This is a genomic window from Brenneria populi (genome assembly GCF_036016195.1).
Classification (GTDB): domain Bacteria; phylum Pseudomonadota; class Gammaproteobacteria; order Enterobacterales; family Enterobacteriaceae; genus Brenneria; species Brenneria populi.
Genome location: NZ_JAYWTM010000020.1, coordinates 115344 through 161760, shown reverse-complemented (window position 1 = coordinate 161760; position 46417 = coordinate 115344). Strand labels below are relative to the sequence as shown.

Genomic DNA, 46417 nt, shown 5'->3' with positions numbered 1-46417 from the left:
GCCAGCGCGCCGAGCGCGCAAAAAAGTAAGGTATTCGGCCAATACTGGTCACTTAAGCCGATTTTTAGGGGAAACACCGGGGGAGGTTCCTGCAGGGACGCCTCACCCCGGTGGTCGCCCGGTGTATCTCGATGCTTAAACGATCGGCATTAAGCATTCGGCGGCTTATCCTGCCGCTCGTCTGCACAGCGGAAACCTTTTTCAATACAACCCAAGGTCTTCGCTGTGGATCAGACTCGCGCTCTATTGCACTGGTTATCGCCAGGTTAGCTCAGCGCGGGTTTGTTATCTATATGGGTTAACACGCCTTCGGCGCTAAAGGTTAGCGTCAAGGTCTGTTGTTTTACGGATTCATGGCCCGGCTGTTGGCGAAATACATAAAACCAGGTATTGCTGCTGAACGGATCCTGCATCATTGGTGTTCCCAACGTGTAGGCAACCTGTTGTTTGGTCATCCCGGTATGAATTTTCGCGACGTCACTCGGCGCCAGGTAGTTTCCCTGATTGATGTCCGGCCGATAAACCACTTTCTCCAACGTGGAACAACCGGCAGTTAGCATAACAACCACCGCAGCGACGACAGTCAGCGTTTTACAGCGCATAGTGATTACATTCCTTAAGGGCATAGGTTGCCGATGATAATAGACCTTGCCGGAATTGAAAACCTGCAAGACCCCTGTATGACCTCGGGAAGGCAAAAAAGTTGGATTTTTTATGGCGGCTTCCTGCCCGTCCCTCTTCGGGCCGTCGCAAGCGACGTTGAAAAACGCTCCCGGCGTTTTTTATGGCGAGTCCATCCCTGGTCCGGGTCTTACGCGGCCAGCAGCTCTTTGGCATTCGCCAGCGTATTTTTCGTGACAGCGCTGCCGCCCAGCAGACGCGCCAGTTCCTGCAGGCGGGCGCGTTTATCGAGCGGCTGCATCAATGTTTCCGTTTCCGCGCCGTCCGTCTGTTTACTGACGAAGAAGTGATGATGGCCGCAGCCGGCGACCTGGGGCAGGTGGGTGACGCACATCACCTGCGTGGATTCGCCAAGCTGACGCAGCATTTTTCCCACGATGGCCGCCGTCGGGCCGCTGATCCCCACATCGACCTCATCAAAGATCAGCGCGGGCGTATCCATTTTACGCGCGGTGATCAACTGAATAATCAGGGAAATACGGGAAAGTTCCCCGCCGGAGGCCACTTTAGCCAGTGACTGGTGCGGCTGGCCGGGGTTGGTGGTAACGCGAAACTCAATGCTGTCCGCGCCGCTGGCGGTCAGGCATTCAGGGGTAAATTTTACGTCGATGGTGAAATGCCCGTGCGGCATCGCCAGCTCATGCATGTTGCTGGTGATAAACTGCGCCAGCTCTTTGGCGTGGTGCAGGCGGCGAACGTGCAGCTGTTCGGCGACGTGCAGCGCCTGCTGATGATATTCGCTGACGGCGAAGCTCAGGGATTCGCGATCGCTCTCCTGCTCTTCCAGCGACCGCCGCTCTTCCAGCAATTGCTGATGAAAGGCAGGCAAGGCTTCCGGCTGAACATGGTGCTTACGCGCCAGCGCCAATTGGCGGGATAGCCGCTGTTCCAGCTCATATAGCCGGATCGGGTCGAGATCCATCCGTTCGCTGTAGTGACGCAGTTCGTCGCTGGCCTCGCCGAGCTGGATGCCGGCCTCCTCCAGCATAGAGAGCACGTCGGCCAGCGTCTCGTCCATGCCGGCCAGTTCGCCGATCCGCTGTTTTACGCTATGCAACATGCCAAGCATATTTTGCTCTTCGTCTTCGCTGAGCAGCTGCAATGCCTGCTGGCTCAGCGCCAGCAGCTGTTCGCTGTTCGACAGCCGTTTGTACTCGATATCGATCTGCTCGTATTCGCCGGGCTGCGGGGCAAACTCATTGAGCTCTTTCAATTGATATTGCAGCAGTTCGCGGCGGGCTTCCCGCTCGATGGCGGCCTGTTGCAGCTGCGCCAGCGAACGGCAGCTTTGATGCCACTGCTGCCAGATCTGTTGCATGGCACCCAGCAGTTGGGATTCATCGGCGTAGGCATCCAGCAGATGTTTCTGGTGCTCCGGCTTGAGCAACTGCTGATGCGCGTGCTGGCCGTGAAGCTGAATCAGAAGCTGACCGAGTTCGCGCAGTTGCGAAACGGGCACCGCCGTACCGTTGATAAAGCCGCGCGAGCGGCCGTCCGCGCCAATCACCCGGCGCAGCAGGCACTCGTTGCTGTCATCCAGCTGGTTCCGTTCCAGCCACCGGCGCGCTCCGGGCGTGTCCGCAAGCGAGAAGCGTGCGCAGATGTCCGCGCGGGCGGCTCCGGGTCTTACCATGCTGGCGTCGGAACGATTGCCCAGGCACAGGCCGAGAGCGTCAATGGCGATGGATTTACCCGCGCCGGTCTCCCCGGTGATCACGCTCATTCCCGCCTGAAAATCGATTTCTAACTCACGCACGATGGCGAAGTTACTGATAGTGAGTTGCGCCAGCATGATAGTTTTCCTGTATGTAATAACAAGGTGTGAATGCATACAGTATAGACTGGTTTTATATACAGTAAAGCGGCGGCGAGCGATTTTAGAATAATTTTTTAGACCAGCCGAGCTTTGTGCTTAACGTATTGAAGTAATTATAATTTTTGGGGTGAATAAGATTCAGGGCATATTCGCTGCGGCGGATCAGAACCTCTTCCTTTTCCTGTACGGGGAGCGAAATCTGGCTGTCGCAGCTGATTTCCAAATCGCTGGTGATGTGGGAAAACTTTAGCCGGATGGTGCTGCTGCTGTTGATGACCAGCGGACGCGCCGAGAGCGTGTGGGGAAACATGGGCACCAGCGCGATGGCGTCCAGCGAGGGGGTCAGAATCGGGCCGCCGCCGGATAAAGAGTAGGCGGTCGAACCGGTCGGCGTGGAAATGATCAGGCCGTCAGAACGTTGGGAGAAGGCGAAGCTATCGTCAATATAGACTTCAAATTCAATCATGTGTGCCACTTTCCCAGGGTGGAGCACCACTTCATTGATGGCGGTGCTGCTGCTGCTGGGGCGATCGGCGCGGCAAATATGCGCTTCCAACATAAAGCGCCGTTCGCTTAGATACTGGCCGTTTAATACGTCGGAAAGCTGCTGCTGGGCGTGGTCGGGATCCAGATCGGTCAGAAAGCCGAGATTGCCGCGGTTAACGCCGATAACCTGAATGTCATAGCGCGATAATACCCGGGCCGCGCCGAGCATATTGCCGTCGCCGCCGACGACGACGGCGAGATCGGCTTTTTGTCCGATTTCGGCCAGGCTGCCGGTCTGCGCGCCTTGCAGATTCAGATCGAGGGCGATCTGTTGTTCAATCAGCACCGTATAGCCTTTACCGGTCAGCCAATGATAGAGCATTTCATGGGTCGCCAGCGCGGTAGGATGGCGCGGATGCCCCACAATGCCAATACAATTAAACGGTTTATTCATTGCTGTCGTTATCCTCGGCGTGATAAGCCCTGGGTCGGGAACAACCAATATATGACCGGTTCCCTTGAATCCCCGGTTTTGATCCCCATAATAAGCAACTAGCGGGATTAATGCTAAAACGCGGAGAATTTCATGAGTAGTAAAGAACAGAACACGCCTGACGAGCAAGTCTTGGATCAAACGGATACGGCAAAAGAGCCGCAGGCGCAAGATGCGGCGGCAGACGCGACCGATCCGCGCGATGCGCGTATCGCCGAACTGGAAGCGCAACTGAGCGAATTGCAGCAGCGCGAGCGTGATAATGTACTGCGCGCCCGGGCCGAAGCCGATAATATCCGCCGTCGTGCGGAAATCGACGTTGAGAAGGCGCATAAGTTCGCGCTGGAAAAATTCGCCGGCGAAATGCTGCCGGTTATCGACAACCTGGAACGCGCGCTGGATTTGGCGGATAAATCCAATGAGGCGCTGGCGCCGATGGTTGAAGGCATCGAACTGACGCTGAAATCGTTACTGGATGCCGTGCATAAGTTTGGCATCGAGGTGGTCGGGGAGGTGGATGTTCCCTTTAATCCAGAGGTCCATCAGGCGATGACCATGCTGGAATCCGCCGATCACCAGCCTAACCACGTAATGATGGTGATGCAGAAGGGCTATACGCTCAATGGGCGCCTGTTGCGTCCGGCGATGGTGGCGGTATCTAAGGCGAAAGCCTGATATTCCGAACGCGGACACCCCTGCCTGATAACCCCTATCTATCCCCCGCGAAGGCGGGGATTCTGATAGACGGCGCGTTATTAAAAGCCGGTTTCCGCCTGCGCGGGAGCGACGGCTTTGTAGGCGCGGTGTTATCAAACTGATACTCTTCATTTTTCAAATTGCGCTCGGGCGCTTTCCGCTCCCTGCGGCCGCAGGCGCGCATCGGCTGTTTCTCACGGGCTGATACCCTTTTGTCAGTAGTCTGACCCCATGCTTCGGCGTGGGGTTTTTTGTTTATATTTTGTTAATATTTTTTTATTAAAAGAGTGTTTTTTGGCGTCTTGATGGATCATCATCTTTACCTATTGAAAGAATTGGTATCACCGCCCTAAATGCACTTGATAATCATTATCAATTCTGTGAGAGTGATAAAAACAACAGCGTTATAAGGGTCATACTATGCCGAGCAGTCGAGTCGCCGAATCAGCCAGCCGTACATCAAGAAAGGTTAAACTTTCTTTGATGGGGCCGGCGTTTATCGCCGCGATCGGTTATATCGATCCGGGTAACTTCGCGACCAATATTCAGTCCGGCGCGGCCTACGGCTACACACTGTTATGGGTTGTGGTGTGGGCCAATGTGATGGCGATGTTGATCCAACTGTTATCGGCCAAGCTGGGCATCGCCACCGGAAAAAATCTGGCCGAGCTGATCCGCGATCGCTTTCCGCGGCCCGCGGTCTGGGCCTACTGGGTTCAGGCGGAGATCATCGCCATGGCGACCGATCTGGCGGAATTTATCGGCGCCGCCATTGGTTTCAAGCTGTTGCTGGGCGTATCCCTGCTTGAGGGCGCTATTCTTACCGGCATCGCCACCTTTCTGATTTTGATGCTGCAGCGGCATGGTCAGAAGCCGTTGGAAATGGTAATCGGCGGGCTGCTGCTGTTTGTCGCCGCGGCTTATATTGTTGAGCTGGCGTTCTCTCAGCCTCAGTTGGCCGCGCTGGCCCGCGGGGTCGTTATTCCCAACCTGCCGACGTCGGATGCGGTTTTTCTGGCGGCCGGCGTGCTGGGGGCGACGATCATGCCCCATGTGATCTATCTGCACTCCTCTCTGACGCAGCACGATGGGGAACACTCCCGCGCCGAACGCTACTCCGCCACTAAAGTCGATGTCGCTATCGCCATGACCATCGCCGGGTTTGTGAATCTGGCGATGATGGCGACCGCCGCCGCGGCTTTCCATTTCAGCGGCAACCAGAATATTGCCGATCTGGATCGGGCCTATTTGACGCTGGAACCGTTGCTGGGAAAAGCGGCGGCGACGATTTTCGGTCTGAGTCTGGTGGCGGCGGGGCTCTCCTCGACCGTGGTCGGTACGCTGGCCGGACAGGTGGTTATGCAGGGGTTCGTTCGCTTCCATATTCCGCTGTGGGTTCGGCGTTCCGTCACTATGCTGCCATCATTTATCGTTATTCTGCTGGGCATGGATCCTACCCGAGTGCTGGTATTTAGCCAGGTTATCCTGAGTTTTGGCATCGCGCTGGCGCTGATCCCCTTACTGGCATTCACCGGCAACCGCGAGCTAATGGGCGAGATGGTCAACAGCCGGTTGATACAAAATACCGGCAAATTGATTGTTTTTATCGTTATCTCGCTCAATGTTTACCTGCTTGTCAGTACGGCTTTAGGATTGTGACGATAGGTGCATTCCGCTAAGCCCCGTTTTATCATCAGGCGCTGATTTTTTATGGCGGGTTGCTGTCCGTCGCCCCGGTTATCCTGAACTCATCACGATGGGGTTGTCATTAAACTTATTTTATTTAGGTGGAGTCATGTCGTCGCCGATCGCTATCGTTGAAAAAAAACTCTTATCCGATCATTGGTTTATTCTGCATAAGTATGTTTTTGATTTGAAAAGAAAACGTGGCGGCGTCGTCCGCCAGATCCGCGAGGTTTACGATCGGGGCGACGGCGCGACGATCCTGCTGTATAACCGGCGCAAGGGAACCGTTATCCTGACCCGGCAGTTCCGTATCCCCACCTACCTTAACGGCAATGAAAGCGGCATGCTGCTGGAAGCCTGCGCGGGCATGCTGGACAGCCACTCGCCGGAAGCCTGCGTTCGCAACGAGGCGATAGAAGAAACCGGCTATGCGGTAGGCGAGGTTGAAAAACTGTTTGATGCCTATATGTCGCCCGGAGGGGTGACGGAACGGCTCTATTTTTTCGCCGCTGAATATAGCGACGCCGACCATAACAACGCAGGCGGCGGCGTCGAGGATGAAGATATCGAAGTGCTTGAGCTGCCTTTCACGCAGGCGATGGAGATGGTGAGCGACGGCCGCATTAAAGACGCGAAAACCATTATGCTGCTGCAACATGCCTATATTAGGGGATGGTTTTCGTAGCTGCTCTTATCCGTTTCGGATAATTAATGCCGATCGTTTAAGCATCAAGATACACGGGGCGACCACCGGGGTGAGGCGTCCCTGTGGGAACCTCCCCCGGTGTTTCCCCTAAAAATCAGCTTAAGTGAACGGTATTCTTTCGGATAATGGCGTTTGCAGAACGAAAAGAGAGAACGCTCCTTCGAGCGCGGTGGGATGGAAAGATGCACCGCGCTTTTATCCGTTTTCTCGCGATATAAATTAAGTATAGTAACTATATTAAGAGAAATTAACTTCCGCTTTTTGCAGCCCTTCAAAGTTTAACAAACCGCACACATTATACTGGCCCTTTGTAACCTCACTCCCTCCCTATAACGAAAATAGACAAAGGACGTAACAATGGACGATCAATTAAAACAGAGTGCATTGGATTTCCATCAATTTCCGGTACCTGGGAAAATCCGGGTATCGCCGACGAAACCGCTGGCGACCCAGCGCGATTTGGCCCTGGCATACTCTCCCGGCGTCGCCGCGCCCTGTCTTGAGATCGCCGAAGATCCGCTGGCGGCGTACAAGTACACGGCGCGCGGTAATCTGGTGGCGGTGATTTCGAATGGCACCGCCGTGCTTGGTTTGGGAAATATCGGCGCGCTGGCCGGCAAGCCGGTAATGGAAGGGAAGGGCGTGCTGTTCAAGAAGTTTTCCGGCATTGATGTGTTCGATATCGAAGTGGATGAGCTCGATCCGGATAAATTGATCGACGTTGTCGCCGCGCTGGAGCCGACGTTTGGCGGCATCAATCTGGAAGATATCAAAGCGCCGGAATGTTTCTACATCGAGAAAAAGCTGCGCGAGCGGATGAAAATTCCGGTATTTCACGACGATCAGCACGGTACGGCGATTATCTGTACCGCGGCGGTGCTGAACGGGCTGCGGGTGGTGGAGAAAAAGATCTCCGAGGTGCGCCTGGTGGTTTCCGGCGCCGGGGCGGCCTCCATCGCCTGTCTGAATCTGCTGGTGGCGCTGGGCATGAAGCACGAAAACATTGCGGTGTGCGATTCGCGCGGCGTGATTTACAAAGGCCGCGAGGAGAATATGGCGGAGACCAAAGCCGCCTACGCCATTGACGACAACGGCGCGCGCAAGCTGGCGGACGTGATCCCCGACGCCGATATTTTCCTTGGCTGCTCCGGCCCCGGCGTGTTGACGCCGGAGATGGTGAAAACCATGGCCCCGCGTCCGCTGATCCTGGCGCTGGCGAATCCCGAACCGGAAATTCTGCCGCCGCTGGCTAAAGAAGCGCGTCCCGACGCCATTATCTGCACCGGTCGTTCCGATTACCCGAACCAGGTTAACAACGTCCTGTGTTTCCCGTTTATTTTCCGCGGGGCGCTGGATGTCGGCGCCACCACCATCAATGAAGAGATGAAGCTGGCCTGCGTGCATGCCATCGCCGATCTGGCGCTGGCGGAGCAGAGCGAAGTGGTGGCCTCCGCCTATGGCGATCAGGAGCTGTCGTTCGGCCCGGATTATCTGATTCCCAAGCCCTTCGATCCGCGGCTGATTATCAAAATCGCCCCGGCGGTGGCCAAAGCCGCGATGGAGTCCGGCGTCGCCACGCGGCCGATTGAGGATTTTGACGCCTATATCGAGAAGCTGACCCAGTTCGTCTATAAAACCAATCTGTTTATGAAGCCGATTTTCTCCCAGGCGCGTCAGCAGCCGCGCCGCGTGGTGCTGGCCGAAGGGGAGGAGCCGCGCGTGCTGCACGCCACGCAGGAGCTGGTGACGCTGGGGCTGGCCTTCCCGATACTGATTGGGCGTCCGAACGTGATCGAGATGCGTCTGCAAAAGCTGGGCCTGCAGTTGACCATCGGTAAAGATTTTGAAGTGGTCAATAACGAGTCCGACCCGCGTTTCAAGGCGTACTGGAGCGAGTACTTCGAAATGATGAAGCGGCGCGGCGTATCGCAGGAAAAGGCGCAGCGCGAGGTGATCGGCAATCCGACCTTGATTGGCTCCATCATGGTATTGCGCGGCGAGGCGGATGCGATGATTTGCGGCACCATCGGTACCTATCAAGAACATTTCGATATCGTGGAAAGGGTGTTCGGTTACCGTGACGGCGTGCATGTGGCCGGCGCCATGAATGCGCTGCTGTTGCCCAGCGGGAATACGTTTATCGCCGATACCTACGTCAACGCCGATCCGACGCCGGAACAGCTGGCCGAGATTACCTTAATGGCGGCGGATACCGTACGCCGTTTCGGCATTGAGCCGAAGGTCGCGCTGCTGTCGCATTCCAGCTTCGGCACCTCCGATTTGCCGAGCGCGCAGAAAATGCGCGCGACGCTGGCGCTGGTGAATAAGCTGGCGCCCGAACTCGAAATTGACGGTGAAATGCACGGCGACGCCGCGCTGGTGGAGGCGATCCGCCGCGAGCAGATGCCGGACAGCCCGCTAAAGGGCTCCGCCAACATTCTGATCATGCCGAATATGGAAGCGGCGCGCATCAGCTATAACCTGCTGCGCGTTTCTTCTTCCGAAGGCGTGACGGTTGGCCCGGTTCTAATGGGCGTCGCCAAGCCGGTGCATATCCTGACGTCGATCGCCTCGGTGCGGCGTATCGTTAATATGGTGGCGCTGGCGGTGGTGGAGGCGCAAACCCAGCCGCTGTAGGAACGGGCCCGGCCGGCCGGGCACCGCGCGCGACTAGCGGTTTTTTTGCTGCAGCCACTTATCCAGTTCGGCGGCAAACTGCTGCCGGTCGCGCTGACTCAAGGTCGCGGGGCCGCCGGTCTGAATGCCGCTGGCGCGCAGGGTATCCATAAAGTCACGCATATTCAGCCGTTCGCGGATGGTGTCCGGCGTATAGCGCTCACCGCGGGGGTTGAGCGCCACCGCGCCTTTTGCGATCGCTTCGGCGGCCAGCGGAATATCGCTGGTGATCACCAGATCGCCGGTGGCAACCCGGCGCACAATCTCGTTATCCGCGACGTCGAACCCGGCGGCGACGCGCAGGGTGCGAATAAAGCGCGATGGTGGCACCTTCAGCGACTGGTTGGCGACCAGGGTGGTCGGGGTGGCGGTGCGATCCGCCGCGCGAAACAGCACTTCTTTGATGACGTTGGGGCAGGCATCGGCATCGACCCAAATCTGCATTACTTGGCGACTCCCGTTGGCGGAATGGAGGGACTATTCTCGTCGAGCCAGTCCCGGACCGGTAAAAAATCCCGGTACAGCGCGGCTTCCGGGCTGTTCGGCTCCGGCTGATACTGGTATTCCCAGCGGGCCAGCGGCGGCATCGACATCAGGATGGATTCCGTGCGCCCGCCGCTTTGCAGCCCGAACAGCGTACCGCGATCCCACACCAGATTGAATTCAGCATAGCGCCCGCGGCGGTAGAGCTGAAATTGGCGCTCGCGCTCGCCCCACGGCAGGGCTTTGCGCTTCTCGACGATCGGCAGATAGGCGCTTAAAAAGCCGGCGCCGACCGCGCGGGAAAAATCAAAGCAGGTAGCAAAATCCGGCGTGTTTAGATCGTCGAAGAACAGCCCGCCGATGCCGCGCGCCTCGTTGCGGTGTTTCAGGAAAAAATAGTCATCGCACCATTTCTTATAACGCGGGTAAACGTCCGCGCCGAAAGGGCGGCACAGGTCGCGGGCGGTTTGGTGCCAGTGAATCGCGTCCTCCTCGAAACCGTAAAACGGCGTCAGATCGAAGCCGCCGCCGAACCACCACACCGCTTCTTCGCCCGGTTTTTCGGCAATAAAAAAACGTACGTTGGCGTGGCTGGTGGGAACATAAGGGTTTTGCGGATGAATCACCAGCGATACGCCCATCGCCTGGTAGCTGCGCCCCGCCAGTTCAGGACGGCGCGCGCTGGCGGACGGCGGCAATGAACGGCCGGATATATGAGAAAAGTTGACGCCGGCGCGTTCGAATACGCCGCCCGATAAAACGCGGCTGCATCCTCCCCCGCCTTCCGCGCGCTGCCAGATATCCTCATCAAAATCGGCGGCGCCGTCTGCGGCGGCGAGCTGTCGGCAGATATCATCCTGCAAGGTACGCAGGAAGGTTTTTACAGCACGGATATAGGGCATGCGCCGGATTCCTTTAACCTGTCAATAAGGTCGGACAGTATAACGATTATCGCCGGATAATAAAAAATCGCCGGGAGCGATTTTCAACGTCGCTCGCGACGGCCCGGAGGGGGACGGGCAGGAAGCCCGTCATAAAAAATCGCCGGGAGCGATTTTCAACGTCGCCCGCGACGGCCCACTCTAAATAGTCAGCGGGTAGGGATATTTCCACCGGCCGGCTGCAATTTGATATTGCGTCTGACACAAATCACGCGATAATCAGAGCTTACTTAATTGCAACGTGGTGAATGTGATGGAAATCCGCGTATTCCGACAAGATGATTTTGAAGAGGTGATCACCCTTTGGGAACGCTGCGATTTGCTGCGCCCGTGGAACGATCCTGAAATGGATATCGAGCGTAAGCTGAATCACGATGCCGATCTGTTTCTGATCGCTGAAGTCGGCGGCGAAGTGGTGGGATCGGTTATGGGCGGCTACGACGGTCACCGCGGATCGGCTTATTATCTTGGCGTTCATCCGGATTTCCGCGGCAGGGGCATCGCCAACGCGTTGATCAGCCGTCTGGAAAAGAAACTTATCGCCCGCGGCTGCCCGAAAATCCATCTGATGGTGCGTGAGGATAACGACGCGGTGATCGGCATGTATGAAAAACTCGACTATGAAATGGTCGACAGCGTGACGCTGGGAAAACGTCTTATTGAGGATCTGGAGTACTGATCCGTCCGACGCCATCCGCCCCACGTTCTGTTATGGCAGGTTCGGAATGGCTTGCCTTGCGCCCGATCTCTTGCGGTTTTACGGCACTTTTCTTTATCCCTATACTCAAACTCGAATCGGGTGATGACGGCTATCGATGGATGCCGTTCAATATTGAGGAGTGAATGTGATGAGATTGCGCCCATTATTACTGGGATTACCGCTGATGCTGAGCGGGTGTAGCGCGATGTCTGGCTTTTCCTGGTCCAGCCTGTCGCCGTTTAACTGGTTCGGCGGCTCCATTCAGGTATCGGATGCTGGCGTCGGCGGCATTAATGCCGGTACGCCGTTATCCGAATCCGTGCTGCAGCAGGCGCTGAATAATAACTACCGTCTGCGTAGCGGTATGGGTTCGAACAACGGACAGCTGGTGGCGTTTTACCAGGCATTGGACGGCAATGACGTTAAGCTGATTATCAGCGGCGAGCCCAAAAGCCATGTCCGGAAAGTGGAAGTGATGGATGCGGCGATTGAGAGCGTGTGGGGCGTGAAAATCGGCGATACGTTCGCCTCATCCTACAGCAAGGCATTCGGCGCCTGCCAACCGGGGCAGGGGGATGATGCGCAAAGCGTTGAGTGCGTCGCGCCGCAGAGCAAGCATGTCAGCTATCTGTTCTCCGGTGAGTGGAGTGGGCCGGAGGGGCTAATGCCTTCCGATGACATTCTCAAAAGCTGGCGGGTCAGCAAAATCGTCTGGCATGCGCAGGCTCGCGATTAGCCGCCGCCTCTTGTTTTGTTGATTAAGCCGGGATTCAGTCATGGGGCGGGGAAAGGCGGCGTCGATCTTTTATTTCTGGGGGACGCTGGATCTCTTCTACGCCATTCGCTTTCTATGGCTGAACCTGGCGCATAATAGGGTGCCGATTTACGATGATATTCATGCCTTTTTGTCGTATCGCCCTATTTCCGGCGTTTATGGCGATATCCTCTTCGCGCTTTCGCTGTGCCTGACGCTCTCCATTCCCGTATCGGCCTGGCTTTTTTTATGGCGGGCTTCCTGCCCGTCCCCCTCCGCGCCGTCGCAGGCGACGTTGAAAAACGCTCCCGGCGTTTTTTTATCGCAACGCCTGCGCCGGTCCGCCGTCGCGCTGGCGTATCTGCAAACGCCGGTCAGGCTGCTGACTATGACGCCGTCGCTCTCTTTTATTCCCTGGTTTATCGGTATGAGCGGTTTGCAGCACGCGCCGCTGAATCTCGGACTGTTGTTATTTTCTGAAATCGCCAAGGTGACGACCCTGCGCTTTGCCCGCGCCTACGGGGAGGAAAAGCGGCGTTCGCGGTGATTTTGCGTTTAAGCAAAGTAAAATCCCGATCTCTTCCGGTATGATAGTCCGGCTGCGCGTATCGCATGGCAAACAAGAATAAAGAAGCATGCTTAGATTGAGGAAGCAAAGATGACACAAATTCAGAGCGGCATTCTGTTGGAACACCGCCGTTTTGCCATTTATATGGAAGCTATGATCCAGGGGGAGTTTGACGCCGTTCGGCAGGGTTGCAAAAAATTCTGTCAGGCGTTGTCCGAACTGCAACAGCAGTTTCCCGATGCCGGTTTGGGCGCGGTGCTCGCTTTTGGTTACGACGTCTGGCGCGATCTGGATTGCCAAAGCTCCGCGCAGGAGCTCAAGCCGTTTACACCGCTAGGAAAAGGGCTGGCGCCGGCAACCCAGCGCGACCTGTTGATTCATATTCATTCATTGCGGCAGGATGTGAATTTCAGTCTGGCGCTGGCGGCGCTGGCCGCTTTTGGCGGCGCCATCCGTGTGGAGGAGGAGATACACGGCTTCCGCTGGATTGAAGAGCGTGATTTGAGCGGCTTCGTTGACGGCACGGAGAACCCGCAGGGCGACGCCCGTTACGATGTGGCGATTATTCCCGAAGGGCATGCGGATGCCGGCGGCAGCTATGTTTTGACCCAGCGCTGGGAGCATAATCTGAAGCAGCTGCAGCGTCTTAGCGTTGAACAGCAGGAGCAGATGATCGGCCGCACCAAACAGGATAGCGAAGAGCTGCCGCCCGAACGGCGTCCGGCGACGTCGCACGTCAGCCGCGTTGATTTAAAAGAAGACGGCAAAGGGTTGAAAATCGTGCGCCAAAGCTTGCCTTACGGTACGGCCAGCGGCAAACACGGGCTCTATTTTATCGCCTACTGCGCGCGTCTGCATAATATCGAACAACAGCTGCTGAGCATGTTCGGCGATCTGGACGGCAAACGCGACGAAATGCTGCGCTTCACCCGTGCGGTGAGCGGCAGCTACTTCTTCGCGCCTTCGCTGGATCGCCTGCTGGCGCTTTAATCCCCGCCGTTTCCGTCATGGCCGCAGGCCGTGGCGGGGCGGTCGATCCCCGCGTTTTCTTTATCCCCGCCGTTATGCCGTTTCCGGAAGTAGTCCGCGCGACCGATGACAGAGTATGATGGTACGAGTTGCGGGGGCCGATAAGCGAGAGTAAAAGGCGTCTGATATAACATATAACATGCATGGGGACAGGCTTTTTGACAACGGTTGAACATGGTATTGGCAATACCCCGCTGGTGAAGCTACAGCGTTTGACGCAGGGGATGGAGAGCGAAGTCTGGCTGAAAATGGAAGGCAATAATCCGGCGGGATCGATAAAAGATCGCGCGGTGCTGTCCATGATTCTGCAGGCCGAGAAACGCGGCGAGATCGCGCCGGGCGATCGCTTGATCGAAGCGACCAGCGGCAATACCGGTATCGCGCTGGCGATGATCGCCGCGGTTAAAGGCTACCGTTTACGTCTGCTGATGCCGGAGAACATGAGCCGGGAGCGCCAGGCCGCGATGCGCGCCTATGGCGCCGAGTTGATTTTAGTCGGCCGGCGACTGGGGATGGAGGGCGCGCGCGATTTGGCCCGCCAGATGGCGCTGTCGGGCGAGGGGAAAGTCCTCGACCAGTTTAATAATCCGGATAACGCGCTCGCCCACTTTTCAACCACCGGCCCGGAAATCTGGCGGCAAACCGCAGGCCAATTGACGCACTTTGTTTCCAGTATGGGCACCACCGGCACGATCTCCGGCGTTAGCCGTTATCTGAAGGCGCAGCGCGAAGAGATTGTCACCGTCGGGCTGCAGCCTGCTGAGGGAAGCCATATTCCCGGTATTCGCCGCTGGTCCGCCGGCTATATGCCGGGCATCTTCAATGCGGATGTTGTCGATCGCATTATGGATATTTCACAGCGCGAAGCGGAAAGCACGCTGCGTCTCCTGGCGCGGCAGGAGGGGATTTTCTGCGGCGTCAGCTCCGGCGGCGCGGTGTCCGGCGCGTTGCGTATCGCGGCGGAAAACCCCGGCAGCCTGATTGTGACTATCGCCTGCGATCGGGGCGACCGTTACCTATCGACGGGCGTGTTCGATTAGGCGGATGGCGGCTCCGGGACGAGCCGGCGTTGCCCTTGAAAATTCAGGCGTGGCCGCCGCTCGGTTTTTCAACGTATTGCGCCGCGGCGCGTCGTCCGATCGTCGCTGCCCGTCTTCGGCGTCTTTCCTGACGCTAATGAGCGCGAAGCTCGGTCAGGAATTTTCGCGCCCGGTCGCTCTGCGGATTAGAGAAAAACGCATCCGGAGTTGAGGTTTCGACCAGACATCCGTTATCCATAAATAAGACGCTATCGGCAACTTCACGGGCGAAATTCATTTCGTGCGTGACGCACATCATGGTCATTCCCTCCCTGGCAAGGCTTTTCATTACCTGCAAAACTTCGCCGACCATTTCCGGGTCCAGCGCGCTGGTCGGTTCGTCGAACAGCATGGCGGGCGGATCCATCGCCAATGCGCGAGCGATGGCCACCCGCTGTTGCTGCCCGCCGGAAAGCTGACCGGGATAAGCGTCGATTTTGGCCGCCAGCCCCACGCGGTCGAGCAGCGCCTTTGCCCGTTCCCGCGCTTCGTTTTTCTTTTTCTTCAGCACGTTGATCGGCGCCAGCATAATATTCTCAGCCACGGATAAATGGGGAAAAAGATTAAAGCTCTGGAACACAAATCCGACGTGGCTGCGGAACTTGTTCAGATCCAATGCCGGCGAGTGAATGTCTTGCCCGTCAAATTGTATCGACCCCTGCTGTATATCCTCCAGGCGATTTACCGTACGGATGAGCGTCGATTTTCCCGATCCCGAAGGGCCGCAAACCACCACCACTTCGCCTTTGGAAATGTGTGCCGTCACATTGTTCAGCGCATGATAGTCGCCATACCATTTATTGACTGACTTAAAGACAATCATCGGCACTTTGCGCGTTGTGTTGTTTGTCATAATAGGATTCCCTGGTGTGGAATTCATGGCTCATTCAGCTAGCAGCTGAAGTGGATAGTTCGGTCATTATTGTCTTTTTCTCACCGGCGCGTTTTTTATTGATGCGTTTCTCTACGTAACGAGCTAATTGTGTTAATGAAAAACAAAGTACAAAGTAAATAACGGTCAAAATCAGGAAGACCTCGAACGGTTTGGTCAGCAGCGTGCTGTTAATTTGATTCGCGGCGAACGTCAGTTCATTTACGCTGATGACATAGCCCAGAGAGGTTTCTTTTATGGTCGAAACAAACTGGCTAATCATCGCCGGCATCATGTTGTAAAGCGCCTGCGGCAGGATCACCTTTACGGTGGTCTGCATATAGCTCAGGCCTACCGCGCGCGCGGCTTCAGTCTGGCCCTTGGGCAGCCCGACGATCCCGGCGCGGATGATCTCCGCGAGATAGGCCGCCTGATAAATCACCAGCGTCACCAGCATGGTGGTGAAACCATTTACTGTTTGACCGATTAACAGCGGAACGAAAAAGTAAACCCAAAAAATCAGCATAACCAACGGGATGCCACGAACCGCGTAAACCAGTACGGTCGCCGGTACGCGCAACCAGCGCAGCGGGCTGACGCGCGCCAGGGCAATGACCACGCTTAATGGGAACGCGAGCAGCAGACCGAAAATGGACAGCAAAAAAGTAATCGCCAACCCGCCGAGCGGACCATGTGGATATTGCCCCACCAGCAACAGCAGCCAGTTATCTTTAAAAATTAACAGGATATCGCTCATTCCTACCTCGCTTTAATACGGTAGCGCTGTTCGAGCACGGACCCGGTATACATAATAAGCAAAGAGACGAACAGATAGAGAACGGTAACCACCGCGTAAATCTCGGCGGTGTGAAATGTTTGGCTCTCAATCTCTCTCGCTACGTAGGTCAATTCCGCAACGCCAACGGTCATTGCCAAACTGGTGTTCTTGAACAGCAGTACGGTATGGTTGATCAATGTCGGTAGAGCGACGCGCGCCGCCTGTGGAAACACAACCAGGCGGAACGCCTGTACATACCCCAGCCCCAATGCCCGCGAGGCTTCGATCTGCGAGCGGGGTATGGTCCGGATGCCGGCGCGAAGATCCTCCGAGATGTAAGCTCCCATGCAGAGCCCGACGGCAATAAACGCAAACAGAAATTCGCTGTTGTGCGTATTCGTCCAGGTCTGCACCTCTTCAGGAAATAACGTGGGAATGCCGAAATACCAAAGGAAAATCTGCACCAGCATCGGGACGTTCTGGTGAAACTCAACATAACAGGCCACCAGCATTTTCCCCACGCGGCTATGACTCATGCGGATCAGGGCGAGTAATGTCCCCACCACCAGGGAAATTACCCATGCCAATGCGGTCAGTTCAACGGTCGTAATGACGCCCTGGAGTATCCAGTGCGGATACTCGCCTTGTGTCAAGACTGCGAAATCTAATTGGTTTCCCATTGAACCTCCTGATATATTTACTTTTTATCAACCTTTTATCGGTTCGATCGTAAAGCCGCGATGCAGGCCGTAAGATGTTTTCTCACCCAGCCATTTGTCGAAAATCTGCTGCGCTTCGCCCGATTTTTCCATGGACTGCAAGGTACCGTTGACCCGCTCGATCAATGCGGTTTCGCCTTTCTTCATGCCGACGCCCCAGGCTTCGGTCATTAGGGCCGGTTCGAGGATGGCGATCGGCGAGCTGCTCTCGACCTGCTTTTTGAATTTCATCAGCATAATTTCCGATACGGCAAAACCTTCGACCTTACCCTGTTGCATGGCGAGGAAGGCGGCGGGCGGATCCTGGAAAGTGATGACTCTGGCGCTGGGTAAACGGCTTTTCACCGCGGATTCGGAGGTCGAACCTTTTGGCGCGCTCACGCGTTTGCCTTCAAGATCGTCCAAGGTTTTGAACCCCTGGCTGGCCTTGGCGGCCACCTTTTGCAGGCTGGCGTAGTAACTGTCGCTGTAGACGATTTGCTGCGCACGTTCCGGCGTCCAGCCGAGGTTGGCGACCAGCACGTCGACGCGGCCCTGTTGCAATTCCGGAATGCGCGCGGCGACGGAGATTAATTTCAGCTCTGGTTTAACCCCCAGACTTTTGGCGATGGCGTTACAAAAATCGACGTCATATCCCTGGATTTCCCGAGTTTGGGGGTTGGGAAAGCTGAAGGGTTCGGCGGTACCCAAAGTTCCGCATACCAGCGTGCCCTTATTTTTGATATCGGCAAGCTGGTCGGCGTGAGCCGATGTTCCTGTCAGAAAAGACATCACAACCGCGCTCAATGTGACAATTAATGTTTTACGCATTGTCGTTCCCCTTGTTTACAAACGATCTAGATAAAATTGCTGAGGTAATAAGGTGGAGGCAATACGTCTCACCTTACTGCGTGTCTGGCGAAATAAAAAACGCTATACGTATGTTGGTTATCTGCAGCTATATCGCCTTATTGGGCGCCCGGATGTCCCTGAGAATACTGACGTATACTTACGGAACATAAAATTAATGTGCTCATCAATGACTTGTGCAAGTCGCAACGGATACGGCACACTATGACTATTAGTAATAGACCATTTGTCCTGGCAAAAAAAGTGATTTTTTATATTGGTTTAAAATCACTTTTTTTCATGGTTTGGCGCAGAGATAACGGGAACGGCGCATATTCCGGCCGAAAGGGGATTATTGATTTCTATTTTAGGTCTTATCGGGAGATATAGGAATTTAATATGCCAATGGGTGAAATAGATGATGACCCAATTAATTTGAGTCATCATCAAGGGGAATATAATGGCGGAATATAAAACGGCGTTTGAACCTTAACGCATCACTTTAATTTAGCCAGCGCGCGCTTAATGCGCTCACATCCCTCTTCAATCACCTCCAGCGAGCTGGCGAAGGAGATCCTGATATAGGGCGACAGGCCGTAAGCCCGGCCGCCAACGGTAGCCACGCCGCCTTCCTGCAGTAAATACCGAACCACATCGTCATCGGAATTGATTTTTTCGCCTGCCGGCGTGATCTTTCCCAGCAGTCCGGAAACGTCGGGGAATAGATAAAATGCGCCGGCCGGCGGCGCAAAACGCAGCCCCGGCACGTCGCCTAATCGTTCCGATATCCGGTCGCGGCGTTGCTGGTAAATCTCCAGCATGCGTCGGACCGGCGCCTGATCGCCGGAGAGCGCGGCGGCGGCGGCGGCCTGACTGACGGAGCTGGGACAGGTTGTGGTTTGGGAGATCAGTTTGCCGATCGCGGCAATCAGCCATTGCGGCCCGGCGCCATAGCCGAGGCGCCATCCGGTCATGGCATAGCCTTTGGAAACGCCGTTGATGATTAAGATACGATCTCTCAAATCCGGGGCCACTTTAGCCAGCGAGATATGCCGATTTTCCGGATAGACGAAATACTCATAGATTTCATCCAGCATGATGAGCACGTTGGGATATTTCCTTAATACCTCGGCCAGCGCGAGAAGTTCCTCTTCCGTATAGATAACGCCGCTTGGGTTATTCGGGTAATTCAGCACCACCCATTTGGTATTGGCCGTCAGCGCCTTTTCCAGATCCTGCGGCGTAAGCTTAAAATTATCCTCTTCGCGGCCCTCGATAATGACGGGGAAGGCTTCGTTCAAGATCGCCAGATCCGGATAGGAGACCCAGTATGGCGCATGAATGACCACCTCGTCCTGTTCATTCAATGTGGATGCGAAGGCATGAAAAATAATGTGCTTTCCGCCGCAGCCGCAAACAATCTCGTCCGGGGAATAATCCAGCCGATTATCCCGGCTTAACTTTTCGCTTACCGCTTTTCTCAGCGCCAGGGTTCCGCCGGCCGGCGTATAGTGGGTTTCACCATTCTTCATGGCGGCGATTGCCGCGGCGACGATATGGTCCGGCGTATCAAAGTCCGGTTCGCCAATGGTGAAATTGATAATATCCTTGCCTTCCGACCGCAGCTTATTGACCAGATCGTTGGCGGCAATACTGGGCGATGGTTTGATGCGGTTCAGACGACCGGATATCTGTTTTTTATTTACCATGAGTTAAGTCATCCTTTTTGTCTGAGTATGTGGGTGAACCAGGTTTGGTCTTCGGCGCCGGAAGCGATTTGCTGTTTGATGGCTTCCTCTTTGGCCGCGTGTTCAGCGGCTAACGCAAGCAGTTGGTCGGCAAACCGGGGGGCGAAGCAGACCACGCCATTTTCATCGCCGACGACGATGTCGCCTGGGTTGACTATCTGTCCGCCAATGCAGACCGGGGTGTTGATTTCGCCCGGGCCGTCCTTGTAGGGGCCGCGGTGGGTCACCCCTCTGGCGTAGCAAGGCGTATCGGCAAAACTGGCGATATCGCGTATGGCGCCATCCACGATGAACCCGACGCAGCCGCGCCTTACCGACTCCAGTTTGATCAATTCGCCGATTACCGCATTATTCACATTGCCTTCGGCATCAATAACCAGAACGTGACCGGGTTTGAGCTGGGTCATGGCCTGGTAGACAATCAGGTTATCTCCACCGCGGGATCTCACGGTGAGCGCGCTACCGATAAGTTTTCCCGACTGGTTATAACGGGTGAGCCCGTTAATCCCGATGCTGCGCGACAGGCTGTCGCTGATATGCGGGGTGACGACATCAATAAAGGCGTCGCGTACTTGCTGGCTGACAGGGTCTGGCGCTGGATTAATCACGCTTCCGGGTAAGTTCATGTTTCACCTATGAATCATAGTGTTACATCTGCTTTTGATTGGCGGTTATATGTACAGAACAGCAATTGCGATACTACCCATAGTATTTGAAGAGTTTTAGCGATATTTTATGGTTTTAACTCATCACTTTTATTCACGAGATAGCGCTATGATTACTTTCAAGCAAATTGATGCGCTTTATTGGATCGTTACGTCGGGGAGTTTTGAAGCCGCCGCCAGTAAGCTCAATATGTCGCAATCGGCCATTTCGAAACGGATCCATGAGCTTGAGGAATCCTTCAATATCGAAATTTTCGACAGAAGTAGCCGTAGCGCTCAACTGACGGAAAAGGGGCGGGAGCTGTTGGATTACTGTACCGATATTATTCATCGGCGCGATCAGCTGCTGGAGAGGATCAGTGATAAACAGGTGTTGGTCAGCCGGCTGCGTCTGGGCGTGACCGAACTGACGGCCATGACGTGGCTGCCGAGCCTGATTGAGTCGATCCGAAAGTTATATCCCAAGGTGCGGATCGAACCGTCGATCGAGCTGAGTTCGGTTTTATATGAAAATATTACCAATGACTTGCTGGATTTAATTATCGTTCCCGATATTTTCAATGACGTCCGGTTAATCTCGGTGCCGTTAAAAAGCGTTGAAAACGCGTGGATGTGTTCGCCTAAACTTATCCCTCCCGGTACGGAGTTGGATTTACTGGATATCCCTGACTATTCGTTTTTATTACAAGGCGCGCAATCCGGCACCGGTCTTATCTATGAGCGCTACTTTTCGAGCCGAGGCATTACGTTCAACAAAAATATTATCAGCAATAATTTACTGGCTCAGATTGGGCTGGCGATTTCAGGCATCGGCATCACCTACCTTCCCGTGAAGTGTCTTAAATATCTGGTTGATCAACAAAAGCTGGGGGTCATCAGGCTGAAGCCCGCGCCGCCGCTGGTACGCTATGCCGTTATGTACCGTACCGACCGGACGTTTGGCGTTGTGCCGGCTATCGCAGAAAAGGCCGCGGAGTTATGTGATTTCACTAAGTTGCAGCTATCAAGCGATGCTTAAATCGTGTGCTTCGGGCCGTATGGCGAGCGTTTTCCGTATCTGGAAATCGCTTGGATATAATAGAAAAGGCGAGACTAAAGGATTAATTACTCCCTGTGTGGGAAAACACCGGTAATCTTTAGTTAATGAAGGGTAAGAATTCTGTAAATTCGGCTGTCAAGATTGCCGCCAGGCCTGAGAATGCACGATACATCCGCGAATGGGGACAGGATATGAAAATTTTATTGGTCGATGACGACGTTGAACTGGGAAATATGCTTAGCGAATACCTGAATGCCGAAGGGTTTGTTACCTCAAGAGCATTGACCGGCAAAGAGGGGATAGAAGGGGCGATGTCGGGAGAATACACCGCGATTATCCTGGATATCATGCTGCCCGACATGAGCGGTATCGATGTACTGCGTCAGATCAGAAAAAATCAACAGCTGCCGGTGATTATGCTGACGGCGAAAGGGGACAATATCGACCGCGTTATCGGGCTGGAGATGGGTGCCGATGACTATATGCCGAAGCCTTGCTATCCCCGCGAACTGGTCGCCCGCCTCAGAGCGGTGCTGCGCCGTTACGACGATCGTCCGAGCAAAGAGCAAGACGATAGCGTAGCCTCATATGGCGATCTGGCGCTTAATCCGGCGACCCGCAGCAGCGAGTGGCGGGGGCAGGCTTTTGATCTCACCGCCTCCGAGTTTAACCTGCTGGAGTTGCTGTTGCGCTCTCCGGAACGGGTTGTTTCAAAAGACGAGCTGTCGGAAAAGTGCCTCGGGCGCCGGCGTGAGGCTTACGATCGCAGCGTGGATGTTCACATCAGCAATATTCGTCAGAAACTCAGCGCGCTGGAGGGCAACACGATGACCATCGAAACCGTGCGCAGCGTGGGATACCGGATTCGTTAATGATGATACGCGGACGGCTTTTCTGGAAAATACTGCTGGGATTCTGGCTGACCTTTATCATCATCTCGCAGCTCTTATGGCTGGCGTTTTCTTTGTACGGCCAACCGCATAAATCGATGGAGGAGATGGCTGTCGCGCATATTGCCTCGATGCAGTCGGGCGTTGCGTCGGCCGTGTTGCGGCATGGCGGGCTGGCCGAATGGAATGCCTTGGCGGCGCAATGGCCTGAAAAGGATCGGCGCTATCTTTCGGTAACCACTTCGGCGCAGCCGTTATCCGAGCGGGAAATAGGGAATCTGGCCGAATTCGCTCCGGTTCCCGCCGACCGGCCGGATCCCGAGCGTCCGCCTCGTGATCGCCGCGAACCTGATGGGTTTGCGCCGGCCAGCCTGCTAAAGCAGGTTCAGGGACCTCAGGGCGAGTGGTATCAGGTGCGTTACGATATCGTCCCGTTGCGCGGCGAGTTTCGTCCTCATGGCGGACCGCGGGAAATTCTCAATATACCTATGCCGTTGTTCCTGATCGGCGGTTTTTGCGGGTTGCTTTTCAGCTGGCTGCTGGCTTGGAACCTGGCCCGCCCGCTTGATCAACTGCGCGCGGGCTTCGGACGCGTGGCTCAAGGCGATCTCGCGGTGCGTCTGTTGCCGCTGATGCGCAGGCGTCATGATGAAATCAGCGAGGTCGCTCGCGATTTTGACGCGATGGTCGAACGGCTGGATATACTCGTCAGCAGCAGGGAACAGTTGCTGCACGATGTGTCTCACGAACTGCGTTCGCCGCTGGCGCGATTACAGCTGGCGATCGGTTTGGCTCATCAAAATAGCGCCAATACGGAAAGTTCGCTGCTGCGGATAGAGCGCGAAGCCGCGCGTATGGACAAGATGATTGGCGAACTGCTGGCGCTATCGCGCACTCAGAACGCCAGCATGGACGAGGAGTATTTTGATTTGCTGGGGCTGGTGAAAGCGGTGGTCAATGACGCGCGCTACGAGGCGCAGGTTCCCGGCGTTGATATCCTGTTTGAGGCGGATGAAAATCTGGATCACACGGTTAAAGGGAATGCGGAACTGATGCGCCGGGCGATCGACAATATTGTCCGTAATGCGTTACGTTTTTCCTCCCGGGCTCAGAAAGTTTATGTTTCGCTGAAAGGCGATGAAAAAGAGTGGACGATACGCGTCGCCGATCAGGGGCCGGGGGTGGATAAAAGGAAGTTATCCAGCATATTTGACCCCTTCGTTCGCATCGAATCGCCGGTTTCCGGTAAAGGGTACGGCCTGGGGCTGGCTATCGCCCGTAAAGTGGTGCTGGCCCACGGCGGACATATCGAAGCCGAAAACGGCGCGCAGGGCGGATTGATTATCTGCCTGTGCATTCCGCGTTGGCAGTGAGCTATGCCGCGCGTGAATGAACGCTTGGCCAGACGATATCGCGGCTGAGTTGGGCGGGGAATGCCGCCGACTGAGAAAATAGAAACGGCACCGTCAGGTGCCGTTTTTCAAATCATCGATGACGATGCGATTTATTTCTTGATACGGATAACCGGCGTTTCGCCAACGACAACGGTGCCGCTCAGCTTAGTCATGTCTTTGATTTCATCCATATTGGAGATAACCACGGGGGTCAACGTAGACTTGGCTTTTTCTTCCAGCAGCGGCAGGTCAAACTCAATGATAAGATCGCCTTTCTTCACACGCTGGCCTTCTTCGGCGATGCGCTTGAAGCCTTCGCCCTTCAGTTCGACGGTGTCGATGCCGAAGTGAACGAACAATTCAATACCGCTATCCGATTCGATAGAAAAAGCATGGTTGGTTTCAAAAATTTTACCGATAGTGCCATCTACCGGAGCGACGATTTTGTTGCCCGTAGGTTTAATGGCGATGCCGTCGCCTACGATCTTCTCAGCAAACACGACATCAGGAACATCTTCAATATTGACGATTTCGCCAGACAACGGCGCGATGATTTCAATGCTGCCGGTGTCTTTCTTATCATCCGAAACCAGAGATTTCAATTTATCGAACAAACCCATGATCTTCTCCTAAGCGTTAATATTGGGCCAGCGTCAGTATTACCCGTCATGCTTCAAGCCGCACGTGCATCGGCTTTGTTGCTCGCCCCAGTGGGGCCGCCGAAGGCGACGCTCAAATCCGCTCTCGGCAGATTTGCCATCACCCCGGTCGCTTACTTGAGTAGGCTCCCAGGGATTCGTTACGTCGCCGTCTTCCCGCAACTTGAATTATTCAGGGCAGCGCGGACTCAGCAGAGCGTTTTTTCTTTAATAAAGCGGCTCACCAAGTTGCTCAACTCTTGCGCAGTCGGTTGGGCTAACGCCTGTTCCGCCAGCGCCTTCGCATCTTCGTAATTCGCATTACGAATAATTTTCTTGATGCGTGGGATAGAGATCGCACTCATACTGAATTCGTCCAGACCCATTCCCAATAACAGTAGTGTAGCACGTTCGTCACCAGCGAGCTCACCACACATTCCTGTCCACTTACCTTCGGCATGGGATGCGTCAATCACCTGTTTAATCAGGGTCAATACTGCTGGGGACATCGGGTTATAGAGATGAGAAATCAGCTCATTACCCCGATCAACTGCCAGAGTATACTGGGTTAAGTCGTTTGTCCCAATACTAAAGAAGTCAACTTCCTTCGCTAAATGATGGGCGATGGCCGCCGCCGCCGGCGTTTCAACCATCACGCCCACTTCAATGGATTCGTCGAACGCTTTACCTTCTTCTCTCAGCTGCGCCTTCAGCATTTCCAGCTCGGCTTTCAGCGTCTTCACTTCTTCAACGGAGATGATCATCGGGAACATGATGCGCAGCTTGCCGAATACGGAGGCGCGCAGAATGGCGCGCAGCTGGGCGTGAAGAATTTCTTTACGGTCCAGGCAGATGCGAATCGCACGCCAGCCAAGGAATGGGTTCTCTTCCTTGGGCAGGTTCATATACGGCAGGTCTTTGTCGCCGCCGATGTCCATGGTACGCACGATAACGGCCTGGGCGCCAACGGCCTCGGCCACGGCCTTATAAGCCTGGAACTGCTCTTCTTCCGTCGGCAGAGCGTCGCGATCCATAAACAGGAATTCTGTACGATACAGGCCGACGCCTTCTGCGCCGTTACGCTCAGCGCCGGCGACATCACGCACGGTTCCGATATTGGCGCAAACTTCCACCTGATGGCCGTCCAGCGAGATTGCCGGCAGGTCTTTCAGTTTGGCGAGCTCATGCTTTTCCGTATCGTATCTTTCCTGAACGGCTTTTAATTCGTCGATAACTTCGGCCGATGGATTCTGATAGATTTTGTTGTTGACCGCGTCCAGAATCAGGAAGTCGCCGTTTTGGATTTGTTTGGTGGCATTGGTGGTGCCGACGATGGCCGGGATTTCCAATGAGCGGGCCATAATGGAGGTGTGGGACGTCCGGCCGCCGAAATCGGTGATAAAGCCCAGAACCTTTTTCAGATTCAACTGGGCGGTTTCGGACGGCGTGAGATCGGCGGCGACCAGAATGACTTCATCCTGAATTTCGCCCAGATCGATAATCGTCATGCCCAGAATGTTTTTCAGCAGACGTTTGCCGATGTCGCGCATGTCCGCCGCGCGCTCTTTCAGATATTCGTCGTCAAGTTCTTCAAGCGCTTTAGCCTGGTTTTCAATAACCGAAAACGCAGCCGCGTCGGCAGAAGCATGCTCTTCTTTAATCAGGGCTATGATTTCCTGCTCGAACTCTTCATCTTCCAGCAACATGATGTGGCCTTCGAAGATGGCTTCTTTCTCAGCGCCAAGCGTTTCACCCGCTTTGATCTTGATGGCTTCCAGCTGTTTCGAGGCCTTGGCCCTGCCAGTCAGAAAACGTTCAACTTCGTGCTCTACCTGGTCAGCAGAGATTTTTTTCCGGTTGATGACTATTTCATCTTCTTTCAGCAAAAGTGCCTTACCAAAAGCGATACCCGGTGATACTAATATGCCTGAAATCATAACCCTACCTTACTCGATTCTGATGTCCACTAATAAAGGCTTGTCCGTAAGGCTTGTCTATTACTCAAGCTCAGCCATTAGTTTTACCAGATGTTCTACAGCTTTCTGTTCGTCTTCGCCCTCTGCGGCGATAGTCACCACCGTACCCTGAGTCAAGCCGAGCGTCTGCAACTTGAACAGACTTTTCGCGCTGGCGCTTTTACCGTTGGACGTTACGGTGATTTCTGAAGTGAAGCCTTTGGCTTCTTTGACAAACTGAGCAGCAGGACGAGTGTGCAGGCCGTTCGGTGCGGTAATGGTCACTTCTTGCTGGAACATTCTGTTTTCCCCAACTTATGGATTAGATTGACGTTGTGGAGCTAAAGTTTAGCGCATACGCTGAACTTTAGCCTGTGTGGTTAGCTCCTGATTTATGTTACAGGGGCAGGCCGGGATGCGGCAAGGAAACGCAAAAGTATTTCCTGAATAAAATACCACCAAACATCATCTGGTTCTTGAATCTAAATCATTCTTTGAACCGGATAGCAAAATGACGATACAACCATCGCCGCGTCGTTTAAATCGATTCAGCGAAGAGTCATTCTCGGCGGTTATTAATTTCACGCATCGAAATAATTGTTCGGTTAAATACTAGACTTAAGCCAGAAAAGCAATCCACATATGATGGAAAGTTTGAACTACGCCACAAAAATGCATCTAAAAAAGCACCTGAACAGGTGCTTTTTTAACATCCGGTTTACCTGGCGCCGTAAGGGCGCGGTAACCTTATTGCTGCAATTCTTGCTCGGTAAAGAGGTCTGCGAAGAGCGCCGTGCTCAGGTAACGTTCACCGGAAGAGGGCAGGATAACCACGATGGTTTTACCTTCAAACTCTTTCTCTTTCAGCAGATTCAGCGCGGCGGCAACCGCGGCGCCTGAAGAGATGCCTGCCAGAATGCCCTCTTCTTCCATTAGGCGACGAGCCGTACTGATGGCCTCTTCGTTAGTAATCTTTTCTACGCGGTCAATCAGCTTGAGATCGAGGTTATCCGGAATGAAGCCGGCGCCGATCCCCTGAATCTTATGCGGGCCGGGTTTTATCTCCTCGCCCGCCAGCGCCTGGCTGATAACCGGAGAGTCCGCCGGCTCCACCGCCACGCTGGTGATGGCTTTACCCTTGGTATTCTTGATATAGCGGCTTACCCCGGTCAGCGTACCGCCGGTGCCGACCCCGGCGATAAAGACGTCAACGGCGCCGTCGGTATCTTCCCAGATTTCCGGTCCGGTGGTTTTTTCGTGAATTTCCGGGTTGGCGGGGTTGCTGAACTGTTGTAGCAGCAGATAGCGTTCGGGATCGCTGGCGACAATCTCTTCCGCCTTGGCGATGGCGCCTTTCATGCCCTTCGCGCCTTCGGTGAGCACCAGTTTAGCGCCCAGCGCCTTCAGCAGTTTGCGCCGTTCGATACTCATGGTTTCGGGCATGGTCAGCGTCAGTTTATAACCACGGGCAGCGGCCACGTAGGCTAAAGCGATACCGGTATTACCGCTGGTAGGCTCGACCAGTTCGACACCTTTTTTCAGCACTCCGCGTTTTTCCGCATCCCAGATAAGATTGGAGCCGATACGGCATTTAACGCTGAAGCTGGGATTGCGGGATTCGACCTTAGCCAGAATGCGTCCGTTGCCGATACGGTTCAGGCGAACCAGCGGCGTATGGCCGATTGTAAAAGAATTGTCTTCGTAGATCTTGCTCATAGCCCGTCCTTATAACTGTATGAAATTTTTGCGAACATAGAGAGAATACTCGTTCGCCTCCGGCAGTGAAGTAAAGAATTGCTATATCGTTATGTTCTTAAGAAATAAGTTTTCATTACAAGGTGAAACATTGGCGCGGCTCTCACCGCTGCTTCGGCCGCACGGCGGAAAGCGTGCGGTAACGCTCGGCCCATAGCGCCGTCGCGCCGCAAACCGCCACGGGCATAATGACCAAATTTAAAAACGGAACCAGCGTAAACAGGCTAATCAACGCGCCAAACTGCAGGTTGGTCACTTTATGCCGGCGCAATGCCTGACGCATGGCGGGGAAGCTGACTTTGTGGTTATCAAAAGGGTAGTCGCAATACTGAATCGCCAGCATCCAGGCGCTGAACAGGAACCACAGCACGGGCGCGATGGTCTGTCCGACGCCCGGTATAAAATAGAGTAAAAGTAGAACGACGGCGCGCGGCAGGTAATAAACCAGCTTCTGCACTTCCCGCTTCATAATGCGCGGAGTATCTTTGGCAATGTCCAGAATACCGCTGTCGGGCAACGACTGGCCGGTCAGCCGCGCCTCCAATTGTTCAGCCAGCAGGCCATTGAACGGCGCCGCGATGAAGTTGGCGATGGTGCTGAAAAAATAACCGAAAATCAATAAAATAGATAGTACGGCAATCGGCCAGATAAGATAGCTAAGCCACTGGAGCCACGTCGGAATATGGCTCATGGCCTGCGGGATCCAGTCGCCGAGGCGCGTGAAGAGCCACCAGAAGGCGCCGCCCATCAGCACAATGTTGACCAATAGAGGCAGAATAACGAAACGGCGGATGCCGGGCAGCGAAATCAAACGCCAACCTTCGAGGAAATAGTGAATACCGCTGCGCGGCTTATCAACCGGTTTTAAATAAGGCATGAAGTCAGGGTTCTCTGTTGTTTATGCATGGCTGCATCATATCGGGATGATTTTATACTGACCAGTCTGCATTTGGATGAAAAAACAGCAAAAAAATGCGTTATATCTATCTTTATTGTCATAAAGTAGCGCGCAGACTTGCACTTGTGTACGCAGGCAAATAGAGTTAGTGGTATATAAGTCTTTGCCGTGGTGGCAATGTATTGGAACAATTGGGATAGCAATGATGCAGGACTTGCGTCTGATATTAATCGTCGTTGGCGCGATCGCTATAATAGCGCTGTTACTGCACGGCTTGTGGACGAGTCGTAAAGAGCGTTCGTCCCTTTTTCGCGATCGTCCGGTCAAGCGTTTGAAAAAAGAGCGCGATGAAACCCCGCTTGAGGAGCTTGATGAAGGTGTCGGCGAAGTCCGCGTGAAGAGCGGGCGTCCGCAGAACGAGCCTCCGCTGGGCAGCTATGGATCGAATAGCGAGGGAGCCAAGTCGCCGTTTGGACCGACATCCGCGCAATCAGAGCCGTCATACGATCCGCTGCTGGACGAAGTCACCCCGGTTGATTCCCCGCGTTCCCAGATGCAAGGCGGCGGGCGCCCCAGAAGCGCTGAACCTAAGCTGGATATGCCGCCACAAGAAACGTCGATACTTTCCGATGCTCCCCTGTCTGCGGATGATGAGCCGGAGGATAAAGCGTCTTCGACCGCCTCTTCTGCGCCGGAAACCGAGCAGAACGCACAGTCGAAAGAAGCGGTTTTGGTTCTGCATGTCGCCGCTCATCAGGGCGGCGTTATCGGCGGCGAACTGTTGCTGCAAAGCGTGCTGCAGTCGGGTTTCCAGTTCGGGGAAATGAATATTTTCCATCGTCACGTCAATCCGGCTGGCGCCGGCCCGGTATTGTTCAGCCTGGCCAACATGGTGAAGCCGGGTTCGTTTAATCCGGATGAAATGTCGGATTTCACCACGCCCGGTGTATCCATGTTTATGATGGTGCCTTCTTATGGCGATGCCGGTCAGAACTTCAAACTTATGCTGCAATCGGCGCAGCGTATTGCGGATGATGTCGGCGGCGTTGTGCTTGACGACGAACGCAGAATGATGACGCCGCAGAAAGTCGAATCCTATAAAGCGCGCATTCGAGATGTGATGAAGGCCAATAGCTGACACGGGACGAATCGTTGTTTGAAAGCCTCCGTTTTGGGAGGCTTTTTTTATGGCGATCGCGAACAGCCCGTCCTCTTTGGGCCGTCGCCGGCGATTTTTTATTTTATGGGTTACCCACCGATTGTCGGTGATAGCGAAATAGTGGGAAATAGGGTTAATAGCCGTGAGTGAAGCAACAGGGTTAAAACAGAATCTGGGGATGATTCAAGGCGTGGGTTTACTTTCAACCTCATTGCTGGGAACCGGGGTTTTCGCCGTACCGGCGCTGGTCGCTCAAATTGCCCAGCAGGATAGTTTGTGGGCCTGGCCCCTGATGATTCTTTTGGTTTTTCCCATCGCTATCGGGTTTGCGGCGCTGGGGCAGCATTTTCCCAATGCCGGCGGAACCGCCCATTTTGTCTCCCTGGCGTTTGGCCCTCGCCTGGCGCGGGTCAGCGGCTGGTTATTTTTGTCGGTTATTCCGCTCGGTTTGCCCGCCGCGTTACAGATCGCCGCCGGTTTCTGGCAGGCGGCGTTCGGCTGGGGCCCGCATGAGCTGTTGCTGGTGCAATTACTGACGCTTGGCGGCATATGGCTGCTGGGAATGCGCAGCGCAGGTGCGAGCGGCAATATTCAGTTCATTATTGCCGTGCTGGTGGTGGGGCTGGTGATCGCCATCTGGTGGCGCGGAGGCATTAGCCCGACCCATATCGACCTGCCGGCTATCAGCGCGATCTCCTGGCCGGATACCTTTAGTTCGCTGGCGGTGATGTTCTGGTGTTTTGTCGGTTTGGAGGCTTTCGCCCATATGGCGGCCGAGTTTCGCTCCCCTGAGCGCGATTTCCCCCGGGCTTTGCTGATAGGCATGTTGGTGGCCGGCGCGGTTTATTGGGGATGCACCGTTGCCGTGCTGCATTTTCATGCCTACGGGGAAGACTGGGGCGCGACGTCGTCTCTGCCGCGTGTCGTCGTGCGACTGTTCGGCGACTGGGGGCTGTGGATCGCCTGTAGCGTCGGATATCTGGCCTGTTTTGCTTCGATGAATATTTATACGCAGGGGTTCGCCCGGCTGGTATGGTCGCAGGCGCCGGAGGGCAGCGCGCTGGCTAAGCTCTCCGCCGGTCAGGCGCCGGCCAATGCGCTCTCTGTGGTGGTGGCGAGTTGCGTGGCGAGCTGTCTGTTGATTCACTGGCTAAAACTGCCGCTTGAACAGCTTATCGTCTATGCGAACGGGGTTTTCGTTTCGATTTATCTGCTGTGCATGCTGTCGGGATGGCGTTTGCTGAAAGGGCGCGCCAGAGCGATGGCGATGATCGGCAGCCTGCTTTGCTGCGCGCTGTTATTGATGATTGGCTGGAAATCGCTTTACGCGCTCATTATGCTGGCGCTGCTTTGGGTTTTTCTGCCGCGTAGACAAACGCGGCCGGCGCTGCATTTGCATTAATTCAAGACCACGCCGGCGGCGGCCGGCGGCGTCGATGACGATGAGGCTCATTCGTCGTCCGCCGGCTTCTCGGCGTCAGCGGATTTCGCTTCCAATTCGGTCAGGCGCTGCTCCAGGCGGGCGATTTTCTCACGGGTGCGCAGCAGTACCTGAGTCTGTACGTCAAACTCTTCGCGAGTGACTAAATCAAGACGGCTGAATTGCGCCTGTAATACCTGACGAATTTTTTTCTCCACATCGTCGCCCAGTTCCCGGATGCCTTTCGGCATGGACTCATGCACCTGACGGGCGATCTGTTCAATCTTCTTCGAGTCAATCATGGCGCTTTCCTGATTATGTTATATCTGATGAACATGCGGTTCAGTGTAATGCTAAATCGCTTTGTAAAATAGTCGATCGCGTGAAGGGGGTGCTGTTCTGGCGCAGCGAATGGCCCAATAGCCAAACGTTTTGCTCGCCAGGCGGACCGAGTTATGACGATCATAGCATTGATCCCCGATATCTGATGAGAACAAATGCGACAACGCCGCGATAAAACCGGCGCGGCGCTGATACGCTTCATCGGGAGGGCTATCAAAACCACCTGGACATTTCATGCTCCAGTTCATCAAGGAGCTGATAACGGCGACGGTATTCAGCGCGCTTCTTGCTCGCGATGCTTTCGATCGGTTTGCGGGGAATGTGCGTTGGCAACTGAAAATACCCGGACGCCATTTGGCGCCCGCCGATAGATGACCAGAATTCGTCATAATCGGCGTGTAATTCGTCTTTTTTCTTATGGCGATAACGCCAGTTCTGGTAGATATGGCCGCCGTTGTCCACCGCGATGATTTGCTCGATGCCCAAATAGTGCGCTAATGAGCAAATCCCTTCCAGCGCCAGCCGTTTGGGAAACAGTCCGTAACACGCTTTGGTCGCCTCATGAATGTCGCTATGCGGCACTTCCCGGCGCGGCCCCTGCAGACCGCCGATAAATAACGTGGGGCGTAGGCAATAGTTCATTAGCGTAAAGGTGATGTTGGCCAGGATAACGCCATTCGCGTTACACGCCGATAAAGTGATTTCCCCTTCTCTGTTCAGACTATCGTTGGATGACATTTTCAGCATGATCGCGTTGCCCTGCTTATCCGCGGCTTTCCCGAGGATCGCCGGTTCTTCATTTAGGCACGCCAGCAGCAGTTTCAACGGCATGCGCTGGGTTATCAGGGTGTAATGGTCGCGTAATGCCAATAAGCTTTCGAGTTTGCTCATTTTTGACGTCAGGTACGGGCGGTGCAGTTTGCAAGGCAGGTCGGGTTGCGCATGCAGAATTCGCTCCATCAAAAAGTTGGATGCCAGCATATCCGAGAGACCCATGGTAAGGTGCCAGCTAAATAGCGAGCGACATAGAAACTTCAAACGGAAAGGCAGTTTTTTCCATGTCTGACTCGGTATCAGGTCGCCATTCATCAACGCAGTCATTAACTGCCAGCCGTTATTAATTCTGTTTTCCGGGAGAGAATCCGCGAATTGAGACACGATAAAAACCTTTGTTTTATGCAAGAGGATACGTAATAGCGAGATAAGACATTCATGTTCCGATACGAGACGGCGCGGGCGCTTTAAACGCCGGTTTGGATACGAAAAAACAGCGCCACGCCTGATGCTAAACGTCATTTATCGGTCTGGGGTGTTAATGCTTATCAGATTGATATCCATAGGAAAATAACACTGGCTGCGTCGAGGTGGACATCCCGAACGGCCAGCAGACTCTTTATTGCTTTATTAAGCCTGAGGTTTCCCAAGGTATTGTGAAGAGAGTATCAAGATTCGGTTAACGCGCGGCGCCCGGCGATAGGCCCGCGCGCCCGCTGAAATCAGGATGGATCGGCGGGCGATAATTCCCCGTCATCATCACATTTCTTGTTGCCGATCAATTGCCCTGCTACTTCATTGGCGCTATAGTGAACCCGCTTATTCTCAGGGCGGGGTGTAATTCCCCACCGGCGGTAAACCGGCCGTATGACGTTATATACGCGTTGGAAGCCCGCGAGCGCTCACCGTTTGGTTTTCCGACGAAGATTCGGTTTGCCGGCGTGAGGTCAGCAGATCCGGTGCAATTCCGGGGCCGACGGTTAGAGTCCGGACGGGAGAGAGTAACGGTACCTGTCGGGTAATTATATAATCATCGGGTAGTCGCACGATGGTGATTGTTGATTATATTGATTATATAGTTATACCCACTCGCGTTATTTTTTAGCCATTGCAATGCGGTTTGTTGTGACGGTAACTCCTTAGTCTCGCCCTGATTCTGGTAATCCATAATAACATCGAGGTTTTTTACCATGAATCAGACATTACTTTCTGAATTTGGCACTCCGCTTGATCGTGTGGAACACGCGCTTGATGCCTTACGTCAAGGCCGAGGCGTGTTGGTGTTGGACAATGAAGACCGTGAAAACGAAGGCGACATGGTCTTTGCCGCTGAAAACATGACCGTGGAGCAGATGGCGCTGACGATCCGCCACGGCAGCGGCATTGTTTGTCTATGCCTGACGGAAGAGCGTCGTCAGCAATTGGAATTGCCTATGATGGTGGAGCATAACTCCAGCCACTATCAGACCGCGTTCACCATCACGATCGAAGCGGCCGAAGGGGTCACCACGGGGGTCTCCGCCGCCGATCGTATCACTACCATTCGCGCGGCAATCGCCGATGACGCCAAACCGAGCGATTTGAGCCACCCCGGACACGTTTTCCCGCTGCGGGCTCAGCCGGGCGGGGTGTTAACCCGCGGCGGACACACCGAGGCGTCCGTCGATTTGGCTACGCTGGCGGGGCTGAAGCCGGCGGGCGTACTGTGCGAACTGACCAACGATGATGGTTCCATGGCGCGCGCGCCGCAGGTCATCGCCTTCGCCAAACAGCACAATATGCCGGTATTAACGATTGAAGATATCGTGGCGTACCGTCAGGCGGCGGAACGCAAGGCCAGCTAAAGTCATTTCCCCTCGTGGGGACGCGCCATATCTTAAGGCGGTAATTCACGAAGGCCTGGACGATTAGCCCAGGCTTTCGCCTCTTCAATAATGGCGCGCAGAAATCTGTCGGCCGCTTTTATCCTGCCCGGCCGACGCCTTCCCATACGCGTTTAGGCTCTCCTTGCCAGCAGCGTGGCGAAACGCAGTTTTATTCTGTTGCCGTTTTCGTCGGTTTTATGCAGTTCGCCGATCTCCTCGTTATATTTGATTATCTGCCAACCGGCATAATAGTTCCTCAGCTCCCCCTCTTTAAAGGTAAAGGAGAACGGGATTGGACAGGGGTAATCCTCGGTCGACATGGCGGCGACGATCAGGTTATATCCGCCCGGCGTCGTATGTTCCTGCATATTGCGCACAATGTGTGGAATGCGGTGGCGATCCAGAAACATGAACACCACGGTGGAGAGAATAAAATCGTAGCGTTCTTTGATTTCCGCCAGATTGATATTGTAAACCTGCGCCTGAATTTTCTGCAGCGCCTCGCTTTTGATGATGTCGTTTAACGCGGCAATGCTGCTGTCGTTCTTATCGTAGGCGGTGACGTCAAAGCCGCGCAGATTCAGATACAGCGCGTTACGCCCGCCGCCGCAGCCTAAGTCCAGCGTTTTGCCGGGCTGGATATATTGCATGGCGTTAATGACTTCGGAATGCGTGCGGGAAAGCCCGTATTTCTTGGCGTAAAAATCTTCCGGCGTGCAGAAAAAGCCCAGCTGACATTCGAGGTCGGCGGAAAAGGAAACGATACGGTGCCATACCTGGGGTGCAATAAACGGGGGTTGCTGTTGTTCGGAGAAGTGGAAGGTTTCCAGCGTAGCGCCGTTTTCATCCAGCAGGGAAAAGGTCATCTCTCCTCGCAGAATGACGAGCCTGGCCCAGGTTCCTTCCTGGGTGTTGTGTTTTTCCTGAAAAGCGGCCGGCAGCGTATGGCTGTTCCAGCGCGGCATTTTTTTATAGCAGATAAGATCTTGCATCGTTACCTCGTGTATCCGTTTTATTGCCGCTAGTTTATAAACTGGCGAGTCGTCTGACCACAAATATGTATTTAAAATGCATTATTTGCGTCAGCCGAGAGGTGAGGAAAACTCTTTTTACTGCGGCCGGCGCGGAAGCCGCGTTGAGGCCGGCGGCCAAGACAGGGTTGAGGATACAAACGCCCGACGCGTTGCCGGGGCGTTTCGGGTCCGCTATGGGCTTAACGGCATGCCGCGCATTGAGAGGATTGGATTATCTGGTAGAAGTCGTTGCCTTTATCATCAACCAGAATAAAGGCGGGGAAATCTTCCACTTCAATCTTCCAGATCGCTTCCATTCCCAGCTCCGGGTACTCCACGCAGGTCAGACTCTTGATGCTGTTCTGCGCCAGAATGGCCGCCGGGCCGCCGATACTGCCGAGATAGAAACCGCCATGTTTGTGGCAGGCGTCGGTCACCTGCTGGCTGCGGTTGCCTTTCGCCAGCATGATCATGCTGCCGCCGTTGGCCTGCAGCAGATCCACGTAAGAGTCCATGCGTCCGGCCGTGGTCGGGCCTAACGAACCGGAGGCGTAGCCGGCGGGGGTTTTCGCCGGGCCGGCGTAGTAGATCGGATGATCTTTGATGTATTGCGGCAGACCTTCGCCGTTATCCAGGCGCTCCTTCATTTTGGCATGGGCGATATCGCGGCCGACGATGATGGTGCCGGTCAGCGAGAGGCGGGTCGATACCGGATACTTCGACAGCTCCTGCAGGATTTCCGCCATTGGGCGGTTGAGGTTGATTTTGACCGCTTCGCCTTCGCCCGCTTTACGCAGCGCTTCCGGGATATATTTACCCGGATTGTGTTCAAGCTGCTCCAGCCACACCCCTGCGCGGTTGATTTTACCCTTGATATTGCGGTCGGCCGAACAGGAAACGCCCATCCCGACCGGACAGGACGCGCCGTGGCGCGGCAGACGGATGACGCGCACGTCGTGAGCGAAATATTTACCGCCGAACTGCGCGCCCAGGCCGAGGTCGCGCGCGGCCTGCAGCAACGCCTGCTCCAGCGCGAGATCGCGGAAGGCGCGCCCGTGTTCATTACCTTCGGTCGGCAGTTCATCATAATATTTGGTCGACGCCAGCTTCACGGTTTTTAACGTGGTTTCGGCGGAGGTGCCGCCGATAACAAAGGCGATATGGTATGGCGGGCAGGCGGCCGTCCCCAGCGTGCGCATCTTTTCCAGCAGGAAGGATTTCAGTTTCTCGGGGTTCAGCAGCGCCTTGGTTTCCTGGTACAGATAGGTCTTGTTGGCGGAGCCGCCGCCTTTGCTGACAAACAGGAATTTATACTCTTCGCCTTCGGTGCTGTAGAGGTCGATCTGCGCCGGCAGGTTGGTGCCGGTATTGACCTCTTTATACATATCCAGCGGCGCGTTCTGCGAATAGCGCAGGTTATCCTCGATAAAGGTGTTGTAAACGCCATGGGAAAGCGCTTCGGCGTCATTGGCGCCGGTCCAGACCCGCTGGCCTTTTTTGCCGACAATAATCGCGGTGCCCGTATCCTGGCAGGTCGGCAGAATGCCTTTAGCGGCAATCTCGGAATTGCGCAGAAACTGCAGGGCGACATATTTATCGTTTTCGCTGGCCTCCAGGTCGTGAAGAATGGCGGCGACCTGCTGCTGATGAGAGGGGCGTAAAAAGAAGGCGGCGTCATGGAAGGCCTGCTGGGCGAGAAGGGTCAGCGCCTGCGGATCGATTTTGAGAATATCCTGGCCTTCGAATTGCGTAACGGAAACAAAGTCGCTGCTAAGAAGGCGATATTCGGTGTCATCCTCACCGAGTGGAAAAGGATCTTGGTAATAAAAGGGTTTATTCGACATTTTTTTCTCACTTGCGTTGATATTATTAGTAGGATTAGATTCCGTATGATGCATTTTCTTATTAATGACTTTTGTATCAGGCGTTATCGCCGCGGCCTAGCGCCTATCCCAGTAGGCGTAATGGGGATAGGCTCTTCGTCATTCGGCGTGAATACAAAGTAATATACCCTGGAATAGTAGGGTTTTGCGGCGGGAGACGCTACTTTGCTGCATCACATTCTTGATAAGAAAATCATGCAAACATCGTTTTATTTGCGGTTAAATGAAAAAGTAAAATGTTTGTAATCAAACAGGATGTGTTATTAATACCTGCTTTGTTAATTTATTTATTTTAATTTTTTTAATTAAAATATAGATGGCGATTGCGGCTAATAATCATTTTATTAGCCCTTATTTTTAAATTTATCGCCTAAAAAATGAATTTAGGGTATTGCGGCACTTTCCTGCTGCGCCAGCAGATTATCGATCATCCATAGCCCCGCCGGTCCCGGCGGATAGGGCTTGGACCAGGCGATATCCACATCAATGAGTTGCGGCCAGCCCGCAATGTTCAGCTCCACCAAATTGCGGTGTCCGAACTGTGAAACCAGCCAGCGCGGCAGAATGCTCCAGCCGAAACCCTGCTCCGCCATCTCCAGCAGCATAAGGTAGGACGGCGCGGACCAGGCGACGCCTTCGACCTGCAGCCTGTCGCTGCGTTTATAGGTGTTCAGATAGAGCTGGCGCACGGTGGCGAGCTGGCTGCGGGTCGCATTTTTTTCCGCCGCCAGCGGATGGGTCGCGGCGACGAATATCGCCATTTCCGTTTTTATCCGCGAGCGGGAAGTGGCGATGTCCGGCGGATAAGCGGGCTGCGCGCGCACCAGCCCGACGTGGGCGCGCCGCGACTGCAGCAAATCGATCACATCGTCATCTTCTGCAATCAGACACTCAAATTCAATATCGGGGAAACGCCGCGCGAAGCGGTGCAGCACCGGTTCGTAATGCGCGGTTTTCCAGGTGTCGGACAGCACGAACGTCAGGCGGGGCTCGATATCGGCGGCCAGCCTGATCGCCGCTTCATCCAGCATTTCGCTGGCGGAGAGGATCGCCTGAACATACGCCTGTATCTTTTTGCCCGCCGGCGTCAAAACCGGTTGATGGCCGGAGCGATCGAACAGGATCAGCCCTAAATCCGCTTCCAGATTGGCGATGGCGCCGCTGATGGTGGACTGGCTTTTATGCAAATGCCGGGCGGCGGCCGAAAACGATCCGGTGTTGATGGCGGCGGTGAACGCCAGTAGGGATTCCGGTGAGTAACGCATATCTTGATATATCGCTTTTTCCGATGGTTTCTAATTTTATTCTATCAGTTATTACGATGAGAATAGACGTGGAACGGCTAAAAATAGCGGCCGTAACCAGAGAATCGTTAACCATGTCCGAGCTAAAAAGTGAATGTGTCATGCAAAAGAAAACGGTAGGCGAACGTATTATTCATGCGCTGGGCTTTGAACTTATCGCGCTGCTGATTTGTGCGCCGGCGGGCGCCTGGATACTGGATAAGCCTGTATTTGCTATCGGGGCGCTGGCGATCATGTTATCCAGCGTCGCGATGGTGTGGAACATTATTTATAACACGGTATTCGATCGGCTCTGGCCCGCCGAGCGGTTTAAACGGCGTCTGCCGGTGAGGATAGGCCACGCGCTGGGTTTTGAAGGCGGATTTATATTAATCGGCCTGCCGCTGGCGGCGTGGATGCTGAATATTACGCTGTGGCAGGCGCTGAAGGTCGAGATCGGCTTTTTCCTGTTTTTCCTGCCTTATACCGTGGCCTACAACTGGCTCTACGATAGCCTGCGGGCGCGGGTTGGTCGTCGCCGAAGCGAGCGCGCGCGCCCTGTGTCCGCGAGCTCCCGCCCGCGCTGATCGGCCTCGCGCGATAGCTTTGCGCGGGGGCTTCAGCGGGCTTGGCGCAGCGTTTTTTTGAATTCCTGGTAGTCGGGCAGCGACGGCGTCCGCCACAGGTACCAGGAGGCGATGGTGCGATAAGGGCGGCAGGCGTGGCTCAGTTCGCGCAGGGTATGACGCGTCGGCGTTGCCTGTAGATCGTAAACATAGCGCAGCCCTTGTTTAATCCCCAGATCGTCCAGCGGCATAATATCCGGGCGTTCAAGCGAGTAAATCAGAAACATTTCCACCGTCCAGCGCCCGATGCCTTTTAAGGCGCAGAGGCGTTCGATAAGCGCTTCGTCGTTCATTGTTTGCGCCTGTCGCAGGGTGGGAACCAATCCGCTGAGCGCGCCCTGAGCGATGGCATGCAGCGTGTCGGCCTTCCGGGCGGAAAAGCCGCACTCCCTTAGCGTATCGGCGGAACTGGCGGCGATTTGCTCCGCGCTGGGAAAGCTGTGCCCGGCGGAGTCATAAACGCGCAGCAGTTTGGCCATCATGGCATCGCCCGCGCGGGCGGTCAGCTGCTGGTACGCCACCGCGCGAATCAATGCTTCGTAGGGCTCCCTGTGCGGCGCGGTTCGGTGGCGGCAGTCGCCGATATGGGATATCAGCCGGGCCCAGCGCTCGTTAAGCGAACCAAGATGGGCTATGGCCCGCCGGTGGAAGTCCTGCTGGCGATGGGATGTCATAAACGAACTGGCCTGTCTGGTGATAGTATTAAGCGTTAAAACGCCGGGCGCAGATGGCAGTATAGTGCGATTGTCATCGGCAGTGCAGCGCCGCGGAATTAAAAAGCAAGAGTTGGACGTGTGCGGGATGGGTATTCATCTTATGGTTTGAAATAACACTGACGTAATTTCTCATGTGGGAGCGAAAGCATGAAACCTGTCGATGACCTCCATAAGAGCGACGAATCACGCTGGCTGGCGGTGCTGGCGCGTAATAAGGCGGCGGACGGCAGCTTTATTTACGCGGTAAAAACGACCGGCGTATATTGCGCGCCCTCCTGCGCGTCGCGCCGGCCAAAGCGCGAAAATGTGCTGTTCTTCGCCACCGCCGACGAGGCGCAGGCGGCGGGGTTTCGTCCCTGCAAGCGCTGCCGCCAGGGGCGGATATCGCGGGAAGAGCAGCATACGCGGCAGATCGCCCGGGCCTGTCGGATTATCGAGCAGGCCGACAAGGCGCCGGAGCTGAAGGCGCTGGCGCAAAATGTCGGGCTAAGCCCGTTCTATTTTCACCGTCTGTTTAAAACCCTCACCGGCGTCACGCCGAAACAGTATGCCGACGCGCAGCGGCAGCGGCAGCTGCGCGACCAACTGATGAAAAACGGCCAGATTACCGCTGTGATGCTGGATGCCGGCTACCGTTCGACCGGCCGCTGTTACGCTGAGTCCGCCGCGCGACTGGGGATGACGCCGAAAACGTTTCGGCGCAAAGGGCAGGGTATGACGATCCGCTTCGCCGTCGGCGTCTGTTCGGTGGGCGATATTCTGGTGGCCGAAAGCGAACGGGGGATTTGCGCCATTCTGTTGGGGGACGACCCGCAGCAGCTGGTGAATGAACTGCAGGAGATGTTCGCTAATGCGCGATTGCTGGGGGGCGACGCCGCCTTCGAGCAACGGATGGCGCAGGTGGTGGGCTTTGTCGAAGCCCCGAAAATCGGACTGGCGCTGCCGCTTGATATTCGCGGCACGCTCTTCCAGCAGCGGGTATGGCAGGCTTTGCGGGATATTCCCGTCGGCGAAACGGCCAGCTACGGCGCTATCGCCGCCGGCATCGGTTTACCCGCCGCGTCGCGCGCGGTGGCGGGAGCGTGCGCCGCGAATCGCCTGGCGGTGGCGATCCCGTGTCACCGGGTGGTGCGTCAGGATGGCTCGCCGTCGGGCTATCGCTGGGGCGTGGAGCGTAAGAAGGCGCTATTGGCGAAAGAAGCGGGGGGCGTCACCGGTGATGAATCTTGAGCTGTTTGAGCAGGACGAGCCGCAGCGCCGGACGGAACGGCTGGCTCCCGGCGCGGTTATTCTGCGCGCTTTCGTCTACCGGCAGGCGGCGGAGCTGATGTCGGCGATTAATGCGGTTACCGCGCGCGCGCCGCTGCGCCATATGATAACGCCGGGCGGCTATACCATGTCGGTGGCGATGAGCAACTGCGGACCGCTTGGCTGGGTAACGGATGAAACGGGGTATCGCTACTCCCCCATCGATCCGCTCAGCGGGCAACGCTGGCCGGCGATGCCGGATCTCTTTTCCCGACTGGCGCAAGAGGCCGCAGGCGAAGCCGGCTTCAGCGGTTTCGAACCGGACGCCTGCCTGATTAATCGTTACGATGTCGGCGCCCGGCTATCGCTGCATCAGGATAAGGATGAGCGTGACTATCGGCAGCCTATCGTCTCTTTCTCCCTGGGGCTGAACGCGATGTTTCTGTGGGGCGGCATGAGGCGCGGCGACCGGACGCAGCGCCTGCCGCTGGCGCATGGCGATGCGCTGGTCTGGGGCGGCGAATCCCGGCTGCGCTACCACGGCGTTTTGCCGCTGAAGGCCGGATCGACGCCCGCGTTTTTGCCGGGAATGTGCCGTTTTAACCTGACGTTTCGTAAAGCGGGGCGCTGAATCATCTGCCGTGGATGAAGTGGTGGCCGTCCTCTTCGTTCAGACGTTTGAATACCAGGCAGCAGATCGGCAACCCAATCCCCAGTAGTAAAAACAGTAGGCTGAAGCTGTTTAAATTCAAGGCGATCTCATAGCGGGACAGGAAGCGCAGCACCGGAAAGGTGAGCGCCATGCTGATCATGACCGAGATTAATTGCGTGATGGTCAGCAGGTTATTGCCGCTATTATAGGTGGCGTTGTTCAGGTTGCTGAACGCCAGCGTGTTTTCCGCCGAATGCAGCGTCGAAATCAATATCCCGAGGATGGCGGCGATGACGCCGATCTGCATCATGGATTTTTCCTGCACGGCGAAACTCAAGGCAAGAATGAACAGCGAGGTAAATCCGGTGGTGATCATCAGCAGCCTACGGTAGCCCGTTCGCCTGATCATCGGTTCGAAAATCATTTTCGACAGCAGCGCGCCGGTGGAGAAAAGCAGCAGAATAATACTGGTTTCAACCGGTTTGCACTCCAGGGTCGTCTGCAGCATCAATGAGAGCACGACCGGCGTGGATGACAACAGCACCCGGGTGAGAATACCGCCGAGGATGCCGATGGAGAACGTTCTTATCTCAAAGAGTTCCGCGGGAAATAGCGCCTCTCTTTTGGTGATGTCCCGCTTGAAGTAAAGGTACGCCAAACCCGTCGCCGATAGGCAAAGCAGCAGGGCGAGCGGCGCGGGGATGATGTTTTTCGGCATGGCGGTGAGCGTGAACGCGGCCATAAACAGCATTAATACCATCAGCACCAGGCCGTAAGGATCGGCGCGCCGCGTCATGGGGACGCTTTCGTCGGGAATATGTTTTCGCGCCAGCAGCAGACAGGCTAGGGAGAGGGGAATATTGGCGATAAAGATGACGCGCCACGAAAACAGATCGACCAGCACGCTGCCCAGCACCGGGCCGATCATGGTTCCCAATAAGCCGAGCAGCGTGATGCGGTTAAGGAATATCAGCTTCATTGACTGCGGCGTGGTTCTTAAGATCACGGTTCTGATAATAGGCAGCATCAGCGCTCCGCCGATCCCCTGAATAAAACGAAACGCGCTCAGGCTGATGACGGAGTCCGCGGTGATGCACAGCAGCGACCCCAGCATAAATATGCCGATGGCCAGCAGGTAGGTTTTTCTTTCACCGCAACGTTCGGCCAGCCAGCCATTGACCGGCGTAAACGCGACCACGGTGATGACGTAGGAAATCACGATGGTTTCCATACGCAGCACCGGCTGGTGCAGCGAACCGGCAATGGCTGGGATGGAGACATACAGCATGGTGGTATCCAGGGATTGCATGAAAAATGTGATGGATGCAATCCAGAATAGGACCCATGACGTATTCATCGGTTTAGGCCACCGTCATTTGTCCGGCGTAGAGCACGAACAGCCGCAGCAGAAACACCCCGAACAGGCTTAATGCCGCCATGGCGATCAGACCGCCTCTGCCGGACTGATGCTGTTTGCCGCGGATAAAGCTGGCGATTAACGGTACGGCGATCCCTAGGCCGATGATGCCGATCCAGAATACCCCGCCCCAGAATCCGCTGAGCGCGGTATGCGCCGCCACCGTTTTCTGCCCGCCGCCGAGGAAAAGGCCGACGAAGAAGGCGAACAACAGGAACAGTTCGGCGTACACCACCGGATTCTCTATTTTATGAATAAAGTGGATGGTCGCGCTATTGGCGGAGTGATTGCGGCTCATGGCGTTGACCAGCATCGCCACCGCAATCCCGGAAGTGGTGCCGGACGCCAGAAACAGCACGGGCAGAACCGGGTTGTTCAGCATGGGGAACGATTTCAGCGCGGAGAGCAGGAAACCGGTATAACAGCCGAGCAGAATGGCCAGCACCAGCAACGTTTTCTCAATCCATCCGGCCTTGCCGGCGATCGCCGCAGTGACCTTTTGCGCCAGCGCGGTCAAGCGCGGACGGCGCAGCCGGGTTTCTATCAGATGGAGCAGCCCCTCGCGGTAAAGGCTGATAATCCATAAGGCGATCGCCACAAAATAGACCTGAAATAGCATCACCCCGAGCGACATAATGGACGTGGGATTGTAGAAAATCATCAGGTGCCAGAATGTTAACGGGCGGGTAAGGTGAAAAATCAGGATCACCAGGCCGACGACAACGACCAGCGGCGCAACGATCGCGGTCGATTTGATGATGGTATTGCTGCCGCTGTATTCGGCGGGCACATAATATTTAATCAAGATGGACAGTGACACCATCCCGGCGGAGATGCCCACGAGCAGCAGATAGATGGCGATGGGCCAATCCCATACCAGGGAGTCAAAGTGAAAGGCGTTAAGCATTGTCGATTTCTCCCCGTCTGCCTGGAACGCGATAAAGCTGTGGTTCGGTGCCAAGATAAACTTTTGACCGGTAGGTCGGATTGCTTTGAATCATTTTTGAAATATCGCTTTCGGGATCGTTCAGATCGCCAAAGACCAGCGCTTTGGTCGGACATATTTCAACACAGGCGGGCTGTTTCCCGGCCGCCAGATTGGTTTCCCGGCAAAAATTACATTTATCCGCCGTTTTGCTGACGGGGTTAATGAAGCGGACATGGTAAGGGCAGGCGGCGATGCAGTAGCGGCAGCCGACGCAGTGCTTATCATTGACGTCGACGATGCCGGTCAGCGCATCCTTAAACGACGCGCCGGTCGGGCAGACGGAGACGCAGGGCGGATTTTCACAGTGCTGACAGGATTTGCGAAAATACTGCTTATATGCGCGGGTCTTCCCTTCCGCGGGAATATCGACGGTTTTCAATATTTCCAGACGGGTGACGCCATCAGGCACATGGTTGGTGGTTTTACAGGCGCCTACGCAGGCATTGCAGCCAATACAGCGCTGCTCGTTGTGCAGCATACCGTATTTGACGCCTTTGGGTTTAGTGGTCTTGGCGGGGTCTTCCGCAGTCTGCGCGAGCGCGAGGCTGGAACTCCCGGTAACAGCAATAGCGCTTCCCAGGTAAGCGATAAAACGACGACGAGAAAATTCTTCCATAACATAACCTTCACATTGAAACTACAGCCATGCTGAAAAGTGGTACCGATATCAGCTGATCATCGTGATACGCCCGTTATCCTCTGCGCCGCAGCCGCGTCGTTTTCCTTTATATGCATCTCCAACTGTCGAGCCTCTGGAGAGGCATGCGGTTTGCCGCCGGCCGCATCTTGAGATCTATCGGGCATAGGTTTTTGTTGGATTTGAACCATCCTGGCGGCGAACGAAATTATCCCTAAGCAATGCAACAAAAAGCCTAATCGGGAAAAATGGTACCAATCTGGCATCAGAGGTAATTTTTATATACCCGTCATGCTTCAAGTTGCATGTGCGTTGGCTACACTCACTCACCCGAATCACTTACTTGAGTAAGCTCATCGGGATTAAATGAGAGACATCCTGTCTCTCACCGCAGGCCAGCCGTTGGCTGGTCAAATTCGTTCCCGACGAATTTGTCCTTCGCTTGCCGTCTTCCTGCAACTCGAATTATTTAGGATATAACTTAAAATAATCCGGAACAGATGGTTAACTTACCCATAGCTCATATTCTTTTTATTCGTTTTTATTTGACCATAGGGGCACGGAGATAATTGTGCTCCCAGTCACATTTATTTCTTTGTATATCCATATAAAAACGAACTTAATCAATTATAACTGCTTGTTATCTGGATAACTCCAAAAATATTTCAATTCAATAGCAACTAAATGATCTGCGTCATAATGAATGGCTGATTTGCAAATAGTTTGCATTTGCATTGGTCGTGTTTATTTAAATATTGTTAATGTAGTGGTAATTAAAATAGTGAATTTGTGACCGACAATTGTTTTTTTTCAAAAAATGGCTTCTGGTGATACGGGGATATGGAATTAATGCTTTTTTGGTAAACGCCGGGTTTCATTATTTCATGCGCCGACGCAACGTTACGGCCGAGCGGGATTGCTCCCCGTTGCTTTGTCGTTTCTCCCACGCTTCCTGCGCGCCTTTTCCCACCTCTGGCTGAAAAAACGTCGTCATGGCTATCCACCGCTACGGGCGGATCTTGAATGCATAAATGTGACAGGATTCAATTTACGCTAGTTTATATACTTGTATGGTAGTAGTCATTGCAAAGAGCCGCTATACGCACAGAAGGATAAGTAACGTGAAGATTGTTAACGCTGAAGTGTTTGTTACCTGCCCGGGAAGGAACTTCGTCACCCTGAAAGTCACCACCGACAGCGGATTAATCGGTCTGGGCGACGCCACGCTCAACGGACGCGAACTGCCGGTGGCCTCTTATCTCCGGGATCACCTGTGCCCGCAGCTTATCGGCCGCGACGCGCAGCGGATTGAAGATATTTGGCAGTTTTTTTATAAGGGCGCCTACTGGCGTCGCGGTCCGGTGACCATGTCGGCCATTTCAGCCGTGGATATGGCGCTGTGGGACATCAAAGCCAAAGCCG

Annotated in this window: 44 protein-coding genes and 1 riboswitch (1 of these 45 running past the window's edge); of the genes, 19 read left to right on the top strand and 25 right to left on the bottom strand. The window is 54.8% G+C overall.

What is annotated here, in order from left to right:
* Nucleotides 1–266: 266 nt before the first annotated feature.
* The 3 genes from bamE to nadK form a co-directional block, all read right to left on the bottom strand.
* Complete coding sequence (gene bamE / locus VSX58_RS17295; protein WP_327619177.1) at nt 267–602, bottom strand: outer membrane protein assembly factor BamE; 336 nt, start codon at nt 600–602, stop codon at nt 267–269.
* Between the two features lie 209 nt (nt 603–811).
* A complete protein-coding gene (recN, locus tag VSX58_RS17290) occupies nt 812–2473 on the bottom strand; it encodes a DNA repair protein RecN (protein WP_327619176.1) in 1662 nt (553 codons plus the stop codon).
* An 85-nt stretch (nt 2474–2558) separates the two neighbouring features.
* Nucleotides 2559–3437 (bottom strand): NAD(+) kinase, encoded by an 879-nt coding sequence (gene nadK, locus VSX58_RS17285; protein ID WP_327613008.1) that lies wholly within the window; start codon nt 3435–3437, stop codon nt 2559–2561.
* Nucleotides 3438–3569: 132 nt separating this feature from the next.
* On the opposite strand from nadK, the gene grpE reads away from it, so the two are divergent.
* The 4 genes from grpE (at nt 3570) to maeB (ending at nt 9201) form a co-directional block, all read left to right on the top strand.
* A complete protein-coding gene (gene grpE, locus VSX58_RS17280) occupies nt 3570–4151 on the top strand; it encodes a nucleotide exchange factor GrpE (protein WP_327619175.1) in 582 nt (193 codons plus the stop codon).
* Between the two features lie 441 nt (nt 4152–4592).
* Nucleotides 4593–5831, top strand: coding sequence for an Nramp family divalent metal transporter (locus tag VSX58_RS17275; RefSeq protein ID WP_327619174.1), 1239 nt, complete (start codon nt 4593–4595; stop codon nt 5829–5831).
* Between the two features lie 136 nt (nt 5832–5967).
* A complete protein-coding gene (gene nudK, locus VSX58_RS17270; RefSeq protein WP_327619173.1) occupies nt 5968–6543 on the top strand; it encodes a GDP-mannose pyrophosphatase NudK in 576 nt (191 codons plus the stop codon).
* A gap of 378 nt (nt 6544–6921) precedes the next feature.
* Complete coding sequence (gene maeB, locus VSX58_RS17265; protein ID WP_327619172.1) at nt 6922–9201, top strand: NADP-dependent oxaloacetate-decarboxylating malate dehydrogenase; 2280 nt, start codon at nt 6922–6924, stop codon at nt 9199–9201.
* Nucleotides 9202–9234: 33 nt separating this feature from the next.
* On the opposite strand, the gene VSX58_RS17260 is transcribed toward maeB, so the two are convergent.
* Nucleotides 9235–9684, bottom strand: a complete 450-nt coding sequence (locus VSX58_RS17260) for a YaiI/YqxD family protein (protein WP_327613013.1) — start codon at nt 9682–9684, stop codon at nt 9235–9237.
* On the bottom strand, nt 9684–10625 hold the full coding sequence (gene hemF / locus VSX58_RS17255; protein WP_327619171.1) for an oxygen-dependent coproporphyrinogen oxidase: 942 nt from the start codon (nt 10623–10625) through the stop codon (nt 9684–9686). The genes VSX58_RS17260 and hemF overlap by 1 nt, the downstream gene beginning before the upstream one ends.
* A 292-nt stretch (nt 10626–10917) precedes the next feature.
* On the opposite strand from hemF, the gene VSX58_RS17250 reads away from it, so the two are divergent.
* The 5 genes from VSX58_RS17250 (at nt 10918) to cysM (ending at nt 14755) form a co-directional block, all read left to right on the top strand.
* Entirely contained in the window at nt 10918–11343 is a 426-nt protein-coding gene (locus VSX58_RS17250; RefSeq protein ID WP_327619170.1) for a GNAT family acetyltransferase, read from the top strand.
* A gap of 169 nt (nt 11344–11512) precedes the next feature.
* Nucleotides 11513–12100 carry an RpoE-regulated lipoprotein gene (locus VSX58_RS17245; RefSeq protein WP_327619182.1) on the top strand — a complete coding sequence of 196 codons (588 nt, stop codon included), beginning with the start codon at nt 11513–11515 and terminating at the stop codon, nt 12098–12100.
* Nucleotides 12101–12140: 40 nt separating this feature from the next.
* The gene (locus VSX58_RS17240; protein ID WP_327619169.1) at nt 12141–12665 is read left to right on the top strand and encodes an arginine:ornithine antiporter; all 525 of its coding nucleotides are present in this window, start codon (nt 12141–12143) and stop codon (nt 12663–12665) included.
* Between the two features lie 111 nt (nt 12666–12776).
* The gene (locus tag VSX58_RS17235; RefSeq protein WP_327619168.1) at nt 12777–13676 is read left to right on the top strand and encodes a Dyp-type peroxidase; all 900 of its coding nucleotides are present in this window, start codon (nt 12777–12779) and stop codon (nt 13674–13676) included.
* A gap of 197 nt (nt 13677–13873) precedes the next feature.
* Nucleotides 13874–14755, top strand: coding sequence for a cysteine synthase CysM (gene cysM, locus VSX58_RS17230; RefSeq protein WP_327619167.1), 882 nt, complete (start codon nt 13874–13876; stop codon nt 14753–14755).
* Between the two features lie 133 nt (nt 14756–14888).
* On the opposite strand, the gene VSX58_RS17225 is transcribed toward cysM, so the two are convergent.
* The 6 genes from VSX58_RS17225 to VSX58_RS17200 form a co-directional block, all read right to left on the bottom strand.
* On the bottom strand, nt 14889–15647 hold the full coding sequence (locus tag VSX58_RS17225) for an amino acid ABC transporter ATP-binding protein (RefSeq protein ID WP_327619166.1): 759 nt from the start codon (nt 15645–15647) through the stop codon (nt 14889–14891).
* A 34-nt stretch (nt 15648–15681) separates the two neighbouring features.
* The gene (locus VSX58_RS17220) at nt 15682–16422 is read right to left on the bottom strand and encodes an amino acid ABC transporter permease (RefSeq protein WP_327619165.1); all 741 of its coding nucleotides are present in this window, start codon (nt 16420–16422) and stop codon (nt 15682–15684) included.
* A 2-nt stretch (nt 16423–16424) separates the two neighbouring features.
* Nucleotides 16425–17123, bottom strand: coding sequence for an amino acid ABC transporter permease (locus VSX58_RS17215; protein ID WP_327619164.1), 699 nt, complete (start codon nt 17121–17123; stop codon nt 16425–16427).
* 27 nt (nt 17124–17150) lie between these two features.
* Complete coding sequence (locus tag VSX58_RS17210) at nt 17151–17972, bottom strand: ABC transporter substrate-binding protein (RefSeq protein ID WP_327619163.1); 822 nt, start codon at nt 17970–17972, stop codon at nt 17151–17153.
* Nucleotides 17973–18487: 515 nt separating this feature from the next.
* Complete coding sequence (locus VSX58_RS17205; protein WP_327619162.1) at nt 18488–19699, bottom strand: pyridoxal phosphate-dependent aminotransferase; 1212 nt, start codon at nt 19697–19699, stop codon at nt 18488–18490.
* Between the two features lie 8 nt (nt 19700–19707).
* Nucleotides 19708–20364, bottom strand: a complete 657-nt coding sequence (locus tag VSX58_RS17200) for an RraA family protein (protein WP_327619161.1) — start codon at nt 20362–20364, stop codon at nt 19708–19710.
* Between the two features lie 148 nt (nt 20365–20512).
* On the opposite strand from VSX58_RS17200, the gene VSX58_RS17195 reads away from it, so the two are divergent.
* The 3 genes from VSX58_RS17195 to VSX58_RS17185 all read left to right on the top strand — a co-directional run bounded on the left by VSX58_RS17195 (nt 20513) and on the right by VSX58_RS17185 (nt 23705).
* Nucleotides 20513–21421: a LysR family transcriptional regulator gene (locus tag VSX58_RS17195; protein ID WP_327619160.1), complete on the top strand. Its 909-nt coding sequence runs from the start codon at nt 20513–20515 to the stop codon at nt 21419–21421.
* 212 nt (nt 21422–21633) lie between these two features.
* The gene (locus VSX58_RS17190; protein ID WP_327619159.1) at nt 21634–22314 is read left to right on the top strand and encodes a response regulator transcription factor; all 681 of its coding nucleotides are present in this window, start codon (nt 21634–21636) and stop codon (nt 22312–22314) included.
* The gene (locus VSX58_RS17185) at nt 22314–23705 is read left to right on the top strand and encodes an ATP-binding protein (protein ID WP_327619158.1); all 1392 of its coding nucleotides are present in this window, start codon (nt 22314–22316) and stop codon (nt 23703–23705) included. Before VSX58_RS17190 ends, VSX58_RS17185 begins: the two co-directional genes overlap by 1 nt.
* Nucleotides 23706–23836: 131 nt before the next feature.
* Here the strand turns inward: VSX58_RS17185 and crr are convergent, their stop codons facing one another.
* The 5 genes from crr to cysZ form a co-directional block, all read right to left on the bottom strand.
* Nucleotides 23837–24346, bottom strand: a complete 510-nt coding sequence (gene crr, locus VSX58_RS17180) for a PTS glucose transporter subunit IIA (protein WP_327619157.1) — start codon at nt 24344–24346, stop codon at nt 23837–23839.
* 227 nt (nt 24347–24573) lie between these two features.
* Nucleotides 24574–26301, bottom strand: coding sequence for a phosphoenolpyruvate-protein phosphotransferase PtsI (gene ptsI, locus VSX58_RS17175; protein WP_327619156.1), 1728 nt, complete (start codon nt 26299–26301; stop codon nt 24574–24576).
* 60 nt (nt 26302–26361) lie between these two features.
* The gene (gene ptsH / locus VSX58_RS17170) at nt 26362–26619 is read right to left on the bottom strand and encodes a phosphocarrier protein Hpr (protein ID WP_005971891.1); all 258 of its coding nucleotides are present in this window, start codon (nt 26617–26619) and stop codon (nt 26362–26364) included.
* A 447-nt stretch (nt 26620–27066) separates the two neighbouring features.
* Nucleotides 27067–28035 carry a cysteine synthase A gene (gene cysK, locus VSX58_RS17165; RefSeq protein ID WP_327619155.1) on the bottom strand — a complete coding sequence of 323 codons (969 nt, stop codon included), beginning with the start codon at nt 28033–28035 and terminating at the stop codon, nt 27067–27069.
* A gap of 142 nt (nt 28036–28177) precedes the next feature.
* Nucleotides 28178–28951 carry a sulfate transporter CysZ gene (gene cysZ / locus VSX58_RS17160; RefSeq protein ID WP_327619154.1) on the bottom strand — a complete coding sequence of 258 codons (774 nt, stop codon included), beginning with the start codon at nt 28949–28951 and terminating at the stop codon, nt 28178–28180.
* Nucleotides 28952–29174: 223 nt separating this feature from the next.
* Here cysZ and zipA point away from each other — a divergent pair, with 223 nt between their 5' ends.
* Nucleotides 29175–30110 carry a cell division protein ZipA gene (gene zipA / locus VSX58_RS17155; RefSeq protein ID WP_327619153.1) on the top strand — a complete coding sequence of 312 codons (936 nt, stop codon included), beginning with the start codon at nt 29175–29177 and terminating at the stop codon, nt 30108–30110.
* Between the two features lie 163 nt (nt 30111–30273).
* The gene (gene yjeH / locus VSX58_RS17150; protein ID WP_327619152.1) at nt 30274–31533 is read left to right on the top strand and encodes an L-methionine/branched-chain amino acid transporter; all 1260 of its coding nucleotides are present in this window, start codon (nt 30274–30276) and stop codon (nt 31531–31533) included.
* A gap of 47 nt (nt 31534–31580) precedes the next feature.
* Here yjeH and ubiK read toward each other — a convergent pair whose 3' ends face one another.
* Together ubiK and VSX58_RS17140 are read right to left on the bottom strand one after the other, a co-directional pair.
* Nucleotides 31581–31853: a ubiquinone biosynthesis accessory factor UbiK gene (ubiK, locus tag VSX58_RS17145; protein ID WP_327619151.1), complete on the bottom strand. Its 273-nt coding sequence runs from the start codon at nt 31851–31853 to the stop codon at nt 31581–31583.
* Between the two features lie 253 nt (nt 31854–32106).
* Nucleotides 32107–33051 (bottom strand): VirK/YbjX family protein, encoded by a 945-nt coding sequence (locus VSX58_RS17140; protein ID WP_407654888.1) that lies wholly within the window; start codon nt 33049–33051, stop codon nt 32107–32109.
* Nucleotides 33052–33484: 433 nt separating this feature from the next.
* A riboswitch (FMN riboswitch) is annotated at nt 33485–33674 on the top strand.
* Nucleotides 33675–33857: 183 nt separating this feature from the next.
* On the opposite strand from VSX58_RS17140, the gene ribB reads away from it, so the two are divergent.
* A complete protein-coding gene (gene ribB / locus VSX58_RS17135; protein WP_327613029.1) occupies nt 33858–34511 on the top strand; it encodes a 3,4-dihydroxy-2-butanone-4-phosphate synthase in 654 nt (217 codons plus the stop codon).
* Between the two features lie 152 nt (nt 34512–34663).
* Here the strand turns inward: ribB and tehB are convergent, their stop codons facing one another.
* The 3 genes from tehB to VSX58_RS17120 form a co-directional block, all read right to left on the bottom strand.
* The gene (tehB, locus tag VSX58_RS17130) at nt 34664–35524 is read right to left on the bottom strand and encodes an SAM-dependent methyltransferase TehB (protein WP_327619150.1); all 861 of its coding nucleotides are present in this window, start codon (nt 35522–35524) and stop codon (nt 34664–34666) included.
* A 221-nt stretch (nt 35525–35745) separates the two neighbouring features.
* Entirely contained in the window at nt 35746–37389 is a 1644-nt protein-coding gene (gene fumA / locus VSX58_RS17125; RefSeq protein ID WP_327619149.1) for a class I fumarate hydratase FumA, read from the bottom strand.
* A gap of 422 nt (nt 37390–37811) precedes the next feature.
* On the bottom strand, nt 37812–38693 hold the full coding sequence (locus tag VSX58_RS17120) for a LysR family transcriptional regulator (RefSeq protein ID WP_327619148.1): 882 nt from the start codon (nt 38691–38693) through the stop codon (nt 37812–37814).
* Between the two features lie 140 nt (nt 38694–38833).
* Between VSX58_RS17120 and VSX58_RS17115 the strand changes: the two genes are divergently transcribed.
* Nucleotides 38834–39298 (top strand): multidrug/biocide efflux PACE transporter, encoded by a 465-nt coding sequence (locus VSX58_RS17115; protein ID WP_327619147.1) that lies wholly within the window; start codon nt 38834–38836, stop codon nt 39296–39298.
* 32 nt (nt 39299–39330) lie between these two features.
* Here the strand turns inward: VSX58_RS17115 and VSX58_RS17110 are convergent, their stop codons facing one another.
* Nucleotides 39331–40011 (bottom strand): DNA-3-methyladenine glycosylase family protein, encoded by a 681-nt coding sequence (locus VSX58_RS17110; RefSeq protein ID WP_327619146.1) that lies wholly within the window; start codon nt 40009–40011, stop codon nt 39331–39333.
* 189 nt (nt 40012–40200) lie between these two features.
* Between VSX58_RS17110 and ada the strand changes: the two genes are divergently transcribed.
* Both ada and alkB read left to right on the top strand, forming a co-directional pair.
* Entirely contained in the window at nt 40201–41283 is a 1083-nt protein-coding gene (ada, locus tag VSX58_RS17105) for a bifunctional DNA-binding transcriptional regulator/O6-methylguanine-DNA methyltransferase Ada (protein ID WP_327619145.1), read from the top strand.
* A complete protein-coding gene (gene alkB / locus VSX58_RS17100) occupies nt 41273–41932 on the top strand; it encodes a DNA oxidative demethylase AlkB (protein ID WP_327613149.1) in 660 nt (219 codons plus the stop codon). Before ada ends, alkB begins: the two co-directional genes overlap by 11 nt.
* A gap of 1 nt (nt 41933) precedes the next feature.
* Here alkB and VSX58_RS17095 read toward each other — a convergent pair whose 3' ends face one another.
* Genes VSX58_RS17095 through VSX58_RS17085 form a run of 3 tightly spaced genes read right to left on the bottom strand, consistent with a single transcriptional unit; the run spans nt 41934 to nt 44974 of the window.
* Nucleotides 41934–43310 (bottom strand): MFS transporter, encoded by a 1377-nt coding sequence (locus tag VSX58_RS17095; RefSeq protein WP_327619144.1) that lies wholly within the window; start codon nt 43308–43310, stop codon nt 41934–41936.
* Nucleotides 43311–43314: 4 nt separating this feature from the next.
* Complete coding sequence (nrfD, locus tag VSX58_RS17090) at nt 43315–44277, bottom strand: cytochrome c nitrite reductase subunit NrfD (RefSeq protein ID WP_327619143.1); 963 nt, start codon at nt 44275–44277, stop codon at nt 43315–43317.
* A complete protein-coding gene (locus tag VSX58_RS17085; RefSeq protein ID WP_327613038.1) occupies nt 44270–44974 on the bottom strand; it encodes a 4Fe-4S dicluster domain-containing protein in 705 nt (234 codons plus the stop codon). The genes nrfD and VSX58_RS17085 overlap by 8 nt, the downstream gene beginning before the upstream one ends.
* 1142 nt (nt 44975–46116) lie before the next feature.
* Here VSX58_RS17085 and manD point away from each other — a divergent pair.
* Nucleotides 46117–46417 carry the 5' portion of a D-mannonate dehydratase ManD gene (manD, locus tag VSX58_RS17080; protein ID WP_327619142.1) on the top strand. 914 nt of this gene lie beyond the right edge of the window, so the window shows 301 of its 1215 coding nt (coding positions 1–301); it begins with the start codon at nt 46117–46119; its stop codon lies off the right edge, out of view.

Coding starts and splice junctions, on each gene's coding strand:
- bamE (WP_327619177.1), bottom strand. CDS start 602: ATGCGCTGTAAAACGCTGACTGTCGTCGCTGCGGTGGTTGTTATGCTA.
- recN (WP_327619176.1), bottom strand. CDS start 2,473: ATGCTGGCGCAACTCACTATCAGTAACTTCGCCATCGTGCGTGAGTTA.
- nadK (WP_327613008.1), bottom strand. CDS start 3,437: ATGAATAAACCGTTTAATTGTATTGGCATTGTGGGGCATCCGCGCCAT.
- grpE (WP_327619175.1), top strand. CDS start 3,570: ATGAGTAGTAAAGAACAGAACACGCCTGACGAGCAAGTCTTGGATCAA.
- VSX58_RS17275 (WP_327619174.1), top strand. CDS start 4,593: ATGCCGAGCAGTCGAGTCGCCGAATCAGCCAGCCGTACATCAAGAAAG.
- nudK (WP_327619173.1), top strand. CDS start 5,968: ATGTCGTCGCCGATCGCTATCGTTGAAAAAAAACTCTTATCCGATCAT.
- maeB (WP_327619172.1), top strand. CDS start 6,922: ATGGACGATCAATTAAAACAGAGTGCATTGGATTTCCATCAATTTCCG.
- VSX58_RS17260 (WP_327613013.1), bottom strand. CDS start 9,684: ATGCAGATTTGGGTCGATGCCGATGCCTGCCCCAACGTCATCAAAGAA.
- hemF (WP_327619171.1), bottom strand. CDS start 10,625: ATGCCCTATATCCGTGCTGTAAAAACCTTCCTGCGTACCTTGCAGGAT.
- VSX58_RS17250 (WP_327619170.1), top strand. CDS start 10,918: ATGGAAATCCGCGTATTCCGACAAGATGATTTTGAAGAGGTGATCACC.
- VSX58_RS17245 (WP_327619182.1), top strand. CDS start 11,513: ATGAGATTGCGCCCATTATTACTGGGATTACCGCTGATGCTGAGCGGG.
- VSX58_RS17240 (WP_327619169.1), top strand. CDS start 12,141: ATGGGGCGGGGAAAGGCGGCGTCGATCTTTTATTTCTGGGGGACGCTG.
- VSX58_RS17235 (WP_327619168.1), top strand. CDS start 12,777: ATGACACAAATTCAGAGCGGCATTCTGTTGGAACACCGCCGTTTTGCC.
- VSX58_RS17225 (WP_327619166.1), bottom strand. CDS start 15,647: ATGACAAACAACACAACGCGCAAAGTGCCGATGATTGTCTTTAAGTCA.
- VSX58_RS17220 (WP_327619165.1), bottom strand. CDS start 16,422: ATGAGCGATATCCTGTTAATTTTTAAAGATAACTGGCTGCTGTTGCTG.
- VSX58_RS17215 (WP_327619164.1), bottom strand. CDS start 17,123: ATGGGAAACCAATTAGATTTCGCAGTCTTGACACAAGGCGAGTATCCG.
- VSX58_RS17210 (WP_327619163.1), bottom strand. CDS start 17,972: ATGCGTAAAACATTAATTGTCACATTGAGCGCGGTTGTGATGTCTTTT.
- VSX58_RS17205 (WP_327619162.1), bottom strand. CDS start 19,699: ATGGTAAATAAAAAACAGATATCCGGTCGTCTGAACCGCATCAAACCA.
- VSX58_RS17200 (WP_327619161.1), bottom strand. CDS start 20,364: ATGAACTTACCCGGAAGCGTGATTAATCCAGCGCCAGACCCTGTCAGC.
- VSX58_RS17195 (WP_327619160.1), top strand. CDS start 20,513: ATGATTACTTTCAAGCAAATTGATGCGCTTTATTGGATCGTTACGTCG.
- VSX58_RS17190 (WP_327619159.1), top strand. CDS start 21,634: ATGAAAATTTTATTGGTCGATGACGACGTTGAACTGGGAAATATGCTT.
- VSX58_RS17185 (WP_327619158.1), top strand. CDS start 22,314: ATGATGATACGCGGACGGCTTTTCTGGAAAATACTGCTGGGATTCTGG.
- crr (WP_327619157.1), bottom strand. CDS start 24,346: ATGGGTTTGTTCGATAAATTGAAATCTCTGGTTTCGGATGATAAGAAA.
- ptsI (WP_327619156.1), bottom strand. CDS start 26,301: ATGATTTCAGGCATATTAGTATCACCGGGTATCGCTTTTGGTAAGGCA.
- ptsH (WP_005971891.1), bottom strand. CDS start 26,619: ATGTTCCAGCAAGAAGTGACCATTACCGCACCGAACGGCCTGCACACT.
- cysK (WP_327619155.1), bottom strand. CDS start 28,035: ATGAGCAAGATCTACGAAGACAATTCTTTTACAATCGGCCATACGCCG.
- cysZ (WP_327619154.1), bottom strand. CDS start 28,951: ATGCCTTATTTAAAACCGGTTGATAAGCCGCGCAGCGGTATTCACTAT.
- zipA (WP_327619153.1), top strand. CDS start 29,175: ATGATGCAGGACTTGCGTCTGATATTAATCGTCGTTGGCGCGATCGCT.
- ubiK (WP_327619151.1), bottom strand. CDS start 31,853: ATGATTGACTCGAAGAAGATTGAACAGATCGCCCGTCAGGTGCATGAG.
- ribB (WP_327613029.1), top strand. CDS start 33,858: ATGAATCAGACATTACTTTCTGAATTTGGCACTCCGCTTGATCGTGTG.
- tehB (WP_327619150.1), bottom strand. CDS start 35,524: ATGCAAGATCTTATCTGCTATAAAAAAATGCCGCGCTGGAACAGCCAT.
- fumA (WP_327619149.1), bottom strand. CDS start 37,389: ATGTCGAATAAACCCTTTTATTACCAAGATCCTTTTCCACTCGGTGAG.
- VSX58_RS17120 (WP_327619148.1), bottom strand. CDS start 38,693: ATGCGTTACTCACCGGAATCCCTACTGGCGTTCACCGCCGCCATCAAC.
- VSX58_RS17115 (WP_327619147.1), top strand. CDS start 38,834: ATGCAAAAGAAAACGGTAGGCGAACGTATTATTCATGCGCTGGGCTTT.
- VSX58_RS17110 (WP_327619146.1), bottom strand. CDS start 40,011: ATGACATCCCATCGCCAGCAGGACTTCCACCGGCGGGCCATAGCCCAT.
- ada (WP_327619145.1), top strand. CDS start 40,201: ATGAAACCTGTCGATGACCTCCATAAGAGCGACGAATCACGCTGGCTG.
- alkB (WP_327613149.1), top strand. CDS start 41,273: ATGAATCTTGAGCTGTTTGAGCAGGACGAGCCGCAGCGCCGGACGGAA.
- VSX58_RS17095 (WP_327619144.1), bottom strand. CDS start 43,310: ATGAATACGTCATGGGTCCTATTCTGGATTGCATCCATCACATTTTTC.
- nrfD (WP_327619143.1), bottom strand. CDS start 44,277: ATGCTTAACGCCTTTCACTTTGACTCCCTGGTATGGGATTGGCCCATC.
- VSX58_RS17085 (WP_327613038.1), bottom strand. CDS start 44,974: ATGGAAGAATTTTCTCGTCGTCGTTTTATCGCTTACCTGGGAAGCGCT.